General features: G+C 51.9%; 59 protein-coding genes and 2 tRNA genes (2 of these 61 only partly in view). 32 read left to right on the forward strand and 29 right to left on the reverse strand.

All coding sequences use genetic code 11. The features are described 5' to 3' along the window. The 8 genes from QBD29_RS01480 to QBD29_RS01515 form a co-directional block, all read left to right on the forward strand. A protein-coding gene (locus QBD29_RS01480; protein ID WP_280099570.1) for a glycosyltransferase family 4 protein crosses the window boundary here: on the forward strand, positions 1-766 show its 3' portion. It extends 257 nt beyond the left edge of the window; 766 of the gene's 1023 nt are visible here — the last part of the coding sequence; its start codon lies off the left edge, out of view; it ends in the stop codon at positions 764-766. A gap of 40 nt (positions 767-806) precedes the next feature. Then, the gene (locus QBD29_RS01485; RefSeq protein ID WP_280099571.1) at positions 807-2297 is read left to right on the forward strand and encodes a lipid II flippase MurJ; all 1491 of its coding nucleotides are present in this window, start codon (positions 807-809) and stop codon (positions 2295-2297) included. A gap of 22 nt (positions 2298-2319) precedes the next feature. Next, entirely contained in the window at positions 2320-4191 is a 1872-nt protein-coding gene (locus tag QBD29_RS01490; RefSeq protein ID WP_280099572.1) for a nucleoside-diphosphate sugar epimerase/dehydratase, read from the forward strand. Next, entirely contained in the window at positions 4188-4736 is a 549-nt protein-coding gene (locus QBD29_RS01495; protein ID WP_280099573.1) for a sugar transferase, read from the forward strand. The genes QBD29_RS01490 and QBD29_RS01495 overlap by 4 nt, the downstream gene beginning before the upstream one ends. 163 nt (positions 4737-4899) lie before the next feature. Continuing rightward, positions 4900-6246 (forward strand): NAD(P)-binding protein, encoded by a 1347-nt coding sequence (locus QBD29_RS01500; RefSeq protein WP_280099574.1) that lies wholly within the window; start codon positions 4900-4902, stop codon positions 6244-6246. A 4-nt stretch (positions 6247-6250) separates the two neighbouring features. Beyond that, positions 6251-7261: a Gfo/Idh/MocA family oxidoreductase gene (locus QBD29_RS01505; protein ID WP_280099575.1), complete on the forward strand. Its 1011-nt coding sequence runs from the start codon at positions 6251-6253 to the stop codon at positions 7259-7261. Further along, positions 7258-7962, forward strand: coding sequence for an acylneuraminate cytidylyltransferase family protein (locus QBD29_RS01510; protein WP_280099576.1), 705 nt, complete (start codon positions 7258-7260; stop codon positions 7960-7962). The genes QBD29_RS01505 and QBD29_RS01510 overlap by 4 nt, the downstream gene beginning before the upstream one ends. Next, a complete protein-coding gene (locus QBD29_RS01515) occupies positions 7959-8735 on the forward strand; it encodes an SDR family oxidoreductase (protein ID WP_280099577.1) in 777 nt (258 codons plus the stop codon). The genes QBD29_RS01510 and QBD29_RS01515 overlap by 4 nt, the downstream gene beginning before the upstream one ends. Here the strand turns inward: QBD29_RS01515 and QBD29_RS01520 are convergent, their stop codons facing one another. Beyond that, positions 8736-10076, reverse strand: coding sequence for a CDP-glycerol glycerophosphotransferase family protein (locus QBD29_RS01520; RefSeq protein ID WP_280099578.1), 1341 nt, complete (start codon positions 10074-10076; stop codon positions 8736-8738). 21 nt (positions 10077-10097) lie between these two features. On the opposite strand from QBD29_RS01520, the gene neuC reads away from it, so the two are divergent. Genes neuC through QBD29_RS01535 form a run of 3 tightly spaced genes read left to right on the forward strand, consistent with a single transcriptional unit; the run spans position 10098 to position 12289 of the window. After that, on the forward strand, positions 10098-11300 hold the full coding sequence (gene neuC / locus QBD29_RS01525; protein WP_280099579.1) for a UDP-N-acetylglucosamine 2-epimerase: 1203 nt from the start codon (positions 10098-10100) through the stop codon (positions 11298-11300). After that, positions 11300-11953 carry a class I SAM-dependent methyltransferase gene (locus QBD29_RS01530; protein WP_280099580.1) on the forward strand — a complete coding sequence of 218 codons (654 nt, stop codon included), beginning with the start codon at positions 11300-11302 and terminating at the stop codon, positions 11951-11953. The genes neuC and QBD29_RS01530 overlap by 1 nt, the downstream gene beginning before the upstream one ends. Continuing rightward, positions 11954-12289 (forward strand): hypothetical protein, encoded by a 336-nt coding sequence (locus tag QBD29_RS01535; RefSeq protein ID WP_280099581.1) that lies wholly within the window; start codon positions 11954-11956, stop codon positions 12287-12289. Here the strand turns inward: QBD29_RS01535 and QBD29_RS01540 are convergent. The 9 genes from QBD29_RS01540 to QBD29_RS01580 are packed head-to-tail and all read right to left on the reverse strand — an operon-like array spanning position 12265 to position 21790. Next, a complete protein-coding gene (locus QBD29_RS01540) occupies positions 12265-13002 on the reverse strand; it encodes a methyltransferase domain-containing protein (protein ID WP_280099582.1) in 738 nt (245 codons plus the stop codon). The two genes, QBD29_RS01535 and QBD29_RS01540, sit on opposite strands and share 25 nt — an antisense overlap. Then, complete coding sequence (locus tag QBD29_RS01545; RefSeq protein ID WP_280099583.1) at positions 12999-14051, reverse strand: N-acetylneuraminate synthase family protein; 1053 nt, start codon at positions 14049-14051, stop codon at positions 12999-13001. Before QBD29_RS01545 ends, QBD29_RS01540 begins: the two co-directional genes overlap by 4 nt. 8 nt (positions 14052-14059) lie before the next feature. Next, the gene (locus QBD29_RS01550) at positions 14060-15139 is read right to left on the reverse strand and encodes a GNAT family N-acetyltransferase (RefSeq protein ID WP_280099584.1); all 1080 of its coding nucleotides are present in this window, start codon (positions 15137-15139) and stop codon (positions 14060-14062) included. Further along, complete coding sequence (locus tag QBD29_RS01555; protein WP_280099585.1) at positions 15136-15951, reverse strand: hypothetical protein; 816 nt, start codon at positions 15949-15951, stop codon at positions 15136-15138. Before QBD29_RS01555 ends, QBD29_RS01550 begins: the two co-directional genes overlap by 4 nt. Positions 15952-15956: 5 nt before the next feature. Next, positions 15957-17711, reverse strand: coding sequence for an asparagine synthase (glutamine-hydrolyzing) (gene asnB, locus QBD29_RS01560; protein ID WP_280099586.1), 1755 nt, complete (start codon positions 17709-17711; stop codon positions 15957-15959). Between the two features lie 40 nt (positions 17712-17751). Continuing rightward, positions 17752-18240 carry a hypothetical protein gene (locus QBD29_RS01565; protein WP_280099587.1) on the reverse strand — a complete coding sequence of 163 codons (489 nt, stop codon included), beginning with the start codon at positions 18238-18240 and terminating at the stop codon, positions 17752-17754. Beyond that, on the reverse strand, positions 18237-19721 hold the full coding sequence (locus tag QBD29_RS01570) for an aminotransferase class I/II-fold pyridoxal phosphate-dependent enzyme (RefSeq protein ID WP_280099588.1): 1485 nt from the start codon (positions 19719-19721) through the stop codon (positions 18237-18239). The genes QBD29_RS01565 and QBD29_RS01570 overlap by 4 nt, the downstream gene beginning before the upstream one ends. 58 nt (positions 19722-19779) lie before the next feature. Then, complete coding sequence (locus QBD29_RS01575) at positions 19780-20556, reverse strand: glycosyltransferase family 25 protein (RefSeq protein ID WP_280099589.1); 777 nt, start codon at positions 20554-20556, stop codon at positions 19780-19782. After that, positions 20543-21790 (reverse strand): O-antigen ligase family protein, encoded by a 1248-nt coding sequence (locus QBD29_RS01580; RefSeq protein WP_280099590.1) that lies wholly within the window; start codon positions 21788-21790, stop codon positions 20543-20545. Before QBD29_RS01580 ends, QBD29_RS01575 begins: the two co-directional genes overlap by 14 nt. A gap of 92 nt (positions 21791-21882) precedes the next feature. Here QBD29_RS01580 and QBD29_RS01585 point away from each other — a divergent pair, with 92 nt between their 5' ends. Further along, the gene (locus QBD29_RS01585) at positions 21883-22947 is read left to right on the forward strand and encodes a hypothetical protein (protein ID WP_280099591.1); all 1065 of its coding nucleotides are present in this window, start codon (positions 21883-21885) and stop codon (positions 22945-22947) included. Here the strand turns inward: QBD29_RS01585 and QBD29_RS01590 are convergent. After that, entirely contained in the window at positions 22944-23798 is an 855-nt protein-coding gene (locus QBD29_RS01590) for a lysophospholipid acyltransferase family protein (RefSeq protein ID WP_347936126.1), read from the reverse strand. The two genes, QBD29_RS01585 and QBD29_RS01590, sit on opposite strands and share 4 nt — an antisense overlap. A gap of 430 nt (positions 23799-24228) precedes the next feature. On the opposite strand from QBD29_RS01590, the gene QBD29_RS01595 reads away from it, so the two are divergent. The 4 genes from QBD29_RS01595 (at position 24229) to QBD29_RS01610 (ending at position 27366) form a co-directional block, all read left to right on the forward strand. Further along, entirely contained in the window at positions 24229-24567 is a 339-nt protein-coding gene (locus QBD29_RS01595) for a hypothetical protein (protein WP_280099592.1), read from the forward strand. A 79-nt stretch (positions 24568-24646) separates the two neighbouring features. Further along, positions 24647-24832: an AlpA family phage regulatory protein gene (locus QBD29_RS01600; protein WP_280099593.1), complete on the forward strand. Its 186-nt coding sequence runs from the start codon at positions 24647-24649 to the stop codon at positions 24830-24832. Between the two features lie 52 nt (positions 24833-24884). Continuing rightward, a protein-coding gene (locus tag QBD29_RS01605; protein ID WP_280098781.1) for an IS3 family transposase occupies positions 24885-26236 on the forward strand; the annotation gives its coding sequence in 2 pieces (ribosomal slippage) (positions 24885-25221 and positions 25221-26236; 1353 coding nt in all). Positions 26237-26310: 74 nt separating this feature from the next. After that, complete coding sequence (locus QBD29_RS01610; RefSeq protein WP_280101012.1) at positions 26311-27366, forward strand: mandelate racemase/muconate lactonizing enzyme family protein; 1056 nt, start codon at positions 26311-26313, stop codon at positions 27364-27366. Between the two features lie 389 nt (positions 27367-27755). On the opposite strand, the gene QBD29_RS01615 is transcribed toward QBD29_RS01610, so the two are convergent. The 3 genes from QBD29_RS01615 to bamE form a co-directional block, all read right to left on the reverse strand. After that, positions 27756-28175, reverse strand: coding sequence for a hypothetical protein (locus QBD29_RS01615; protein ID WP_280099594.1), 420 nt, complete (start codon positions 28173-28175; stop codon positions 27756-27758). Positions 28176-28339: 164 nt separating this feature from the next. Continuing rightward, positions 28340-28507 (reverse strand): hypothetical protein, encoded by a 168-nt coding sequence (locus tag QBD29_RS01620; RefSeq protein WP_280099595.1) that lies wholly within the window; start codon positions 28505-28507, stop codon positions 28340-28342. Positions 28508-28519: 12 nt separating this feature from the next. Then, positions 28520-28876, reverse strand: coding sequence for an outer membrane protein assembly factor BamE (gene bamE / locus QBD29_RS01625; protein ID WP_280099596.1), 357 nt, complete (start codon positions 28874-28876; stop codon positions 28520-28522). A 288-nt stretch (positions 28877-29164) separates the two neighbouring features. Here bamE and QBD29_RS01630 point away from each other — a divergent pair, with 288 nt between their 5' ends. After that, positions 29165-29770, forward strand: coding sequence for a tyrosine-type recombinase/integrase (locus QBD29_RS01630; RefSeq protein WP_280099597.1), 606 nt, complete (start codon positions 29165-29167; stop codon positions 29768-29770). 96 nt (positions 29771-29866) lie between these two features. Here QBD29_RS01630 and QBD29_RS01635 read toward each other — a convergent pair. The 3 genes from QBD29_RS01635 to QBD29_RS01645 form a co-directional block, all read right to left on the reverse strand. After that, positions 29867-29957: transfer RNA gene (locus tag QBD29_RS01635), tRNA-Ser, on the reverse strand. After that, positions 29924-31093, reverse strand: a complete 1170-nt coding sequence (locus QBD29_RS01640) for an integrase arm-type DNA-binding domain-containing protein (protein ID WP_280099598.1) — start codon at positions 31091-31093, stop codon at positions 29924-29926. The genes QBD29_RS01635 and QBD29_RS01640 overlap by 34 nt, the downstream gene beginning before the upstream one ends. A 208-nt stretch (positions 31094-31301) precedes the next feature. Continuing rightward, positions 31302-31388, reverse strand: a tRNA-Leu gene (locus QBD29_RS01645). A 135-nt stretch (positions 31389-31523) separates the two neighbouring features. Between QBD29_RS01645 and QBD29_RS01650 the strand changes: the two genes are divergently transcribed. Further along, complete coding sequence (locus QBD29_RS01650) at positions 31524-32537, forward strand: complex I NDUFA9 subunit family protein (protein ID WP_280099599.1); 1014 nt, start codon at positions 31524-31526, stop codon at positions 32535-32537. Here QBD29_RS01650 and QBD29_RS01655 read toward each other — a convergent pair. After that, positions 32534-33337, reverse strand: coding sequence for an undecaprenyl-diphosphate phosphatase (locus QBD29_RS01655; protein ID WP_280099600.1), 804 nt, complete (start codon positions 33335-33337; stop codon positions 32534-32536). The genes QBD29_RS01650 and QBD29_RS01655 overlap by 4 nt on opposite strands. A gap of 240 nt (positions 33338-33577) precedes the next feature. On the opposite strand from QBD29_RS01655, the gene QBD29_RS01660 reads away from it, so the two are divergent. From QBD29_RS01660 to QBD29_RS01710, 11 genes are all read left to right on the forward strand, one after another. Beyond that, positions 33578-35014: an NAD(P)-dependent oxidoreductase gene (locus QBD29_RS01660; RefSeq protein WP_280099601.1), complete on the forward strand. Its 1437-nt coding sequence runs from the start codon at positions 33578-33580 to the stop codon at positions 35012-35014. Then, positions 35014-35199 (forward strand): hypothetical protein, encoded by a 186-nt coding sequence (locus tag QBD29_RS01665; RefSeq protein WP_280099602.1) that lies wholly within the window; start codon positions 35014-35016, stop codon positions 35197-35199. Before QBD29_RS01660 ends, QBD29_RS01665 begins: the two co-directional genes overlap by 1 nt. 213 nt (positions 35200-35412) lie before the next feature. Continuing rightward, complete coding sequence (locus QBD29_RS01670) at positions 35413-35847, forward strand: GFA family protein (protein WP_280099603.1); 435 nt, start codon at positions 35413-35415, stop codon at positions 35845-35847. Positions 35848-35854: 7 nt separating this feature from the next. Next, positions 35855-36514: a DUF4328 domain-containing protein gene (locus tag QBD29_RS01675; RefSeq protein ID WP_280099604.1), complete on the forward strand. Its 660-nt coding sequence runs from the start codon at positions 35855-35857 to the stop codon at positions 36512-36514. An 11-nt stretch (positions 36515-36525) separates the two neighbouring features. Then, positions 36526-36963 carry a GFA family protein gene (locus QBD29_RS01680; RefSeq protein ID WP_280099605.1) on the forward strand — a complete coding sequence of 146 codons (438 nt, stop codon included), beginning with the start codon at positions 36526-36528 and terminating at the stop codon, positions 36961-36963. Next, entirely contained in the window at positions 36960-41492 is a 4533-nt protein-coding gene (gene gltB / locus QBD29_RS01685; protein WP_280099606.1) for a glutamate synthase large subunit, read from the forward strand. The genes QBD29_RS01680 and gltB overlap by 4 nt, the downstream gene beginning before the upstream one ends. Before the next feature lie 105 nt (positions 41493-41597). After that, entirely contained in the window at positions 41598-42377 is a 780-nt protein-coding gene (gene mtgA / locus QBD29_RS01690) for a monofunctional biosynthetic peptidoglycan transglycosylase (RefSeq protein WP_280099607.1), read from the forward strand. Between the two features lie 52 nt (positions 42378-42429). Beyond that, positions 42430-43095: a glutathione S-transferase family protein gene (locus tag QBD29_RS01695; RefSeq protein WP_280099608.1), complete on the forward strand. Its 666-nt coding sequence runs from the start codon at positions 42430-42432 to the stop codon at positions 43093-43095. Continuing rightward, positions 43092-44126: a tRNA epoxyqueuosine(34) reductase QueG gene (gene queG / locus QBD29_RS01700; protein ID WP_280099609.1), complete on the forward strand. Its 1035-nt coding sequence runs from the start codon at positions 43092-43094 to the stop codon at positions 44124-44126. The genes QBD29_RS01695 and queG overlap by 4 nt, the downstream gene beginning before the upstream one ends. Before the next feature lie 23 nt (positions 44127-44149). Continuing rightward, positions 44150-44980: an SDR family oxidoreductase gene (locus QBD29_RS01705; protein ID WP_280099610.1), complete on the forward strand. Its 831-nt coding sequence runs from the start codon at positions 44150-44152 to the stop codon at positions 44978-44980. A gap of 30 nt (positions 44981-45010) precedes the next feature. After that, positions 45011-45367 (forward strand): VOC family protein, encoded by a 357-nt coding sequence (locus tag QBD29_RS01710; protein ID WP_280099611.1) that lies wholly within the window; start codon positions 45011-45013, stop codon positions 45365-45367. Between the two features lie 75 nt (positions 45368-45442). Here QBD29_RS01710 and QBD29_RS01715 read toward each other — a convergent pair whose 3' ends face one another. Next, positions 45443-45628 carry a hypothetical protein gene (locus tag QBD29_RS01715; protein WP_280099612.1) on the reverse strand — a complete coding sequence of 62 codons (186 nt, stop codon included), beginning with the start codon at positions 45626-45628 and terminating at the stop codon, positions 45443-45445. A 158-nt stretch (positions 45629-45786) separates the two neighbouring features. Continuing rightward, a complete protein-coding gene (locus QBD29_RS01720) occupies positions 45787-46407 on the reverse strand; it encodes a L,D-transpeptidase (RefSeq protein ID WP_280099613.1) in 621 nt (206 codons plus the stop codon). A 178-nt stretch (positions 46408-46585) separates the two neighbouring features. Here QBD29_RS01720 and QBD29_RS01725 point away from each other — a divergent pair, with 178 nt between their 5' ends. After that, entirely contained in the window at positions 46586-47080 is a 495-nt protein-coding gene (locus tag QBD29_RS01725; protein ID WP_280099614.1) for a CAP domain-containing protein, read from the forward strand. A 28-nt stretch (positions 47081-47108) separates the two neighbouring features. On the opposite strand, the gene QBD29_RS01730 is transcribed toward QBD29_RS01725, so the two are convergent. The 3 genes from QBD29_RS01730 to QBD29_RS01740 form a co-directional block, all read right to left on the reverse strand. Continuing rightward, positions 47109-47603: a L,D-transpeptidase family protein gene (locus QBD29_RS01730; RefSeq protein WP_280099615.1), complete on the reverse strand. Its 495-nt coding sequence runs from the start codon at positions 47601-47603 to the stop codon at positions 47109-47111. Between the two features lie 3 nt (positions 47604-47606). Beyond that, positions 47607-48779, reverse strand: a complete 1173-nt coding sequence (rlmN, locus tag QBD29_RS01735; protein ID WP_280099616.1) for a 23S rRNA (adenine(2503)-C(2))-methyltransferase RlmN — start codon at positions 48777-48779, stop codon at positions 47607-47609. A 76-nt stretch (positions 48780-48855) separates the two neighbouring features. After that, entirely contained in the window at positions 48856-49386 is a 531-nt protein-coding gene (locus tag QBD29_RS01740; protein ID WP_280099617.1) for an invasion associated locus B family protein, read from the reverse strand. Positions 49387-49564: 178 nt separating this feature from the next. Between QBD29_RS01740 and QBD29_RS01745 the strand changes: the two genes are divergently transcribed. Then, positions 49565-50578, forward strand: coding sequence for an asparaginase (locus QBD29_RS01745; protein WP_280099618.1), 1014 nt, complete (start codon positions 49565-49567; stop codon positions 50576-50578). Here QBD29_RS01745 and QBD29_RS01750 read toward each other — a convergent pair. Continuing rightward, positions 50575-50964, reverse strand: coding sequence for a hypothetical protein (locus tag QBD29_RS01750; RefSeq protein WP_280099619.1), 390 nt, complete (start codon positions 50962-50964; stop codon positions 50575-50577). The genes QBD29_RS01745 and QBD29_RS01750 overlap by 4 nt on opposite strands. 141 nt (positions 50965-51105) lie before the next feature. On the opposite strand from QBD29_RS01750, the gene QBD29_RS01755 reads away from it, so the two are divergent. Next, complete coding sequence (locus QBD29_RS01755; protein ID WP_280099620.1) at positions 51106-51768, forward strand: carbonic anhydrase; 663 nt, start codon at positions 51106-51108, stop codon at positions 51766-51768. Positions 51769-51809: 41 nt separating this feature from the next. Here QBD29_RS01755 and QBD29_RS01760 read toward each other — a convergent pair whose 3' ends face one another. The 5 genes from QBD29_RS01760 to QBD29_RS01780 form a co-directional block, all read right to left on the reverse strand. Next, positions 51810-52178, reverse strand: coding sequence for a hypothetical protein (locus QBD29_RS01760; RefSeq protein WP_280099621.1), 369 nt, complete (start codon positions 52176-52178; stop codon positions 51810-51812). A 236-nt stretch (positions 52179-52414) separates the two neighbouring features. Continuing rightward, on the reverse strand, positions 52415-52774 hold the full coding sequence (locus QBD29_RS01765; protein WP_280099622.1) for a hypothetical protein: 360 nt from the start codon (positions 52772-52774) through the stop codon (positions 52415-52417). Positions 52775-52947: 173 nt separating this feature from the next. Continuing rightward, a complete protein-coding gene (locus QBD29_RS01770; protein WP_280099623.1) occupies positions 52948-54720 on the reverse strand; it encodes a mucoidy inhibitor MuiA family protein in 1773 nt (590 codons plus the stop codon). Between the two features lie 18 nt (positions 54721-54738). Continuing rightward, a complete protein-coding gene (locus tag QBD29_RS01775; RefSeq protein WP_280099624.1) occupies positions 54739-55104 on the reverse strand; it encodes a hypothetical protein in 366 nt (121 codons plus the stop codon). Between the two features lie 133 nt (positions 55105-55237). After that, positions 55238-56210, reverse strand: partial view of an aspartate-semialdehyde dehydrogenase gene (locus tag QBD29_RS01780; RefSeq protein WP_280099625.1) — the 3' portion only. It continues 50 nt past the right edge of the window; only the last 973 of its 1023 coding nucleotides appear in the window; its start codon lies beyond the right edge, outside the window — the gene reads right to left on this strand; its stop codon occupies positions 55238-55240.

Raw genomic sequence — 56210 nt, forward strand, 5'->3', positions numbered from 1 at the left:
CCTGAAACTGTTGTTCACATCTGCATCGCAGCGCGAGCATTCAAAATATACAAAGTGGTTGATTCAGAAAACTGACGCTGTGGTCGCCACTTCGTCAAAGGGGGCCGCGTATTTGGATGTGCCTGCGCGCGTCATTCATCATGGGATCGACACAACGCAATTTTGCCCCGCAAACAAAAACGCGGTTCGCACAGAATTGGGTTTGCCGACGGGCCGATTGATCGGGTGTTTCGGTCGCGTGCGCCATCAAAAGGGCACCGATGTTTTCGTGGATGCAGTGATCAAAGCCATCCAAACGCACGACGACATCACCGGCATTATTTTGGGCCGTGCAACGGAAAAACATCAGTCCTTCGAAGCCGGCCTGAGAGACAAAGTCGCCCAAGCGGGATTGGCAGATCGTATTCTGTTTTGTGGCGAAGTGCCCGTTGATCAGGTGTACCGTTGGTATCAGGCGCTTGATCTGTTTGTGGCACCACAAAGATGGGAAGGATTTGGCCTTACACCTTTGGAATCAATGGCCTGTGGCGTTCCTGTGCTCGCAACCAATGTTGGCGCGTTTGAAGAACTGATCGTCGAAGGCGAAACAGGCCGTGTCATCCCCAGAGATGATTTGGCGGCCATGTCCACAGCACTGGAGTCCATCCTGTCTGAACCGCTCACCGATTGGGGCAAAGCGGCGCGAGATCACGTTGTTGCAAATTTTGCACTGGAACGCGAAGCAGACCAATTGATTGAAATTTATCAAAATTTGCGTAAAACGTAGCGTTTCGCTGCATTCCGCGCGACAGAGTAAAAGGACAATCATGGCGCGTTCTCTTTTGACTGCTTCCACTATGGTAAGCCTGATGCTCTTGCTTAGCCGTGTGTCTGGGCTGGTCCGCGAACAGGTGATTGGCGCACGTCTTGGACTCAGCCAAGAGGCAGACGCGGTTTTGTTTTTGCTGACGTTTCCCGACATTCTGGTTGGTGTTCTCCTGTCAGGTGGATTTGGTGCCGCGCTGATTCCAGTGTTGTCTCAGGCAGACAAACAAGCCCGCATTGTTCTGCTGCGGCGTATGGTGAAATGGACTCTTTTTTGCGCCTTAGTCATGGTCGCCATTTTGTGGGTCGGGCAAAATGTGGTGGTGTCTTTAACTGTCCCTACGCTTGATATCTCGGCGGTTCCGGGCCTGTCGACGGGGTATACGCTGTCATTGATCGCGGTGCTACTAGCGGCGGTGATCGGTGTGGCGTCCGCCTACTTGAATGTAACGGGATACTACTCTTTGCCAGCACTGTCCGTTTTGGTCTTTAACGGTGTGATCATTCTGTATTTCGGCTTTGGCGTTGCTGCGTTTGGCATGAACCTGATGATGTTTGGTTGCGTTCTCGTCATAGCAAACCTGTTGCGTTTTGCCGTGCAAATGAGCCGCATGACCGAGGTATTATCCAAGGTAAACGTGACCGCATCGTTTCCCGATGGTTTCGTTTTGCGTTTTGCCCAAGGGGTTTTTGCCTTTTCGCTGATCGTTGCGATGCCGATGTTGTTCCGCTCGCTCTATGCGGCTGCTGGACCTGGAGCACTGGCCGAATTTAACTATGCTTTGCGCTTGTTTGAATTGCCTATGGGCGTGCTGATTTCTGTCATTCCTATTTTGTTTTTGCCCCTGCTGTCGCGCATTGGGAATTCCAACGATCCAGCGTTCAAGAAGACACTTTTGCTGGCGCTTGAATTGGCATTGGGGCTCGGAATGATTGCGGCCGTGTTGTTGGGGCTGTTTGCCTTGCCGATTGTAACTGTCTTGTTTGGCTATGGTGCGCTTGCAGGGGATGGCGTAGCTGGAATTTCCCAAGCTGTGCAAATCATGATGATCGGCTTGCCGTTTCAAGCCATGTTCCAAGCACTCGCGGCGGGGTTAAACGCAACCAATCGCACACGCTTCGTTTTGTTTATTACCTGTGGCGCGTTCATCGGGTCCGTTGTGATCTACTTGCTGTTAACCTTAACAGGCTTTGACCCAAAAATGGCCGCGATGTCAGGTTTTGTCATCTTCCACATCTTTGCATTTGTGGCGGCATTTGGAACAACACTGGGGATTGGCGCGGTACGTATATTGCCAAAAATGCTATTACCTTCAGTTCAAATTGGCGTTTTGGCTGGTTTATGTGCATGGCTAAATCCATGGCTTCGGGATGGAGCCGTCCGTCTGTGGGAAGTCGGTGCAGTCACCGTATTGGCGGTTTTGCTGCTGTTCCTCATTCGACCTTTGATAAAACAACTTGCCACGATGCGGGATACAGCCCAAGAAGAATGACAGGATAGGACTAAACGCAGCTGTGACTTCTTTGCACTTTTCAAATTATCTTGTGAACCTCACCAGAAAGAACAAGGCAATCCTGACCGCAACCGCGGATTCAGTTTTGATTGTTGTGTCTGTTTATGTTGCGATTGCTCTACGTCTTTCGACCTTGGAGCTTGGCGAATATTGGGTTGGTGGCTTTCGATCCATCCTATTGCTTATTCCGATTGGTTTGCTGTTTTCGATTTTCTTGTCCGTCCCGTGGATTTCAACCCGCGCGTTTAACTTACATGGTATTTGGCGAACTGCTGTGTTTGCAGGTGGACTCGGGTTGTTTTTCTTTGTCTTCAACATCTTTGGTCAGTGGTGGGTACCGCGTTCATCACCCCTGATCTTTATCCCTGTGTTTTTGGTTGGAATGGTCATGGTGCGCATTGTGTCAGGCATGTTGCTTGAACGGGCACAGCCCTTTGCCACAAGCCAAGAGCGCATCCTAATCTATGGCGCAGGCGCGGCAGGGCGCCAATTGGCGGACGCGTTGCAAGGGTTTTCAGGCGCGCGCGCTGTTGCCTTCGTTGATGACAACCCATCTTTGCGCGGCGTGTTAATTGGTGCGTTACGCATATACGGCCCCCATGAAATTGACCGTTTGATGAAAACCCGTGGCATCACACAAGTCATCCTGGCTATGCCGTCAGCACGCCGCGTTGTTAAAAATGAAATTTTGCTAAAGCTGCAACCTTATGGCGTAGAACTGAAAACGCTCCCCCATTTTGTTGATTTCATTGGCGGGGCATCTTTGCCGGCCCAGCTGAAAACGGTAAAACCCGATGATCTGCTGGGTCGTGCGCCTCAAGCATTGGATATGCCCGAAATTTCCGATGCCTATGCCAACAAATCCGTCATGATTACTGGTGCTGGTGGATCCATTGGATCAGAACTGGTTTGGCAATTGGCCAATGTACCCGCCAAAACCATCGTTCTGTACGAGCATTCAGAAACAGCACTTTACCAAGTGGAGCGACGGTTACTTGAATCCGGATTGGCCGTAAAAGTTGTTTCCGTTCTGGCGTCGGTACTGGATCAATCCGTGCTGGAACGTGCCATGAAAGAGCATGAGGTTGATGTGGTTCTGCACGTCGCAGCCTATAAACATGTGCCGTTAGTTGAAAGCAACGAAATCATGGGCGCGCGTAACAATGCGCTTGGCACCTATACGGTTGCAAAGGCCTGCGCCGATATGGGCGTTCCGCGTTTCATCCTCATTTCAACGGACAAAGCCGTGCGTCCTACAAACGTGATGGGCGCAACCAAACGATTTGCGGAAATGCTGATCCAAGATTTGCAAACACGCAATCCCAACACTGTGTTTTCGATGGTTCGGTTTGGGAATGTGCTGGGATCATCGGGATCGGTCATCCCGTTGTTTCGCGAACAAATTGCCAACGGCGGCCCAATTACCGTGACACACCCCGAAGTTACGCGTTTCTTTATGACCATTTCCGAGGCCGCCCGACTTGTCCTGTTGGCAGGCACGTTTTCAAATGGCGGAGAAGTGTTTGTTCTGGATATGGGCCAGCCGATGAAGATCACCGATTTGGCACGTAATATGATCGTGGTCAGCGGTCTAAAGGAAAAAACTGAACAGCAACCAGACGGGGATATCGAAATTGTTTTCGTGGGCCTTCGCCCTGGGGAAAAGCTCTACGAAGAGCTTTTGATTGAACCTAACCAAATCGCGACACCTCATCCGAAAATCATGTGCGCCCAAGAAAAATTTCTATCGCCCAAAGACACTGCTGCTGCCAAAGCAAAACTGGAAGCCGCCATCGAAAAGGGCGATTCAAATGCGCTGCGCGACCTGTTTAAAGAGGTCGTTGATGGATACCCAGAAGGACATATTTCATGAAGCGCCTGTTTGATTTTGTCTCGTCTTTTTTAGGTCTGTTGTTGCTCAGCCCTATACTTATCGTTTTGGGTGTTTTGATTTGGCTACCTGATCGGGGGCCCGTTTTTTATCGCCAAATCCGAGTTGGCCGAAATTGTAAACCTTTTGGTATGTTAAAGTTTCGTTCCATGGTTCGAAACGCAGATCAAATTGGCGGGTATCAAACCCATGCTGGCGATCCGCGGATTACCAAGATTGGGCGCATTTTGCGCAAAACCTCCCTTGATGAACTGCCGCAACTGATCAACGTTTTACTCGGTGACATGTCTCTGGTGGGTCCGCGCCCCGATGTGCCTGCTCAGGAAAGCTTGTATTCAGCGCAGGATTGGCAGAAACGCCATTCCGTTCGTCCAGGCATTACAGGTCTTGCACAGGTAACGGGCCGCTCTTCTGTCGATTTTGAAACGCGATTGGGTTATGATCTGGAATACGTTGAAACCCAATCTTTAATGTTGGATCTCAAGCTTTTGGTCAAAACCGTTGGAGTCGCGACCAAGAGTTTTTGATCGACGGACCCCCAAAAGACATCTTTGCTCGCGACATTTCGCGCAGGGTGCATTGGAGCGCCGTGATCTTGTTCAAGGTAGATGGTGTAGATATATAGAGTTGAAACAGGCACATTGCACGGCTCGGCCCTTTGATATGGTCTTTGTCACCAGAGGATAGATTATGAAGAAAAAAGTAATGATTGTTGGCTCTGGGTTTCGGGGCTTTTGTGATGCTTTGCACTTGATGGATAACCCTGATCTGGAGCTGCAAATCGTCGACTCCGCGCCGTTCTTTGGGGGCGTCATGCACTCTTTGGACATCGAAGGGTTTGCCGTCGACAAAGGCGTGCATATCTTTGACTCCATCCCTGTTTCACTGGCTGAAACGGTCACTGAAATCATGGACGGCCAAGTCCATGAAATTGATTTTGTGTCCGCGTCCGCCTTTAACAACAAAGTCACCGAACAATTCTCTCTTCCTGATCTGAATTCACTGGATGATGCGTCTGTCAAAGAACAAATTCGCCAAGAGCTTTTGACGCTGGCAAAAGAATCCCCAACGGGCTTGCCAGCCAATTTGGAAGAGTATTTTGAACAGCGGTATGGCAAAACCGCGGCTGGAATTTTCTCCCAGATTTTCCACAAAGTGTATGGCCTGACTTCGGCAGAGGTGGAGCCAACGGCGATTGCTCAGACCTCCATGGGGCGGCTCAAGTTCTTGGACGATGATGCCATGCGCGAATTGAAACAGGACCCGTGGTTGGACACCGTGCTGGCTGCGCGTCGTAAGTCTATGGGCAAAATTGACGATTTCGTTTCAATCTATCCAAGTGATGGTAATGCTATGCGGGGCTGGTGCGAACGCGCCGTAAAATGGCTCGAAGCCAAAGGCGTCGCCGTTAAACTGGGCGTAAAAATTGAAAAGATCGAAGAAGACGACAACGGTGTACGTGTTCATACGAACAACGGTGTGATCGAGGTTGATACGGTTCTGTGGTCTAACGACAGCATCAAAGCATTGGGCGATGCAATCGACATCCCTGATGATGTTGATGGGCTGCAATACGGTACACCGATGATGTTTGCTACGTTGCTCACACAAGCGGATAAAGTCCGCGACTTTACATACTTGCAAAACTTTGACCCCGATCAACTGACCTATCGCACTGCTGCGTCCGGGCGGTTCAGTCATCAGGTACGCCCTGATGGCGTGTCTTTCTTGACGGCAGAATGCCCAATCCAAATAGGTAGCGAAAATTGGAACAATCCAGATGCCATGGGCCAAAAGGTTTGGGATGAAATCAAAAATCTAGGCGTTGTGGATCAAGACGCAGAGCTGGTTGCGGCGGATATCAAGCGTATTCCTGTTACCTTCAAACTGGCCAAAACTGGCTACGCCAAAGCATTTACCGACTTTCACCAAAAGGTTGCCAACAACCACAAGCGGGTCATTTTGCGGGACGTAACGCCGTTTTTCCGCCGTGATATCTACTTTGACAGTGCGCACCTTGGCGAATTGATCGCGTGATCCGATGAAGCGCCGTATACTGCTTATTTCCTTGGGGAGCATTGGTCGTCGACATTTGCGCAATGTCAAAGAGCTGATGCCAAACGCAGACCTGTGCATTTGGCGTCACAAGCCAGCAGACATCCCCTCAGAAGCGGAAAACATTCCGATTGTGTATTCGGAAGAGGACGCATTGGCCTTTGCTCCTGATGCGGTGATGGTGTCTTCGCCTGCATCGTTTCACGCAGCGCAATGCGCACCATTTGCGGAGAAAGGCATTCCGATCTTTGTGGAAAAGCCATTGGAAGTGTCGGTCGCAGCTGCTTCCGTGCTAAAGACAGCGTTGGACTCAGGTAAAGGCTTGTTATTTGTCGGTTATGTCCTGCGCTTCCAGCCAATCATGGCAGCATTGAAATCAATCCTCGACAGCCAAAAAATTGGCACAATTCGCACAGCCCATATTGCCACAGGACAATACCTGCCCGATTGGCGTCCAGATGCGGATTACCGCGACGGAGTGAGCGCTCAGGCTGCACTGGGCGGTGGTGTTCTACTGGAATTGTCACACGAGTTGGACTACGCGCGGTGGTTTTTTGGCCATCCGAAAACCATCACATCTGAGGCAAGCAAATTATCCGATCTCGATATGGATGTGGAAGACAGTGCCACGGTTATCTTTGGATACCCCAAAGCCCGTGTGACCATTAACATTGATTTCCTGCAAAGGGTCGCGGCAATGACACTGAAAGTTGTCGGGTCAGAGGCGACATTGGAAGCAGATTTAGTGGCAGAAACTGCTCGCATTTGCACCCCTGATGGAGTTCAAGACTTGGATTTGCCAAAGCTGACCCAAGGCAACGAAATGTACCTGCGCCAGTTCGATGCGTTTTTTACACAGGCGTTTTCTGAATACATCCCTGTATATGAAGAAAGCCGCAACAGCCCCTTTGCACGTTTCGAAGATGCGCTTGCCGTTGTTGGCCTCGTCGAGGCGGCCAAACACTCTGCCGCCGCCGGAAAACGAGTTGACGTATGATCCGCTCTAACCACACTGCATTCCTGTTTTGTCGCGGCGGATCAAAGGGTATTCCAGACAAGAACATCAAAATGGTTGCTGGCAAACCCTTGCTGGCATGGTCCGTTGAGTGTGCGTTGGCATCGAAATACGTGTCGCGCGTGGTTGTTTCAACCGACAGCAAACGCATTGCAGATGTTGCACAAACTGTAGGCGCAGAGGTCATTATGCGCCCAGACGAATTGGCAACCGATACCGCATCAGAACTTCTGGCCTGGCGTCACGCGATACAGGTTGAACACGACACGTTGCAAGGCACCTTTGTGTCCTTGCCTGCGACCTCTCCTCTTCGGGTGCCGCAGGATGTTGATACAGGGATCGAGCGGTTCTACGCAGGCGGCTGCGACATTGTTTTTGGTATCTCAGAAGCACACCGTTCCCCGTACCTAAATATGGTCACACGCGACTCTGATGGGTTGATCGGGTTGGTTAACCCTGGCCTTGGGGCGACACGTCGTCAGGATGTGCCGGATGTTTTTGATATCACAACCTGCGTTTACGTGGGTGCTGTGCCTTATATTGAAACCTGCAAGGGTTTGATGGATGGGCGTGTCGCAGGAGTGGATATTCCTGTTGAACGTGCGCTTGATCTGGACACGCCTTATGATTTGCACTTGGCAGAACTTTTGCTGAAACACCCCTTTCAAAAGGATATGAAATGACACGCTCTATGGATGGAATGACGGTTCTTATTACAGGCGGTGGCGGTCATATCGGGCGCGCAACGGGCGAAGCCTTAGCGGAAAAGGGTGCAAATCTTGCATTGTTGGATAAGGCGGACACAACAGATTTTTGCAAAGATATTTCAGATCGATTCAGCATTCGTGCCGAACAGGTTGATGCAGACCTAATGGATCCAAAAGCGCTCGAAAACATTCCGACCCAGATGCAGGATCGTTTTGGAGGATGCGATGGCTTGGTGAACAACGCCGCGTTTTATGATGACATGCCTGGATGGGGTGTGCCCTTTGGCCAAGAAGGCTACGAGGCTTGGATGGCGGTGATGCGGGTCAATCTGCTCGCCCCATTTTTCTTAGCACAAAGCCTGACGGAACAACTGTCGGCGTCCGGCAAAGGCAGCATCGTGAACATCGCGTCCATCTATGGCGTGGTCGGTCCAGATCATGGGTTGTACGCGGGAACGGAAATGACCAACCCTGCAGCTTATGCCGCATCAAAGGGCGGGCTCATCGCGCTAAGCGGTTGGCTGTCCACTGTAATGGCCCCAAAAGTACGCGTGAATACTGTAACACCAGGCGGCGTCGCCCGTGGTCAGTTGCCAGAATTTGTGTCGCGATACGAGGCAAAAACCCCCTTAAATCGTATGGCAACAGAGCAAGACGTTTCTTATGCGATTGCCATGCTTATGGACCCAGGTGCGGGTTACATTACAGGGCAAAACCTGCTGGTGGATGGTGGTTGGACCGCTTGGTAATCACAGCAGTTGAATAATTTCATCACAGACACGCCCTGCAGATGGTGGGATTGGCTGTAATTCAGCGAAAAGCTCAAACCTACGCAGGTTTTCTGGGCCATCGTTAAGCGCACCGTTCACTGCTTCCAGCATAGTGCTTTCCGAAGAAAACATCGCTTCCCACGGTACGCCTGTATCCAACACCCCATCTTTTTGCCGCAGGTTCTCATCGTAAAGATATTGAACAACAGGTGTTCCAACCATGAGCGCCTCTGCAAGGATGGATGAAAAATTTCCGACTAAAATGGAAGATGTGGCCAAACTATTGCCAACGTTTCTGTCTTGATCAAGCCGAAGTGTTGATTGCGTTTTCTGCTGCCAGTCCTCAAAGATCGATCGCTGCATAGAAGGGTGCAATCGCACTTTTCCTTCGGCCCCAAAATGATCGGTTATCTTTGACCAAAGGTCGAAATGGGTAAAATAATCATCTTGTGTGAATTCAGACCATTTAACATCGTTGTCTGCGATTTTCCCGGTTTGCTGAGCGAACAGAATGACCGGTTTTTTGGGCGAGAATGCGGCTCTGCGTGCCATATCAGGTACAAATCGATCAAGCGCAGGATTCCCTGTAACAGCGATTTTTTGAAATTTGACCCAGTCTTTTTGCTCCCACACGTCTTGCGCCAAAACCGAGGGACAACACAACGTGCTGCAGTCCACAGCGTTCAGACCAAGGCGGTTATAAGGGTAAGGTGTATCCGCAACGACCAAAACGGGAACGCCTGCGTTTTTTGCAACCTGTCTTGCTGCCTGTTCTGTCCGTGGGCTAGACGTGGTGATAACGACACTTGGTTGAACAGTTTCAAACAGCGTTTCCATTGCCAGAAGCGGTAAAAACGCAGTGCGAGCAAGGTCATCATATTTGGCTTGCGCCGCATCGGGCCCATGTTGTTTGACCAAATCGAGATAATTGGACCCCAGATAGGCGATGCTCTGTTCCACTGAAACACCGCTTGCTGGGTTATGGTTTCCTGCCAAGAGTTGGTCGCCGTATTCTTGCACCGCTTCCGCATCTTCGTCCTTGATCAGATCAAGATAGGTCAAATGTGCAATGCTTGCGCGCTCCAAATCGACAGCACCGTTGGTGGCCCCAAAAACAACACACCGCAGTTCGGGATGTGTGCCATTCATTTCTTGAATCACAGGGATCAGCGTTTGTGCATGCCCACCTCCGTAACAGACGAAAAGAACGGTTTTCTGTGTCATCATCGTGGAAGGCTCCGCTGCCAAACTGATCGCCAATTTGGATTTCTCTTTCGCTTTGTCGTGCATTTCAAACAGATTTGGTTTACGAACGCGCATCTTTGAATTCACGAGCCACTTATGACCCGTCGCATCGCTTTTGTCACCACAGCCCGCAGTGATTACAACACCATGTTTCCTGTCATGCGTGCCGCCAGCGCGGACCCTGACATCGATGCGCGTATTTTTTGTGCTGGGATGCATTTGGTTCCTTCCTTTGGCGACACATGGCGTCAACTCGAAGAAGACGGATTAGACATTGCAGAAAAAGTGGATTTCCTGAGTGAAACCGATGGCGAAGCCGCGTTTGCGCATGGTTTGGGCAAAGGTGTTTCCGCGTTCACAGATGCCCTTTTGCGCCAAAAACCACAAATCGTCTGTGTTTCGGGTGATCGTCTGGAAAACCTCGCGCTGTTTACTGCTGCAACTACGCTCGGTATCCCGATTGCGCACATGTGTGGCGGGGACATCACCGAAGGGGCGCTCGACAATCAAATCCGCCACGTCATGACCAAACTTGCCCATCTGCATTTCGTATCCATGCCCGAACACGCGCGACGCGTCATTCAAATGGGCGAAGAGCCGTGGCGCGTTGTGCTGACAGGGGATGCCGCCATTGATGTGATCGTGGATCGCCCAAAACTGAGCCGCGATGATTTGAACGCTGCGGTTGGGTTACAAGACGAAGAACCGTTCTTTCTATCCACCTATCACCCGCAAACCTTGGGGGAAGACACGGCGCAAACCCAATACGCCTATGTCTTGGATGCAATCGCATCCGTTCCTGAACGTCCCGTAATGATCCGCCCTAATATTGATCCAGGCTTTCAGCCACTGGTCGATATGCTCGAAGCGTTCCAAGCCAGACGCCCCGATGCGATTATTCGTAAAAGTTTTGATCGCGATGTTTTTTATGGTCTGATGGCACACGCGTCATTCATGATCGGCAATTCGTCATCTGGCCTGTGGGAAGCACCGAGCTTCGAATTACCCGCAATCAACGTGGGAAAACGCCAAGATGGCCGTGTCCGAGGTGCCAATGTGATCGACGTGTCAGGATTGACGGGCAGCGATGTAAACGCCGCCGTCGCCAAAGCAAGCTCGCCCGAATTTCGAACCAGCCTCAAAGGTATGACAAACCCATACGGGGACGGCAAAGCGTCTGCCAAGACACTTGAAACGCTAAAAGCGGTTCCATTGGGCGAGGAATTGATGTTGAAAAAATTTCATGAAATTATGTTTGACCCCCTCGCATTGGGGCTTGGTCAGCGAAAGGAAAACTGATGGACGCTGTTTGGGAAGAACTACATGCCGCCCGCCCGTGGGGCAAATACCCAGCGGAAAACCTGATCCGCACGGTGATGCGGACCTATCGCGATCCGCAGGATAGGGCGAATACTAAGGTTCTTGAACTGGGCTGTGGAGCAGGCGCAAATCTGTCGTTCTTTTTGGCGGAAGGGTTTCAAACCTATGGGATCGATGGCGCTCCATCCGCCATCGCCAAGGCAAAACAACGTTTGCAAGCAGGCCCAAATCAAACCTTGGATCTGAGCGTTCAGCTGTTTGAAGAGATTTCCTTCGCCGATCAATCCTTTGATTTGATCGTTGATTACTACGCTATCTATGCAAACCCTCTTGCTATTATCGATGCAACCTATGCCAAGGTTCGTGATCTGCTGGCTCCGAATGGCCGTTTTTATACGCGTGTGTGGGGTACAGAATGCACCGGCGCCAAGACGGGTGAAATGATCGAGCCGAACACGTCGAAAAATCCGACCGCTGGACCCTGCAAAGATATGGGTGTTTCGCATTTCTTTACCCGCGAAGAATTGGAAAACCGTTTCGCCGATTGGGGGGACGTGAAAATTGCCCGCACGCTGGCAGAGGATTATAACGGTGAAATTAGCGAAGAATTTGCAGTGTGGGTTCAAACCTAAATGGTGCCAGATATCCTCCTAAAAGACGCTTATGAGATTTTGACATCGGCAGGTCAGTTTACCAAAACGATTGTACCTGGGCAGCCTGTTACCACATCTCTCAGCACAGACCCTCTGGTCACGCCAGATGTACTAGAGGCACTCCGCACCGGGCAAGACCTAAGCCCAGAGCAAATGCGCACCCTAATTTGGGCACTTGATCTGTTGGCTGCGGGAGTGCCAGATCAACAGAGTTTTCAGGTTGATCCAAACGTTCAGCGGGTGGCGGGTAAGCTGCGCGAACGGTTCAGCCGTGCCCATAAAGTCTCTGCCTATGCGGGTTTGGACGCCACATAAAACAGCTGCCCTTCCGTCAGATCATTACTGACGTCACCTGTGGTGTAATGAACAGACTGCGCTTTTTCGATTTTGAAACCCGCGCTTTTCAGCAGATCAACCATTTCGGCTGGTGTGAAGAAATGACCAGATGCGGGATAATCCACACCATCAATATTCCAGTCAAACCGAATGTCCCCGCGGGTGTAATTGGGTTTAATCGCATCAATGATCCGTCGTCCCAAAGATGTCCAACGGCCATACCCAACATAGTGACGGTTGTTCACATCAATGAACAGCTTTCCACCGGGCCGCATGAGCGAAAACAGCTCTGCCAATAGGTTTCGCCGTGCGTCTGTTCCTGGAACGTGCCCCAGAACATTCCACAAACAAACCAGTGCATCCACATCCGGTAAATCAGCTGCCCAATCGGGTGTGTTTACTGAAAAAACCTGTTCCGCGTGACCCAACTCTTTGCACCGCGCAACCATTTCATCTGAGATATCCGCCTGAAAGAATCGCACAGGCGCGACCTGTTTGGCCAATTCAATGCCGCGCACACCATCGCCAGACCCATAATCCAACATGACAGAGGGGGGCGTCTTCAACTGCCCTGCGATCAAGTCATCAACCGCCCCAATGTAGGCCGACTTAGTTTCAGAATACGCCCGATATTTATCTGCAAACGCATCATAAATGGTCGCTGCATCCACGGCGGGTTCAGGATCGCTCATAGGTCAGACCACTGAAACGGAGAGTCAGTGTCTTTGGCAACTTTCAAGGCACGGCCCAAAACCTTGTCCAAATCAAACGGCTCAATGCCATTACGCGGACGTTTAAACGCGATGTCTGCCTCTGTCACCACATGGCCAACGGGCAATGGATATCGCGCAACGATTGCCTTGCGGATCAACGGGATCTGCGGAATTTCGGATGGAACAGGCACTTTGATTCCGCTACCCAAACAGGCCTCGGCGCCGCGCATCCCATCTACCATCTCGCTCAACTCGTCTGGCTCAATAGACGCGCGATGGTCTGGCCCTGGCATGTTGCGATCCATCGTAAAGTGTTTTTCGACCGCACAGGCCCCGAGCGCGGCTGCGGTGATTGGGGCGATGGTTCCCACAGTATGATCTGAATAACCCACTGGATACCCAAATGCGCGCGCCATCGTATCCATCGCCTGCAGGTTAACCTCTGCCAATGGTGCGGGATATTCAGACACACAATGCAGCACAACAAGTTCTGGGTCAGGTTTGGCTTGTTCAATCACACGGATCGCAGCTGCGGTTTCTTCTAATGTGCTTGCGCCTGTGGACAAAATCATGCCCACGCCTGAACGAGCAATTTCAGCCAAGAACGGATGATGGGTCACTTCGGAAGACGCAATTTTGATGGATTTAACCTGAAGATCACGCAGCAAAAATTCTAGACTCTTGCTTTCAAAAGCGGTGCAAAGAAAGGGCATTTCCATTTCCGCACAGAAATCCCGCATAGTGGTTAACTGCCCGTGTGACAATTCCAATGCTTTGGCCATTTCCAACTGGCCCGTCCCGTCGTCACCAGTCGTGTCTTTCTGATAACTGGCTTTATCCGCATGAATGCTGATTTCTTCTTCTGCGATGAAGGCTTGGAATTTTACAATATCCCCGCCTCGTTTCTTGATTTCCCGCACCATCTGACGTGCAAGATCTAGGTCCCCGTTATGGTTTACGCCAATCTCAATAATGGATTGGCAATGTCCGGGGTTCGCAAAATCAATGTTGATCGTATCAAAGTTCATTATGGGTCTCAGCTTTGGAGGCGGTATCGCGGAAAAAATGCACTTTCGAGAGCATCGCCATGGGTTTGTTTTTCACGCGACTTTACCGCGTTAGTTAAGCTTTCGTATGTGGTTGGGTCAAGAATGGATTGGGTTGAATACAACGGCAATGTCTGATGCGAAAACGAGTTCTTGAAGGTGAATAACGGGTCTGCCCCATCGGTGCGCCCGCCGCCCAGATGGAACAATTTGTATCCTTGTCCCTTGGCCCAAATCAGGCTGTCCAACATCAACAAAGGTGTTGGGTTTAATTTGCGTGCGGCCAAATCAGCGCAGGAAAAATGGTAATACACCGTGTCGTACATATGGATGTGAAAAAACGATGCGATGATTTTGCCATCGTGTTGCGCATGGAGCAGGGTCACATGGTCAGGCCCCAAACAATCACGGCAATTATGAAAATAATCATCAGGAAAATGCCAGAATTCGCGCGCATTCACAGCATCCATCGTTTCTAAATAACGCGCGTGATACGCATCATAATCCGCATCAGATCCGTCAGACGCGATGACTTCCACACCTGCTTTGCGTGCTGACATGGCCGCCTTGCGTTGGCGATCATCAATGCGTGCCCAAATTTCTGGCAATGTTGGTGTCAGATCAGCCACCACAACTTCTTTGCGGTAATCGACTGTTTGTCCACTGGGCAGGACATCTTTTTGCACATCGGTGAACTTGGGATTGAGCAGGGTGAAATCCGTTACGGCTGCATTCTGCTCTGCGAACGCCATGAAACCCTGCGCAAAGCCTTGCTTGTCGCTTGCATTCGGTTGCCCAGTCGCAAGGGCGCCGCCGTATCCGTAAACCGACGAAAAATCCCGCCGTTTGGTGGCAGAAATGCTCTTTGGGATATCGCGCACCATGATCGGCTTAAAAATCGTACCGCTCTGACCTTCCCACACCACAAGGTAAGATTGATCTGAATAAGTCTTTTCATAGATGGCTAGGTAATCTGGATGATAGTGAATATCACGTTGGTCATGGGGCAGTTGATCCAACAAGGCCACCCATTGATCACGATCATCTGTGGTCAGAATGTTAAGGGTCATAGGGCGGCAACAGCGTCTTGAAAGGCAATTTTGTTAGCGTTCAATTGGTCCACTGGTGCGTCTTTAAAGGTTTCGTAAATACGCAACAGCTCGGCAATTTCTGCTTCAAAATCCATGATGCCCCGCAGCTCTTCCAGAGTCTTTGCTTGACGGTGGAAACTCCGTGACAGGATCGCAGCAGATGATCCAAGCCGCACATGCTCGCCCAGTAATAATTCCGGGGGAATATTCCCCTCTGACGCACGGGCAACGCCGCCAATGCCAAACGGGATGCCTTTGGCTTTTAGCGCCTGCGATGCATCTTCTAGAACACCATTGGCAAGGGGTGAAAAGATCATCTTATCCCCCCGTTCCAGCGAAAGATCGTTTAACCCGATATGCAACGTCGACAAAGGCAAACGTTCAATGATCTCTGGTAAAGCAGCAATGGACCCAACTGTTTCAAACAGTGGAACCGCTTCAATACGATTGTTCAACACATCAAGGAAAGCCGCCAGCGTGTCATAGTCATGAAACATCGGTAGCATAACACTGTCTGCGCCGCGGGCGATAACCGCGTCAATTTCGGATGCGGTGCCATCATGAAACGGATTGATCCGCACCAACAAGTGTCCGTTTGGTGCGCCGTCCCGTATCCGCGAAACGGTGTCCATTGTCTGAACGGATTGGACCGTATCCAAGTGTCCTTGCCGTTCCTGTTTTCCCATGACTTCAAGATCAACAAACAAACGGTTCACACCGTGTTCGCTAATGAAACCAGCAATTGCGGGGTCATCCACAATCATCAAGAATTTGAAATCAGAGGCTGCCATCAAATTTACGCCGCCGCGAGTTGGCGCATCCAATGGGCGCTCATCAACAAGGTTCGCAATTCGCGTGTATGGTTTGCTTTGCCGCCCTTGTGATCTTCAAACATTTGAACTGCACCTGCAACATTGTACCGCGATGGGTCCAGCGTGGCCAAAGTATCCCGCGCCCAATCTTCGAGCGGGCCTTTGATCCATTCTCCAATCGGCATGGTTGGCATGGATTTTTTACGGAACATCAAATCCCGATCAAAGTGGCGCAAGCCGTAATCTTTCAGGTAGAGTTTGCTCACGCCATCGCGCATTTTGTCTTCTAAAGGCAGGCGGGCCAATGCCTCTGATACGCGGTGATCCATAAACGGAGACCGCCCCTCAATAGATTGCCCAGCCCCCATGCGATCGGTTTTGATCAGATTGTTGCCTGGGCTGAGTGATGTACATTCATAAGCCGCAATTTGATCGACTGGGTCCAGATGGCCCCAAGGTGCAAGAATTTCCTCGAACGTTTCAATCGGCTTGTCCAAAGACGCACGGAAATCTGCGTTCAACACACGGGCGCGTGCGGCCTCTGGCATAAAGCAAATTTGATCAAAGTACTTTGCGATCGGAAATTCCTTGTTTTGGGGCTCATTGAAAAACGCTTGGTTGTGCGAAAACCCTGACAAAACTTCATCAGGTCCATCACCGTTCATGGCTACAATGACACCCGCTTCATGTGCCGCTTGGCACAGACGGCGGATAAGGAAGAACGAAAAATCACCATGTGGCTGATCAGCGTGATGCAGCACCGCAGAAATATTATCGGGTACAATCGAATGATCATATTGGATTGGGTGCAGATCAATCGTGTCAAATTGCGCAGCAACCTGTTGTGCCAAATGATATTCACCATAGCCTTCTTCGCGGCAATCAAGACCAAAGGCCAACATGCTCGGCGCATTCCACTGGTGGCGCAAATGGGCGGCGATCACAGAGCTATCAACGCCCCCTGAGAGGAACAAACAGCCCTTTACGTCAAACCGCATCTGCAACCGAATTGCATCATCGAGCAACGCGCCAAACGCGTCGTGTGTCATCGGTTGCGCCTCTTGACCAATAGGCCATGACCAATATTGGTGCGATGTGCGCGACCCATCTGGGGCGATTTCCAAATACGTGCCAGGGGCAAGATGGGTGATCCCCTTGTAACAGGTGCGTGGTGGCGGACAGTAATTAAAGCTGTGCATCAGGTTGACGCCGATATCGTCAATCTCTGGCGAAATGCCTGGCAAAGACAGGATCGTTTTGATCTCGGAGCCGAACGCAAAACCACCGTCTGGCAAATCCATCAGGTAGCAAGGTTTAATCCCCTGACGGTCGCGCGCCAAAATCCCTTTGTTCTGTTTTGTGTCCCACAGGCAAAAGGCAAACATCCCGATCAGATCATCGAGCATGGCCACACCTTTTTCGCGCCACAGATGCACTAAGACTTCGGTGTCGCAGCGCGATTTGAACTGATAGCCTTTTGACTTCAGGTCTTCGCGCAATTCGATGAAATTGTAGATTTCGCCGTTGAAGACAACCCAAACCGTGTCATCCGTATTAGACATCGGTTGCCCGCCATTTTCAGGATCAACCACAGCCAAACGCGCATGACCGAGCAAGGCTGGACCAATCTGAACCACGTCTTGTTCATCAGGCCCACGGTAAGCGATGCAATCGATCATCCGTGCAACGTCTGATTTGGTATATTTCTGGGTTCCGATAACGCCAGCTATTCCACACATCTTTTTTCCTTACTTACGTTTGTAGGACCTAACGTCGTGATTAAGTTGATTTACGCGATCCATTTTGTCTGGCCAATGCTTGGCCCAAGAATGCAATTAAAGCAGATTGAACAACCTCTTCAGAGTTCAAGCTATCTGGAAGGTCTGCCAACAAGGCGCGAACTTGATCGTCTGCAAAGGGACCTGGCCCTTCGAATGATCCGCTGACCAGCTGGAGCCCATCTCTTTTGGCCATCGCCTCCAGTTCCGTTTGCAGGGCTGTCTTCTGTGTATTTACAGTTTGATGCAAGGCTCCAAACCGTAACGCCGCGTCACGGGCAAATGTGTCATCGCTTGCTGCGTAGCTACGCAAAGGTGCCGTTTGGTACAGGCTCATGAATCCCAAAACCGCAGCATCGCGCCCTGATCCCGTAAGTGCCACACCCAACGGTCCTTCTGTCATCATACGGCGCGTTGCATCATCCAGTAGGCTCATCAAGCGGGCCGTTATCGCCCCTTTGCTGTTCACACTGTCCACTGCATTACTCATGATGCAAATCCTTCGCTCAACACGGATCGGATAGATGCAATGACACCGTCTTGTTCTTTTACGCTCATGGCAGAGCCAGACGGCAGACATAGCGTGCGCAAGAAAACCGAAGTTCCAACAGACTCGTCCAGCGAATGAGGTTCGAACTCTGCTCCTGCTAGCAGGGGTTGCATTTGCATTGGCTTCCATGCGGGTCGCGTTTCAACACCATTATTGCGCAAGGCTCTCATCAGCTGATACACATGTAACGGCACCTGATCAGGGTCCAAAGAAATAACGGTCAGCCAACGGTTGCCTTGGCTGTTTGTACATTCAGCCTGAAATCCAAGTCCTGGAATATCGCCCAAACCCTCGACATAGCGATCATAGATTGCGCGGCGGGCCGCAACCCGTTCGTTTAATACTTCGAGCTGACCGCGCCCAATCCCTGCCAGAACATTGGACATTCGGTAATTATACGCAATTTCGGTGTGCTGATAGTGTTCCGCGTCATCGCGACCCTGTGTTGACAGTTTTTGCGCCCGAGCCATCAGATCCGCGCGATCAGACATCAACGCACCACCGCCCGAAGTTGTAATGATTTTATTACCATTAAAGGAATAAACACTCAGCAATCCGTGCGCTCCAGAAGCGAGGTTGCCATAGGTTGCACCAAGGCTTTCTGCGGCGTCTTCGACAACGGGCACTTCATACTGATTGGCCAAAGCCATAATCGCATCCATATCTGCCGATTGCCCATAAAGATGCACCACGATGATCGCTTTGGGCAACGTGCCAGCCGCCGCATCACGCGCCAATGCCCGTCCCAGTGCTTGGGGCGACATGTTCCACGTAACGGGCTCTGCATCGATCAACACGGGGGTTGCCTGTTCGTATAAAATGGGCTGCACCGATGCAACAAATGTCAAATCTGAAACGTAAACCCGATCCCCTGCTGTGATATCCAAAACCCGCAGCGCCAGGTGCAATCCTGCCGTGCCAGAAGATACGGCCAGCGCATGTTTGCGACCTGAAAACGCGCATAATGCCGATTCAAATGCAGTCAGGTTGCTGCCCGCTGGTGCAACGTAGTTTTCTTCAAAGGCCAACTGCACATAGCCTGCTTCGCCATTGCCCATATGCGGCGGCGAAAGGTACAGCATTTTGGACAGGCTCAAACGGTCAATGAAACGGGTTGGTCGCCCGTTCTCATCCACCAAAACCACAACGTCGATACTGTGTTCGTCCAACGTGGCCAGTGCATCCGCATCGCTGGCATCATCAGGTAAAAGTATCGGGTGTTGTCCTGGAAAATCTGTAACGGGGGAGTCTAAATCCAGACCCTGTAACAGCGCACGTCTGACATCGCCGTTCGTAACAGTGCGGATCACTTTGCCCTGTTCATCAACGATAACACACAGTTTCACGGGACCTTGCTCTAGGGCCGAAATGGCCTCATGCAATTTGGCATGGGGGCCCAAAAGATACTGATCCAAAAGCATACAAAACTCCAACCGAGTGCATACAAAAAGACTTAGACGCTACCTTTTAATAAGGCAATCACTTGATCCACTTATGAAAGATGGCTCGCTTGAAACTGGCGCTTTGTCGCAAGACTTCGCTCTTTTTCTTTAACCACCAATTCGGTTTCGCTTTTGGGCGGCTGTTTTGGGACGCTTGCGCAATGTCGCTTGTCACGTTCAAGATTGAAAACGGGGCAGGATCCAACGCCAAACCCTGCCCGCTTTGAGACATCAAATGGCGAAACATATGATCGACAGGTGCAATGGGTTTTGCGGCCTCTTTAACAAACCGCGCTGCCCCTTCTTTGGACCACAAAATTGCCGTTGCAATCACTGGGAAATAAAACGCCTGAAACACCGTATGCGCTGTGCCACCGTGTTGCGAAAGCTCTTTGACCGGACGTGTCACAGATCGCGGGGCCCGCCCGAGGTTAACCATTTCCCAAGCTGGACAAGCATCAGATTTCAGAAACGTTGTCAGTTCTTCAAGTATTGGCCACGTGTGCGGAAAGCTCCGGAAATCGTCTTCAAAGACCAAGCCATAATCTTCACCGCTGTCCAAGAATGCTTGAGCCGCTTTGACATGGGATAGATAACACCCGACTTCGCCACTATTGAGGTCGCGACCAAAAAACTCGATGGCGGATTTGGATTCGTAATTTGGAAAATCCGTCGCAAGGCGTCCGCGTCCGTCAACGGCTTCGACGCGTTCAAAATCCAAATCAACCGCCGCCAATTGCATTTTGGCAGAGTCCAAACGTGCATCGCTGCCGTTCAGATTTATAACAAAAATCGGGCCATCAAACGGTTTCATTTACTGCCCCGTCTTGTTCCAAAGCCGCCAAAATTATCAAAATCCCAACCAGTGAAAATGCCGTGGTGAAGGCAGAGATATCAACAAAGAAGATGTTATTCACAGCGGCAACCCCAGCAAAAGCCAAACTCCCCAGCACACCAATTTCCCGTCGCGCATGTGCATCGTTCTTTGTTAGAGTTTGATTGACCCGAAGCCCCACGACCGCAGGTGTAAAGATCAACGCAATCAACAAGACAACCAACGGAACACCGCCGCCCACTGCATGTGTCAGATAATCATTATGCAAATGCGAAAACCTAGGAAGGCCCGTACTGTCAAAATGCTCTGCCGCGCTGTCATATCGGTTTTGCGGCCCGTGCCCAAACAGCGGGCGCTCTTGAAATGCAGCCCACCCTCCCTTGAGCATCTTCATTCGCAATCCGACCGACCATTCTGGGGCTGCTTCACTGTTAGTCAGGGTTTTTGCCATCACGGTGTATCGACCAGACAAATGCGAATCTGATCCGATAACCGTTGTGACAAATCCAATCGTCAGCAAAATACCGAGCGCGTTTTTCAACTTTGATCTGATGTCGGTTGGCGCAAAAAATTCAAACCCGAGCCTTACAGCCACCAGTGCCCACAACCCCATAAAAAGGCCGCGTGATTGGGACAGACCACCGATTACATAAATGGCCATGGCAAAAGAAACCAATCCAAACCACGCCCAAAAGCGCGACGGTGCAAAGCGTGCCATGGTCACGAACAGCGCAGGAACCAGCAACACAGGAGCCGCGTTCAACGGATTTCCGAGCAACAATTCTGGTCGCCAAATGCCAAGGAAAATGCGCTCACCCCAAGCAAGAAAGAAAACGATTGCAAGCATGCAGCACGTTGCCTGAAACAACAATTGCATGTCTATTTGAACAGGCTGTCGCACGGCCCAGAGCGCCAAACCAGAAACGATCAAAAGGGGAAGTGTATCCAAAATCGGCTCGGAAGCGTCTGGTCCGGCCAGCACACTTCGCCCTGCGATATAGATTGCGTAAACAAGGCTCAGCAGGAAAAAGCCACGCAATCCACGCAACACGGGTCCACTGCGATCTCGCAGAAACGGCACAAGCAATAAATACGCCAATCCCAGAGGTTTCCCCAGCACCGGCATGGCAACCCACAAAGACATCACCGTGAAAGAACCCGACCGGCCCATATTCGCACGCAAAGTCCCAAGCTGTGATGCCAATGGTTTCATTTTACTGTTTCTATACCCTATCTCAATCCGTGCTCCTCTAAGTTAATTCTTTTGGGGCTGCAAGGATACCAGCCATTCTAAACAACTGGACAGTGCGCGAAACTCTCCGTATCGATACCCGCCATGTTTCTGCGTCATTTGTCCCATATGTCTGCTGGCCGATTGGCGATTTGCGTTGCGGTGTTTTATGCCTGTCTCGCGGCTTTGTAAATGCCGTTCTTTGGAGCCAAGTCACATTTCTAAACGAACTGGGTTGGACCGTTTCAAACTGGCACGCACCTTTTGATGATCTACCCAAAAAATTGCAGGATGCCAAAGAGTTGCAGCACCCTGCCCATCGGCTGCGATATTTTTTGACGGTGCCGCTGTTCTGGCTCAGCGATCTTACACAGATTTCGGTCAATTCCCTTTATAGCGTTTGTATTCCGATCATGGCCGCACTGACAGTTTGGTCCGCCGCACGAGTTTTGTCTCATCGTAGGCAAGACAGCAGTGTTCGTTGGATTGGTTTGCTTGCGTTACTGCCATTGATGGGGATTTTTCTAGCAATGGATGGGCGACTGATCCTTGCTTTTGGGGGTTCGGCCCTGATGTTAGCGGTGCATCTCGGTCCACCGATGTCGACCTTTGCCAAGACTATCGGAACAGTTGTGGCGCTGTGGCTTTGCGCCGTAACCAGTGGGACGCTTTATGCAACATTTGCCGCTCTCCTGGTGATAACCTTTTTCGCAATCATCAAGGCGCCCAGCCGCGTGAACAAAGCAGAGGCCTGTTTGCCGGTTATCTTCGCGATTCTTTTATTCAACTATGATTTATTGGGCGCATTGACCAAAAACATCACCTATTTTGGGGGTGGGTTTGCGGGTGCGATTGGCATGTTGCAGCACGGTTTTGGCGCAATTTTCCTCAAGCTTGGAACGTCTCCGACAATTCTTGCGATTCTGGGTATCGGTTTGTGTGTGGGATTTTGTGTTCTGGCCGTTCTGATCAGGCGGCTTCCATCCGATCTACGCCTGCTTGCGATCTTGGTGTGTACAGCAATTGCGATGGGGGCTTTCGGGTATTCGACCTTGGCGCTCGCTTTGATCCCTACGTGTATTTTGTTTGGCTGTGCTTTGCAAAAATTCACACGTGATGACAGTGGCTACAAAGCCTAGTCAGATTTGTTCAGTTCCCAACGTTGATGCAGCCAATGCCACTGTGTCGGGTCGGCAAGAACGCGGGCCGCAAGGCTGTCATTCACGGCTTGCATCATGGTGTTTGCATCGCTTGATGGAATCGGGGCTTCGGTTTCGATCCGCAGTCCGTCTTTGGTGCGAATCCCGTAAGCGGGAATCAACGGTAAATCATATTTCAGTGCAAGTTCAGCAGGGGCGGTTGTTGTGCTGGCTGGGTGGCCTAGAAAATCAAGCGTTGGCCCCTGACCGTATTTCTGATCTGTCAAAATCGCCATAACACCGCCTTTGCGCAGATGACGCACCATAACCTTGGTTCCAGCGGTTCCTTTTGGGGCCAATGGTTTGCCGCCAATTTCAACGTTTTTCACAAACAGTGGTTCGTAGTAAGGGTTGTTGTTCGGTCGATAAACAGCCCCTACCTCGATGCCTTGCGTGCGAAACGCATGGCGAATGGCTTCCCACTGGCCGTAATGGCCTGAAACGATCAACGCACCACGGCCATCCGCCTGCGCCGCTTTTACAACAGCAAGTCCTGGCCCGTGGACGGGGAGTTGCTCTGCCACTTTGGAAAATTCAGCATTAAACAAAAGCTCCGTCATCGTGCGCGCAATGTTACGTCCAACAGCGCGCACCAATGCCAGCCGTTCGCTTGTTGGCATGTTGGGAAATACTTTGGTTAAACCCGCTTCGGCGCGTTTTCGAAAGGATGGTACATAGCGCACGAGTGTGCCCCCGACAGCGGCCATAATGCTTCCTCTCACCCTGAAAGGAACCAACTTTGCTAGCCAAAGCGTCGTGCGGATCAATGCGTATTGTGCAGCGTATTTCAACTTTGGTTACAATCGTGCTGTGGGGTGAAGGGACGCGTCAGCGATACCTGTCTATGGATAGAGAATCAACTCCCCCAAGACTTCGCGGCGTCGCACAGCCGCATTCAATCAAGGCGGTCATGCCGCTAAGAACAGCGATGTTTGGGATTTATGGTGCCAGAAGAGGACCCGTATAGTCCATTTAATAGCTTGATTTTAAAAGATAGTTAAGACTTTGTTGTTGTCGATACCCGCTTCCATACCCACAAAAGTAAAATTATTGAAAGGTTCGAGGCTCTTAGAGGGAACCGAATACTGGATTTGGCGCCATATCGCAGAGCTTTGTATAAACTCGCTAATCCTACAATCTCACCTTATAGTCGAGGAACCTCGACCAAGGTCTAACCGCAACCGGGGCAACGGGATGCTCCTTCAATAAGGAGATATCGTGATGAAAATACTGTCGAATAAGGCGCTCAGGGAATTGGTCCAAAAACGGATTCCGAAGCGATTTGGCTTTGACCCAATACAGGATATTCAGGTTCTTTGCCCAATGAATAGGGGAGGTGTGGGTGCGCGATCACTCTACGTTGAACTTCAGGACGTTGAACTTCAGGCGGCGCTCAATCCAGCAGGCGACAAAAAAGCTGACCGCTTTGGCTGGACTTACGCGCCCGGCGATAAAGTCATGCAAATTGAAAATGACAACGACAAGGAAGTGCCTCGCGGTTTGGCGCGTGATTTTCTCAAAGAGTTCAATCTTCCTGTAGGATTTTCGCACAACCCATGATAGCAATGTCCTTCCTGCGGCCAAGGGCAACCTGAACCTGTGGGCATTGCAATGCTCCTTAACACTAAGGAGTAATGCGATGAGGATACTATCGAAAAAGGCGTTGAAAGAACTGGTGCTATATTCACCCCAGCACGTTGCCAGACTGGAAAAGGCAGGCTTATTCCCCAAGAGGGTACAGCTTGGCCCCAACAGAGTGGGATGGGTTGAGAGTGAAGTTTTGGACTGGCTTTGTCTGACGTCAGGGCCTTTGGGACAGATTTGAGGAATTGAACAACGGAGGATTTCTGGTTCATCGTAACCTTCATGGAGTGAAGATGAACAAGAAATCCGGAAGCAGCAAAGCGTCTGCAGATAAATTGGTAAAGAACATCCGCCGCAAGACACGTCAAACCTATTCGGCGGAGGAGAAGATCCGCATTGTGCTGGCAGGGATGCGTGGAGAAGAAAGCATCTCAGCGTTGTGCCGTCGGGAGGGCATCGCGGAGAGCCTGTATTACAGCTGGTCGAAAGAATTCCTTGAAGCAGGCAAACGCCGTCTATCTGGCGATACGGCGCGTCAGGCCACATCCCCTGAAGTGAAAGAACTACGCTCAGAAGCTATGGCCTTGAAGGAATGCGTGGCCGATCTGACGCTTGAGAACCGGCTTCTCAAAAAAAGCATGACAGGGGCTGGGGAGTTCGAGGAATGAGATACCCTGCGTCTGAGAAGCTGGAGGTCATCCGCACCGTCGAGGGATCACATCTGCCAACCAAGCAGACCCTCGACATGCTGGGCATTCCACGCACCACATTCTATCGCTGGTATGATTTATATCTCGAAGGCGGGTTTGACCGGCTGGCTGACAAATCGCCATGCCCTAAATCCGTTTGGAACCGCATCCCCGATGATCGTCGTGACGACCTGATCGCGTTTGCGCTGGAACACGAGGCGCTGAGCACGCGCGAGCTGGCAGTCAAATACACCGATGAAAAGCGGTATTTTGTCTCAGAATCATCAGCTTATCGCATTCTCAAGGAAGCCGACCTGATCACAGCACCAGACTACGTGGTGATCAAAGCAGCCAACGAGTTCACGGATAAAACCACCGCCATCAATCAGATGTGGCAGACAGACTTCACCTACTTCAAAATCATTGGTTGGGGGTGGTATTATCTGTCTACGATCTTGGATGATTACAGCCGCTACATCATCTCATGGAAACTGTGTACAACCATGCGGGCCAGTGATGTGACCGAGACGATTGAGCGCGCTCTGACAGCATCAGGCTGTGACCAAGCGGTTGTTCGGCACAAACCACGCCTGCTCAGCGATAACGGATCGTGTTACATATCTGGCGACCTGGCCGAATGGCTGGAAGGGCAAAATATGGATCATGTCCGTGGTGCTCCGTTCCATCCACAGACCCAAGGCAAAATCGAACGATGGCATCAAACGATGAAGAACCGAGTGCTGTTAGAAAACTACTATCTGCCCGGCGATCTCGAGCGCCAGATCGAGGCCTTCGTCGACTATTACAATAACCGACGATACCACGAGAGCCTGAACAACGTCACACCCGCCGATGTCTACTTCGGCCGCGACAAAGCCATTCTGAGAGAAAGGAAGAGGATCAAGAAACAGACAATCAAACAACGTCGCTTGCAACATCAGAAACAAGCAGCATAATCAATCACACTAACGAGCCAGAGCCTCCAATGCTCAAGCCGCTCTGATGTCCCACTTTATATGACAACGGACAAATCGAGCCGTTCAAGATTTCCGGTGGGCGCGTAATGGACGTGTTTGACGAAACTATAGTTCGTATTGAAACCGACGACGGGATCGAAGGCTGGGGCGACAGTGTGCCTTGGGGGGCGAACTTTGTCGCTGCATGGGCGCGGGGCGCCCGGGCGGGGATCGAGGAACTCGCCCCCAAACTCATTGGGCTCGATCCGCGCATGATCGGCCAGATCAACGAGGTGATGGACCTTGAGATGAAAGGCCAACCCTTCGTAAAGTCCGCTATCGATGTAGCATGCTGGGATATTCTGGGGCAGGCAACCGGGCAGCCCGTTTATATGTTGTTGGGCGGCATGCTGACGCCGGACCTGCACATCTATGGCTCCCTTCCTCCTGATTTAGGGCCGGCGCTAGACACCAAGATTTCTGATTTGCGCGCCAAGGGTTTCAAACGCTTCTCCTCCAAATCGACCGGAGATGTGGCGACCGACGTAGCCTATCTGCGCCACCTGGGCGCATTGTTCGAACCCGGTGAATCGCTGAAGTATGACGCCAACGCAGGCTGGCAGGTTCAGGAAGCGCTGCGCATCATTGACCAAATGGGTCCGATCGACGTGTCCTTCGAGCAGCCTTGTGCCAGCTATGAGGATTGCCGGACCTTGCGCCGGACGACCGGCAAACCTCTCATTCTGGATGAAAGCGCCACGGACCTGAATGTCGTGCTGCGCGCCCATGCCGATGGCATTCTGGACGGGCTGAACCTCAAACTCTCCAAAGTTGGAGGGCTTTCTAAAATGCGCATGATTAGGGATGTCTGCGCGACGCTGAATGTGCCAATGGAGATTCAGGACAGTTCATGGAGCGAACTTGCCTGCTCCGCCATCGCGCATATGGCCCATTCGACGCCGTCGCGGGTGATGCTTTCGACCTTCCCGCCTATGGGCATGAAGCTGAACAAGGTCGACAATCCTGTGATTGCAGGAGACCGCTTCATGAAGGCCCCGGATCTACCGGGATTGGGAACGCGTCCTCGAATTGAGATGCTAGGCGAGCCAATCGGTGTCTTCGCGCGTTAGGATTGCCCGAAGAAGACCTTGCAAATAGTCGGTCGAACGGCAGCTTCGTCCCCCACTGTGCTAAATCACCAATCAACTGATTTTGCGGTCTTAGCGAAAGTCTGCAATGACGGGCCGCACTGCAGCATTGTGAGGTGGTGGTGAACGGCAGCAAAGGGCCGTTCGCTGCGCCGGTAATTTCCCTAGCACAGCAGAGGTCTTGGAATGTTGAGCTGATTTTCCCGAGTTCTCGTAAACAAACATAGAACGAGGGGCAAAATTAGTAGTATTTCCGCGAACACCATCGAATGGTCCTCAGAGCATTTCCCTGTACACCTTGAAACGCTCGATGTTCGCCAGACTTTTGGTGAGCAGTGCGCAGATCATGGTGCTTAACCTGCACACTTCACTTACCGTTTCACGGAAACCAAAAGCGTCTTGTTACCACCACCATCCCAACGTTGACGCTTCTGAACCATCATATTGGTTTCAACATCATACCAGATGATTTGTCGGTATGGCTTGGTTCTCGCATGCCATTGGCTGGTGCAGGTCACCATATGCGTTTGGAATATCCCTGCGGCAGTGTTCAGCTTTACCTGTTTCTTCACCTTGCACTTGTCAGTGGTGGTAGACCGTTCTCGTGAAGAGACGCTTCGCCATGTGTGGGTCCACGTAGCACCGACTTTCAAAGGCCAGACTTTGCCACCCTTGATGGTGGTGAGGTCTTTCTCACCATAGGAGATGGTGTGACTGTTCTTTCCTTTGATGAGCTGTCTGGTGCCCTGTTGGGAGGTATATTCCAAGTGACGCGGACCTTTGTAGGTCATACACCACCGTGACCCTTTAGAACCTGATCCTGTTGTCTTGTAACAAAAGGTATCCCCCTGTTTGAGGTTGTTGTAACGGAATGCTTCGGCATGGGCTGGTGCATGCAACAGACAGCAAAAGAGGCCTGAGGTGAGCGCTATTCGGATGATTTTCAAATGTCCCATCATTTCTCTCCGCTGTTCTTGTGGTAGAGAGCCACACCAACAATGGCGGTAACAACCAATATACCCAACAGGATCGTGGTTGGCTCTTGATACCACGGTGGTTGAGCATCAAAAGGGATTTCTTCTGCCTCAAACTTGGGCATTTTGAACTGGAATGGAATAGTCATGATCAGTCCTCCTCAAAATGACTGTTCGGTGTAGTCAACCTTGTTGACTCGACCAGAAGCATTGAACCAAACGGTGACAGTTTTGGTGTTAGCAGGAGCAGCCCCAGTGATTGCCGCGCCCAGTAGATTGTTGCCTTTGAGAACGGTATTACGGTTCACATATGACCAAAGCGTTGTGTTGTTCTGGACGTTCTTGAAGCTTGGTTTGCCCCATAGGTCAGCCACCGCTTGCATGCTCATACCTGGGCGAACCGCCTGTCGGGCTTGTTGAACTGAATTGATCCCGTCGAGCTTCTTGTTGTTGTGGATGTTGCCAACGGTACAGGCTGAAAGTGCCAGCCCAGCGACAAGGATAAGGGGTAGTTTCATTCGATTTCTCCATGTTAAACGCTCGATTTTGAGCAAGGATGAAACCGCTAGTTCACTGTCTTTTCCACAGTCCGAGCATGCAACAGTATTACCAATATTGTACAATGTTGATATTCAAAGGCTTATGCGTGTTGATCGCACAGATGTTCATGTTTAGACTACAGGTGAACACCGTTAAATCATTGTAAATACACAAGATTACAAGCGGTGCAACAGTATTGGTAATACTGTTGCATAAAGACTCCACATGCACTTGTAACCCTTGAACACCCTGTAATTGAGGAGGTGATGAACACGATCAATGACACATCAAAAACTTCTCACATGCGGCTGTATGACCGAAAGAACCAGCGGCTCTACGTCAATGCTTCTGAACGTCAACGATTTGTGTCTGTAGCAGACACACAACCTGCCCACATCCGTGCGTTCTGCCTGACCTTACTCTACACAGGTTGCCGTATCAGTGAAGCACGGGAATTAACCAACCATTCATTACAAGTGGAAGAACAGCTTCTGTCTGTCCGTTCGCTCAAGAAACGCAACCAGCACCACGTCCGTGAAATCCCTATTCCCACCTCGTTGGCCCAAAGTCTCAGTGACTTAACTCACGGTTACACTTCAAACCAGTGTCTTTGGGTCAACGAAATGGGTGGAGAGATTGATCGGGTCACCGCCTACCGTTGGATTAAGATGGTGATGAGAGAGGCGGACATTCACGGCCCACAGGCCTGCCCCAAGGGATTGCGTCACGGCTACGGCATCAATGCAGTGCGCTCAGGTATTCAACTGAATATGCTGCAAAAGTGGATGGGTCACGCCAGTATCAAAACCACCGCCATCTATGCCAATGCTGTAGGACGAGAAGAGATGGAATTGGCACGGAAAATGTGGTGAGCCTTAGACATAGCTGAACATTCAAAAACAATACGATTAAAGAGACTAAAACCATGTCTCTTTTTTGAATTTAAATGCTAAGTGATTGATTTAATTTGGAGGCGAGTACTGGATTCGAACCAGTGTACACGGATTTGCAATCCGCCCAAGCGACTAAGAGTTTTTGAATTCATCTACCAAATCAGCCCACGCCTGCATCAACTCAACTCGCTGGTCCCAATACGTCGCACGGTTATACGCACGTCGCACGGCATTTTTGTCTTGGTGAGCTAAGGCGGCCTCAATGACCTCTCCGTCAAAGCCCCGGTTGTTGAGAATGGTGCTGGCGGTGGCGCGAAATCCATGAGCAGTTACTTCTTCTTTTGTATAACCCATGCGCCGGATCGCCGAGTTAAAGGCGTTTTCTGACAACCACTTTCTATTCGAATTAAGCGAAGGAAAGATCAAATCGACACCATCGACTTCAATCCAATTTTGCTGGACCAGCGCTAACGCTTGATTTGAGAGCGGTAGGATATGGTCGCGCCGCATTTTCATCCGCTCGGCGGAAAGAGACCATTTGCGTTCTTCTAGGTCCATTTCATCCTGTTTTGCACCGCGTGTCTCGCCCGGCCGCGTCATTGTGAGAATTTGAAAAAGGATGGCGTCCTTGATGACGCCCGCGCCGGTATATGCATCAAGATCACGCAGAAACTGACCGAATTGCTTTTCGTCGGTGATGGCGGCTCGGTTGGTAACCTTCACAGGTAGCAGCGAACCTTTAACCGCAGCCGTAGGGTCATGGGTTGCGCGCATGGTGACAACGGCAAGTCGAAATACGCCCGACAATGTACCGCGTAATTTCTTGGCTGTCTCGCGACGGCCTGAGCGTTCTATCCGTTTCAAGAGGTTCAGAATTTCTGCTGGTGTAATGTCTGCGATGGGACGTTTGTGAAGCGGTGCGGCCAGCGTTTCAATGTGCCATTGCTTCTTGCGCATGGTGGCGTCTGCCAGCTCGCGCTCGTATGCCATTTCAAGATACTCTTCTGCGACAGACTGAAACGTGGTGTGGATGGCTTGTTCAGTATGGATGCGATCCAGTTTCTTCTGAGTGCTTGGATCGATCGCTTGGTCCAATAAATCCTTGGCCTCTGCACACTTCCGACGTGCATTAGCGATGCTCACATCCGGATAAGCACCATGTGACAGCGTCTTTTCTCGATCTGCGTATCGGTATCGCTGTTGCCAGAGTTTTGAACCGTTTGGTTTTACCAAAAGATGTAAACCGCCGCCGTCAGTAAGACGATAAGCACGATCTTTTGGTTTTGCTTTTCTGACTTCCATTTCTCGTAACGCCATTGGGCACCTCGGGTATCAGTGCGGGTATCGAAAGGGTATTTGACTTAAAGCAGTCGAAATATGTGGGTATCGATACCCACAATGGTGTGGGTAACAGTGAAAATCAGTGTTCTGCCATGTTCATATGAATTCGGAAAAGTCACTGTTTTTCAAGTACTTTATACCTGATATGTGCATATATGAGAAGAGAAAATGGTGCCCAGAAGAGGACTCGAACCTCCACGTCCATACGGACACTAGCACCTGAAGCTAGCGCGTCTACCAATTCCGCCATCTGGGCACAGATAACAGGGGCGATTTATAGTGGGGATACGGGGCTGTCAACGTTGTTTCGAACTGGTTTTGCGCAATAGTGCTTGTGAGTGGCGCAACATCGCATTATTTCAGGGCAAACGCCTGTAAACGGAGAGCTTAAATGTCTCAGTCGCCTAAACTTGTCACGATCTTTGGTGGGTCTGGATTCGTCGGACGCTATATTGCGCGGCGCATGACGAAAGAGGGTTGGCGTGTGCGCGTTGCGGTGCGTCGTCCGAATGAGGCGGTTTTTGTGCGCCCGTATGGTGTGGTTGGCCAAGTGGAGCCGATCCTTGCGAACATACGGAACGAGGAGTCTGTTCGTTCAGCAATTCAAGGAGCGGATGCGGTTGTGAACTGTGTTTCTGTTCTTCAGGAAACAGGCAAACAGACGTTTGAAGCACTGAATGACGCTGGTGCGGGCTGTGTGGCAAAAATTGCTGCAGAAGAAGGCGTTGGCCAGTTGGTGCATATTTCTGCATTGGGCGCGGATCTGTCATCCGATAGCGATTCAGCGCGCACCAAAGCAGAAGGAGAGCAGGCGGTTTTGGCTGCGTTCCCATCAGCGATGATTTTGCGTCCATCTGTGATTTTCGGCACCGAAGATCAGTTCTTTAATCGCTTTGCCGAGATGACGAAGCTGGGCCCCGTTCTGCCATTGGTTGGTGGCAACAGTCGTTTTCAGCCTGTGTATGTAGATGATGTTGCTCAAGCAGCATGTCAGGGCATTCTGGGGCAGGCCGCTGGTGGTATCTATGAGTTGGGCGGACCAGAAGCGGATACATTGGCCAATTTGATGCATCGGATGCTGCATGCCATTCGTCGCCGCCGTTTGGTTATTAACCTGCCGTTTTTTGTTGGTACGTTGATGGGCAAGGCGCTGGGTTTGGCGCAGTTCTTGTCGTTTGGGATTTTCACAAATACGATTTTGACAGCTGACCAGGTCAAGCAGCTGCGTAAGGATAATGTTGTGTCAGAGGGTGCGAAAACCTTTGCTGATTTGGGGATTTCCCCAACGGGTATGGATGCGGTTGTGGATCAGTACCTGTACCAGTATCGCCCTTACGGACAATATGCTGAACTGACGGAAAGCGCCAAAAATCTTAAGGGTGCGCCGACAACAAGCGATTTTTAACTGTAGGCGATGCCGAGCAGGATCACCCCTAAAATTACGCGGTAAATCACGTATGGCGTAAAGCTTACGCTGCGCAACAAGCGCATCATGAGGCTGAGCGCAAAGAGGGCTGCGATAAAGGCGAAGACGGCGGCGATGGCACCGTCGCGCAGACCTGCGGCATCGGCGGTGGCAATGGCTTCTGTTCCGAGCAACACGCCTGATGCGATAATAACGGGGATCGACATCAGCATCGCGATCTTAGTACCGTCTGCGCGACTGTAGCCCATGGCCCGCGCGCCTGTAATGGAAATGCCAGAACGCGAAGTGCCAGGAATGAGCGAGAGCGCTTGCCAAAGGCCGAGTTTGATGGCGTCAGCGGTGTTCCAATCGGATTGTTCTTTGGTGTGCGTGCCCCGCTGATCCGCGATGTAGAGGATGATGCCAAAGACGAGCATGGTCCAACCGATAACGGTGATATTGCGCAGTTGATCGGATAGGCCCGTGAGTTTGAGGATCAGGCCAAAGAATACCGCTGGAATAGTGGCGATGATGAGGAGGGTGGCGAGCCGTGCGGCAGGGGTTTTGAAACGGCCTGTGACAAGGTGAAAAAGCCCTGCAAAGGCCAGTTTGCTGTCTGTCCAGAAATAAAGAATGACCGCGCCAAGGGTGCCAAGATGAACCGAAACATCGAGCAGTTGGCCCTGATCTTCCATTCCTGTGAGGCTGGGCAAAAGGATCAGGTGGCCCGAACTGGAGACAGGCAAAAACTCGGTTATGCCTTGGATTGCAGCGAGAATCAGGAGGTGAAGAAGGGGCATGAGCGGCCTTTTGATTCGTTTTTTGGGACAGTACGGCGCACGGTTGGAATTTCCTATCGCGCAAATAGGTAAAATATACTTACCTATTAATTGTCGATGGGTGCCAAAATTTACCCGAATTTTAACTTTTTCAATAATTAGGTAAGGATGGGTTCCTTAAAATGCGTTTTTGCGCTTTGCTGGTTTTGAAATCGGGGTTATGAAACGGGCTCGATTTACTGTGACTTCAGGAGCTAGGCAATGGCTGAGCAAAAGATGTTGAAATTTGTGAACGTTGAGCGGGACATGCCTGAAAAACGTGTTCCAAATCTACGCACTTCGGATTTCGATGAGATTTATCAACAGTACGCCAAAGATAAAGCAGCCGAGCAAGCAAGCCGTTGTTCGCAGTGTGGTGTACCGTTTTGTCAGGACCATTGCCCGTTGCACAACAATATCCCTGATTGGTTGAAGCTGACCGCTGAGGGACGTTTGCAAGAAGCCTATGAAGTGTCACAGGCCACCAACCAATTCCCTGAAATCTGTGGCCGTATCTGCCCGCAGGATCGCCTGTGCGAAGGCAATTGTGTGATTGAACAATCTGGACATGGCACGGTGACCATCGGGTCGGTTGAGAAATACATCACTGACACCGCATGGGAGCAGGGCTGGGTTAAGCCGATTGTGCCCTATGCAGAGCGCAGCGAAAGCGTTGGTATTATTGGCGCTGGGCCAGCGGGTTTGGCGGCGGCAGACGTGCTGCGCCGTGCAGGTGTACAAGTTACGATCTATGATCGCTATGACCGCGCGGGCGGTTTGCTGACCTATGGTATTCCTGGATTTAAATTAGAAAAAGACGTTGTGGAACGCCGCAACGATCAACTGGAAAAGGGCGGTGTGACGTTCAAGTTGAACTGCAATGTGGGTGAAGATATTTCGTTCACGGATTTGCGCGCTGCCCATGATGCGGTGCTGATTGGCACAGGTGTTTACAAGTCCCGTGATCTGGGCGGACCAGGTGCGGGTTTGGGTGGCATTGTGCGTGCAATTGATTATCTCACTGCCTCTAACCGTCAGAATTTTGGGGATAAAGTGCCCGAAATCGAAAGCGGCGAGTTGTGGGCCGAGGGCAAGAAAGTAGTCGTCATCGGGGGCGGTGATACGGCAATGGATTGTGTGCGGTCGGCCATTCGTCAGGGCGCTACCAGCGTGAAATGTCTGTACCGCCGTGACCGCGCAAACATGCCAGGATCACAACGTGAAACAGCGAATGCCGAAGAAGAAGGCGTCGAGTTTGTATGGTTGTCTGCGCCCATTGGGTTCCATGGGGATGAAGACGTGACAGGTGTGCATGTGCAGCAGATGCGGCTGGGTGCGCCAGATGTGACGGGTCGTCAAGCGCCAGAGAAAATTCCAGGTGCGGATTACATTGAAGAAGCGGATTTGGTGATCAAGGCGCTGGGCTTTGAACCAGAAGACCTTCCTATGTTGTGGGATACCCCAGAGCTGGAAGTGACCCGTTGGGGCACGGTGAAAGCGGATTACGTGACCAAGCGCACGGCCATGGATGGTGTATATGCAGCGGGTGATATTGTGCGCGGTGCATCGCTTGTGGTTTGGGCCATTGCGGATGGCCGTGATGCTGCAAACAGCATTCTGGAAGACCTGAATGCCCGTTCTGCGATGGCAGCAGAATAATGGAATCGCGCGGGTTTATCACGGCTGGCTGGTGGGGCTATTTCATCTGTGCCGCGATTTACGTGGTTGCTGGCATCCGTGCTGGCGATTGGTTGGGTCTGTCAGGATCGTTCTTTTTCCTTGTGGCGACGGTGTGTTTTATGGTGCCGCATTACCGCAACAAAGGCGGGCGTTCGGATGATTAACGCTTTGCGCCTTTCAAACGTTAACGCGAATTTTGAGGCTGTCAAAACCAGCCCGCAAAGTACCCCGCAAACCAGCCAGAAACTTTTGCAGGTTTTCAAAAGGGTTAAAGTTAATGGGTCGGTTGCGTTGCCCCGTTATTTCCTTGTTGTCAAAAAATGGCAGCAAGCACGCCTTAGTTTGATCCTTGGATCAGATAGAAAAGGAGTGACCCAATGACCCATACTGGAAAATGCCTGTGCGGGGCTGTGCGCTTTGAAGCACGCGAATTGCCGATGGAAACAGGGGCTTGCCACTGTGAAATGTGCCGTCGCCATTCTGGTGGTGTGTATTTTGGAGTGCAGGTGCCTGCGGAGAACATCACGTATTCGGGCACTGAAAATATTGGAACGTACAAATCATCCGAATGGGCAGAGCGGTGTTTTTGCAAAACCTGCGGGTCAACGATGTATTATCGTGTGACGGCAGATGGGCCGCATTCGGGGACGTACCACATCGCGTTTGGATCGTTGGACGATCCGCGCGGGATGAAGATGACGGGCGAAATTTTCATCGACAAAAAACCAGATGCGTATGCGTTCAAGGGGGATCATTCCACCATGACCGAAGCCGAGGTGTTTGCGATGTTCGCAGCGCCGCTAGAAGGATGACAATGGAATGAACGGACTAGACTACGACATCAGAGGATTAGCGCGACGAGCGATCATCGCGCTTTACATCACTGCTATCGCAGAGGTGGCGCTGATGGCGTTGTCTGTTATGACCTTGCAATATTACACGGCACTGGAAGATGGGCGGCAAATACCAGCATATCTGGGAGTGGAGTCGGGGCTGTTTGATACAATCACGGCTGTCATCGCCTTTGGGTATCTGATCGTCTATTTCATCTGCGTGGTGATCTGTGCGTTCTGGATTTATCGTGCTGCCAGTAATGCGGAAAAGATCATGCCCAGTGACGAGCGCATTACCGCAGGGTGGAGTGTGGGTTGGTACTTTGTTCCATTCATGAATCTGTGGAAGCCGTTTCAGGGAATGAAGCATATTTGGAATTCCCGTGCGGGTGGTGCGGATTTGAACAGTCCATTGCCATCAAATGCGTCGTGGTGGTGGGGGTGCTGGGTTGCGTCCAATATCCTTGGGAATTTGCAATTCCGACTGAGCAGCAACGACAATATCTCGAATCTTATCAACTCTGAATATGTGGGGTTGGTGGCCAGCCCGTTTTCCATTGTAGCGGCCATTTTGTTCGCAGGACTGATCCGTGAGGTGACAGATATGCAGGAACAAAACGCGGGCGTTGCGTCGGTGTTTGAATGATGGGCGATAGCATGACCAATTTGCAGCGATCTGGTGGATGTTTATGTGGGGCCGTGCGGTTTACCTGCCAACTGACATCGACAGGTTTGCAGGCGTGCCACTGTGTTCAATGCCAGCGATGGACGGGCGGTGGGCCGTTGTTCAATGTGCATGTGGATATGGTGGATTTCGAAGATGACAGTGCCGTTGGCCGATACCACGCGAGCGATTGGGGCGAACGGTGTTTTTGCACCACCTGCGGGTCCACGCTGTGTTGGAAAATGCAAGACAAGCCAACGCGGTCTTTGGCGGTTGGGTTGCTGGACGATCAGTCGGGATTAACCATGACGGAAGAGATTTTCGTCGATCGTCGGCCAGACTGGTTGCCCAAGTGGACCGAAGCCAAACAAAGCACCGAAGCAGAAGAATTCGCCAAGTTAAAAGACTACCTAAAAGGAGAAGCACAATGACCAAGTTTGACGCCAAGTGGGTAGCGGAAGAAAAAGCCAAACGCGCGATGATGGCAGAACACGGATTGTACCGTGAAGACGATGAACATTCATCTTGTGGTGTTGGTCTTGTGGTGTCCGTAGATGGATCACCGAGCCGCCGTGTGGTTGAGGCGGGCATCACCGCGTTGCAAGCGATTTGGCACCGTGGGGCCGTGGATGCGGATGGGAAAACCGGCGATGGCGCTGGTATTCATGTGCAGATCCCTGTGCCGTTCTTCTATGATCAGATTGAACGCACAGGGCATGAGCCGAATACCGATGAACTGATCGCTGTTGGTCAGGTGTTTTTACCGCGCACTGATTTTGGTGCGCAGGAGACCTGTCGGACAATTGTGGAAACCGAAGTGCTGAAGATGGGATACTACATCTATGGCTGGCGTCATGTGCCGGTGGATGTGTCTTGTCTGGGGGAAAAGGCGAACGCGACGCGGCCTGAGATTGAGCAGATTTTGATCTCAAACTCCAAGGGTGTGGATGAGGAGCAGTTTGAGCGCGAGTTGTATGTCATTCGTCGTCGGATCGAAAAGGCGGTGTCTGCGGCGGCGGTGAACGATTTCTATGTGTGTTCGCTGTCGTGTCGGTCGGTGATTTACAAAGGGATGATGCTGGCTGAACAGGTGGCGGTGTTCTATCCTGATTTGCAGGATGAACGGTTTGAAAGCGCGTTTGCGATTTATCACCAGCGGTATTCCACCAATACTTTCCCGCAGTGGTGGTTGGCACAGCCGTTCCGCATGTTGGCGCACAACGGTGAGATCAACACGTTAAAAGGCAATTCTAACTGGATGAAATCCCATGAGATTCGGATGGCGTCTAAGAACTTTGGGGAACATGCCGAAGACATTAAACCGATCATTGCTGGGGGTTCTTCTGACTCGGCTGCGCTCGATTCCGTGTTCGAGGTTATGGTGCGTGCGGGGCGTAATGCACCGATGGCCAAGACGATGTTGGTGCCAGAAAGCTGGTCCAACTTGAGCCATGAAATGCCAGAAGCATGGAAAGACATGTATGCCTATTGCAACAGCGTGATGGAGCCATGGGACGGCCCTGCTGCGCTGGCAATGACAGATGGGCGTTGGGTTGTTGCGGGGCTCGATCGGAACGGGCTGCGGCCGATGCGGTATGTGATTACAAATGATGGTTTGGTGATTGCGGGGTCCGAAACTGGGATGGTTCCAGTGGACGAAGCGAATGTTGTTGAAAAGGGTGCGCTTGGCCCTGGGCAAATGCTCGGTGTTGATATGCAAGAGGGGCAAGTTTGGCACGATGCCGAGTTGAAAGATTCCCTTGCAGCGGAGCGTCCGTTTGGGGAATGGGTCGGGTCGATTTCCAACCTTGAAGACGTGACTGCGAGCGTTAAGGAAAAGGCGCTGTATGACGGCACGGAGCTGCGCAAGCGGCAGATCGCGGCGGGCTTTACCGTTGAAGATTTGGAAGTGATTTTGCACCCAATGGCAGAAGATGCGAAAGAAAGCATCGCGTCTATGGGGGATGATACGCCAAGTGCGGTTTTGTCGGATAAGTATCGTCCACTGAGCCATTTCTTCCGTCAAAACTTCTCTCAGGTGACAAACCCTCCAATCGACAGTTTGCGCGAATACCGTGTGATGTCGCTCAAGACTCGGTTCGGGAATTTGGGCAATGTGTTGGATGAAAGCAATGAACAGACCGAGATTTTGGTGCTGGATTCCCCGTTCGTGGCGAATGCCAAGTTCGAAGCGATGGTGGCGCATTTCGGCGACAACGTAACGGCCATTGATTGTACGTTTGACCGCGGCGCGGCAAATGGGTTGCGTGATGCGATTCACCGTATTCGGTCCGAAGCGGAAGAAGCGGTTCGGTCAGGTGCAGGACATCTGGTTTTGTCGGATCGTCGTCAGGATGCGGATAAGGTTCCTGTGCCGATGATTTTGGCAACAAGTGCGGTTCATTCGTGGCTTACGGCGGCGGGTTTGCGGACGTTCTGTTCCATCAACGTGCGCACGGCGGAGTGTATGGATCCGCATTATTTTGCCGTCTTGGTGGGCTGTGGTGCGACCACGGTAAACGCTTATTTGGCGCAGGACAGTTTGGCGGATCGCATTGATCGTGGCCTGCTGGATTGCAGCCTTGATGTGGCGATGGAGCGCTACCGTGAGGCGATCAATCAGGGCCTGTTGAAGATCATGGCAAAGATGGGGATTTCTGTGATTTCGTCCTATCGCGGGGGTCTGAATTTTGAGGCTGTTGGCCTGTCCCGTGCCATGGTCGCGGAGTTTTTCCCAGGAATGCACAGCCGTATTTCGGGCATTGGTCTGGTGGGTATTCAACGCAAGATTACCGAGGTGCATGCCAAGGGTTGGCTGGGTCAGCAAGACGTGTTGCCGATTGGCGGTTTCTATAAGGAACGGCGTTCTGGTGAGAAGCACGCGTGGGAAGCGCAGACCATGCATTTGATGCAAGCGGCCTGTGATCGTGCGAGCTTTGATCTGTGGAAACAATATTCGCGCAAGATGCAGGCAAACCCGCCCATTCATTTGCGCGATTTGCTGGATTTCAAATCTGATGTGAAGCCGATTTCGGTGGATGAAGTTGAGAGCATCACATCCATTCGAAAGCGGTTTGTGACACCTGGCATGTCGCTGGGGGCGCTGTCGCCCGAAGCGCATAAAACGCTGAACGTGGCGATGAACCGTATCGGGGCAAAATCCGATAGTGGCGAAGGTGGTGAAGACCCCGCGCATTTCGTGCCAGAACCGAATGGCGATAACCCATCTGCGAAGATTAAGCAGGTGGCGTCGGGTCGGTTTGGGGTGACTGCAGAGTATCTGAACCACTGTGAAGAGTTGGAGATCAAGGTGGCCCAAGGGGCGAAGCCAGGCGAAGGTGGGCAGTTGCCTGGGATCAAGGTCACGGACCTGATCGCGCGGTTGCGCCATTCCACCAAAGGTGTGACGCTGATTTCACCGCCACCGCACCATGACATTTATTCCATCGAGGATTTGGCGCAGCTGATCTATGACCTGAAGCAGATTAACCCACGTTGTAAGGTGACGGTTAAGCTGGTTGCGTCATCTGGTGTGGGCACAATTGCGGCAGGTGTGGCCAAGGCGAAAGCGGATATTATTCTGATTTCGGGGCACAATGGCGGCACGGGTGCGTCCCCTGCCACATCCATCAAATACGCGGGTCTGCCGTGGGAGATGGGCCTGAGCGAAGCGCACCAAGTGCTGGCCATGAACAACCTGCGGGATCGTGTGACATTGCGCACCGATGGGGGCTTGCGTACAGGGCGTGACATTGTGATTGCCGCGATGCTGGGGGCCGAGGAATACGGTATCGGCACGGCAGCGTTGATCGCGATGGGCTGTATCATGGTGCGCCAGTGTCAGAGCAATACTTGTCCTGTGGGCGTGTGTGTGCAGGACGAAGACCTGCGTAAGAAGTTTACAGGCACGGCGGATAAGGTTGTGAACCTGATCACCTTCTATGCGCAAGAAGTGCGTGAAGTGTTGGCGTCCCTTGGGATGCGGTCACTGGACGAGGTGATTGGGCGTGCGGATATGCTGGCGCAGGTTTCCCGTGGGTCGGCGCATTTGGATGATCTGGACTTGAACCCGTTGTTGATTTCGGTCGATGGGGCGCAGTCGATTTCTTATGATCGGAAACGGGACCGTCAGGCGGTTCCTGATACGCTGGATGCAGAGATCGTAAAGGATGCAGAACCGTTCTTTAAGGATGGGGAAAAGATGCAGCTGTCCTATGCGGTGCAGAACACGCATCGCACCATCGGGACGCGTGTATCGAGCCATATTGTGCAGCGATTTGGGATGAACAACACCCTGCAAGCCAATCATTTGACGGTGAAATTGACAGGCAGCGCTGGGCAATCCCTTGGTGCGTTTGCAGCCCCTGGGTTGAAGCTGGAAGTGTCTGGTGATGCCAATGACTATGTTGGTAAGGGCCTGTCTGGTGCAACGATTGTGGTGCGCCCACCGCTGGCGTCACCGTTGGTGGCAGCGGACAATACGATCATTGGGAATACGGTTCTGTATGGTGCGACTGCTGGCCGATTGTTCGCAAATGGGCGGGCAGGCGAGCGGTTCGCGGTGCGCAATTCCGGCGCAACCGTGGTGATTGAGGGCTGCGGCACAAACGGCTGTGAATACATGACCGGTGGTGTGGCTGTGATCCTTGGGTCTGTGGGTGCGAACTTTGGCGCGGGGATGACCGGTGGCATGGCCTATGTCTATGATCCAGAGGGGCGATTTGACGATATGATCAATCGAGAAACGCTGGTGACGGCATCTGTGGTGGATGGACATTGGGCGGACCAGTTGAAAGGTCTGATCGGGGATCATCTGGCGGAAACTGGGTCTGCCCGTGCAGCGGATATTCTGCGGTTGTGGGACGAAGAGAAAGCCCATTTCGTGCAGGTTTGCCCAAAGGAAATGCTGGCGCATTTGCCTGCTCCTTTGGCCGAGGAAACAGACGCAAAGACTGCGTAATTTGAGTATTTAGAAAACAAAGAAGGCCGTGGGCGAGATGGCTCGCGGCCTTCTTTGGTTGATTTGAATGAAGTCTTGGCGGATTGTGGGGCCAGAGGGATTATTATGGCCGAAGATGACGCAGATAAGCTGCGCAAAAAGATCAGGAAACCGCGGGAAAAGGGGCGCGTTGGCAAAGCTGCTGATGGGTTTGCTGGGGTGTGGCGGTATTGGACGCGGCGGATATTTCGGTGGGTGCTTTATGGGCTGTTGGCAGCGGCCGCGTTTAGCATTTTGCTGGTGGTCACGCTGCGATATGTGAACCCGTATATGACGTATTATTACGTGTCCGAGCGGATGCGATTAGGAGAAATCAACCGGGATTGGACCCCGCTAGAAGAATTTTCACCCGTTATGGCGCGCAGTGTTGTGGCCGCCGAAGACGCTAATTTTTGCACGCACTTTGGGTTCGACATTGAAGGTATCAAAGCGGCGTTGGCGGATGAGGGGCGCGTGCGTGGCGGATCGACCATCAGCCAGCAAGTGGCAAAGAATGTGTTTTTATGGCAAGGGCGCACATGGGTGCGTAAGGGGATCGAGGCGTGGTTTACCCTGTTGATTGAGCTGTTTTGGCCCAAGGAACGCATTGTTGAAGTGTATCTGAACATCGCGGAAATGGACGAAGGGGTGTTTGGCGCGGCGGCGGCGGGACGGCATTATTTCGGGGTAGAACCTGACAAGATTACGGCTGTGCAGGCAGGGCGTCTGGCGGCGGTTTTACCAAGCCCCAAAAAACGAAGCGCGAGCCGCCCAACCGCGTATATCAAAAAGCGGACTCGGCAGATTATTTCTGGGGCAAAGACAATTGCGGCGGATGGGCGCGCAGATTGTTTCGAGAGCGGTTGAAAAACATCTCTATTCGGTTCAAATAGACGCAAACCCCCAGATTGGCGCTAACATGCACAAGCTTTATCATTTCCCGCTCTCTCCTTTTTCGCGCAAAGTCCGTTTGGTGCTGGCCGAAAAGAAGATCGAGGTTGAGCTGGTGGAAGAGCGGTATTGGGAAGAACGTGCGGATTTCATGCGGCTGAACCCAGGTGGGCAAGTGCCAGTGCTGCGCACCGATAAGGTGACGCTGTCAGACAGCACTGCGATATGCGAGTATTTGGAAGAGAAAAATCCAGAGCCTGCATTGTTTCCGCAAGGGCCAGAGCGCAAGGCTGAGGTTCGTCGGTTAAACGCTTGGTTTGATGATAAATTTTATCGTGATGTAACGCTGAATTTGCTGGGTGAGCGGGTCCATAAAAAGATTATGGGCCGTGGTTATCCCGACAGTAAGAACGTGAAAACGGGGTCGAGCAAGATCAAGTTTCATCTGGATTATATGGGCTGGTTGTTGGATCGGCGGCGCTGGTTGGCGGGGGATCGCATGACGCTTGCGGATTTTTCTGCAGCGGCGCAGTTGTCTTGTTTAGACTATATTTCGGATGTGGATTGGAACCGCAACGAATTGGTTAAGGATTGGTACGCGAAGATCAAATCGCGCCCTGCGTTCCGATCCTTGTTGGCGGATCAATTGCCGGGGTTCCCGCAACCGCCGCATTATTCTGATCTGGATTTTTGAGCGGTCTAACCGACAGATTGCGAGCCAAAGCGCTGGCTGAGGGGTTTTCTGATTTTGGTGTGTGCAAGCCTGACGCGGTGCCAGAAACAGCGGCGCGCCTAAACGCATTTGTGGATGCTGGTTTGCATGGGCAAATGGGCTGGATGGCGGAGCGCATGAACTGGCGTGGATCCCCCAGCGCGTTGTGGCCCGAGGCAAAGTCGGTGGTGATGCTGGCGGAAAACTACGGGCCAGATCACGATCCGTTAGAGGTTTTGGAACACCCTGATCGTGCCGCCATTAGTGTTTATGCGCAAAACCGCGATTACCATGATGTGGTGAAAAAGCGGCTGAAACGGGTGGGGCGATGGTTGATCGAACAGGAGCCAGACACACAGATTAAGGTGTTTGTGGACACGGCCCCTGTAATGGAAAAACCGCTGGCGCAAGCAGCGGGGCTCGGCTGGCAGGGCAAACATACAAATGTGGTGTCGCGCGCGCTTGGGTCATGGTTCTTTCTAGGGGCGATATTTACGACGGCTGAGTTGGATATTTCCGAGCGTGAAGTGGATCATTGTGGGCGGTGCCGTAAGTGTCTGGATGTGTGTCCAACGGATGCGTTTATCGCGCCTTATCAATTGGATGCACGGCGTTGTATTAGTTACCTGACAATTGAACATCATGGGCCTGTTGATCTGGAATTGCGAGCCAAGATGGGCAATCGAATTTACGGGTGTGACGATTGCTTGGCTGTGTGTCCGTGGAACAAATTTGCCGAACGTGCCGTCGAGGTGAAGTATCATGGGCGCGCGGAATTGATGGGGGCGAAGTTGGCGGAACTGGCCGTTTTGGATGATGCGGGGTTTCGGGCGCTGTTTTCTGGATCACCTATAAAGCGGATTGGGCGCAATCGGTTTGTGCGCAATGTGTGCTATGCGATTGGGAATTCGGGTGAGCCATCTTTAATTGAAGCGGCGCAGGGTTTGGTTGGTGATGACGATGCCACGGTTGCGGACGCGGCGCGGTGGGCTGTGGAAAGATTGTCGGGCTGAAGCCTGACCTACGGAGGGTTGAAATGTCGGTTTTGTTGAGTTTCGGGCATGGGTTTTCGGCGCAGGCGTTGGTTCCGCTGTTGGACGGTTGGCGGGTGATTGGCACGTCCCGCACGGCAGGAAAGCGGAAGCAAGACGGTGTGGACATGGTGCAATTTCCAGGGACGGACATGGGGGCGTATTTGGATGACGCGACCCATTTGTTGATTTCGGCTGGGCCAGATGCGGATGGGGATCCTGTGTTGCGTGAATTGCGCGACGAGATTGCTAAGCGGGAGTTTGAGTGGGTTGGATATTTGTCCACCACGGGGGTGTATGGGGATCATCAGGGCGGTTGGGTTGATGAAGAGACTCCGCTGACGCCATCAACGCGGCGCGGGCAATGGCGTGTGGCTGCAGAGACTGCTTGGATGGAGATGGACCTGCCGTTGCATATTTTTCGCCTTGCGGGGATTTATGGGCCAGGGCGTGGGCCGTTTAGCAAGGTGCGGGCGGGTACAGCGCGGCGGATCATTAAAGAGGGACAGGTGTTTTCGCGCATTCATGTGGAGGATATCGCGCAGGTGTTGGCGGCGAGCATTGCGCGGCCAAATGCTGGGGCGGTTTACAATTTGTGTGATGATGATCCTGCGCCGCCGCAAGATGTGATTGGTTATGCGGCGGAATTGCTGGGTGTGCCGCTGCCAGAGGCGGTGGCTTTTGAAGATGCGGATATGACCCCGATGGCGCGCAGTTTTTATGCGGAAAGCAAGCGGGTGCGCAACGTACGGATCAAGGATGAGTTGGGGGTTGTGCTGAAGTATCCGAATTACCGAGTTGGATTGCAGGCGTTGCTGCGTGATGAGGGCGGCTGATTTGGATATTTTTGGCCAAAAGAAGGGGTGATGCCAGTGAGCGTTTTGGGCCGTGTGGTGATTTACGCAAAAGACATTGAAGCGATGGTGGCATTTTACACGCAGACTTTTGGGTTTGAGGTGCTGCGCGATCCAGCGGATCGCATTGTGGAACTACGTCATCCAGAGGGCGGCGCTGTGATCAATTTGCACCCTGCGGCGAAATCGCAAAAGATGGGGCAGGTGTTGGTTAAATTGGTGTTTGATGTGCAAGATGTCGAGGCGTTTGTGGCACAGCATTCTGGATTTGGCAGCATTCACCGTGTGTCCGGGTATAAATTTGCCAATGGAAAAGACCCATCAGGGAACAACGTGTCCGTTTCCAGCCGCGCCTTCAAAAACGGCTGAAACGAAAAAGGGATGACCCGAAGATCATCCCTTTAAAATTCTACACTGATCGCGCTTGCGACCAGATTGAATTGCTTAGTCGGAAGCAGCTACTGCAGCGCCGATGATCAGCAGTGCCAAGATTGGCAGCAGAGCGCCGGAAGAAGAAGAAGAAGACTCTTCAACAACTTCTACTACGTCTACTACTGGCTCTTCTACGTTACCAGCAAATGCAGCTGTTGCTGCTACGGACATGGCTGCTGCCAGTGCGATTTTTTTCATTTTAATTCTCCAAAGTTTTGCACATCGCTTGAGGGGCAAGGTAGTAAGACCCCACGATATACACCCAGGACTGTACCTCGTGAGGCTTTTTAATCAGCAAAAAATCGGCATTGCAACTGGAACATGGCCGATTTTGGGCACTGAAAACGTAAATGTCGTCAAATTAGCAACACTTGTGTCCCGACCTTGCTGAGGTTGAACAGTTCTTCGATGTGTTCATTGAACAAACCGATGCAGCCGTTTGACGATCTGCGACCGATTTTGCGTGTGTCATGGGTGCCGTGAATGCGGTAATATTTCCATGTCAGGTACATCGCATGCGTCCCAAGCGGATTGTCTGGGCCTGGTGGGATGTATTTTGGCCAATCTGGGTTGCGTTTGAGCATATTAGGCGTTGGACGCCAGTCTGGACCAACGCGCAGGCGCGTGATCTTTGTACGGCCTGTCCGTGTTAGTTCAGGCGTTTCTGGCACAGATGTGGGGTAAAGTTTGTACACAGATTGGTCTTCGGACCAGAAATGCAGTGCGCGGCTGAGGGTATCCACAAGAATAACGCCATTTTTCGTGTTGGAAAAATAGGGGCGCCAGTCTTTGTTGGAAAATCCAGAAATGTTGCGTTTCACCGCACCTGTTTCGGGGTTTGAAATATTTTCTTTTTTGAGCTGTTCGAACAACGCTGGGTCGTTGGTTTGCTGTGCAAGAGCAGCGCCGCCCACGGCAGTGCTGGCAAGAGCAGTGCTGGCAAAAGCGCGGCGGGTGATTTTAAAAGCGTCTGACATGGTAAATGTTTCCGTTTATGTCGATCTGACACTAAATTAGGGCTTTGTTGATACATATTCAATTCAAAGAAGCGCGATCCAGCGCAATCTTGCGAATGGGGATTTGAAAAACACAGCAAACCGCAGTAGAGCAGGATCAAAGCTCTGTTTATGAGTCTGAATTACTGGGGTGAATACCATGTTACGCGTTGTTCTTACGGTTCTGTCCGTTTTGTTTGTTGTTTCCGCTTGTACGACGGAGCCGACCGATCCGAATCAGCGCAAGGTGTTCCGCATCAAGGCTGGTGACGTTTCAAAAATTCAGTTCCGTCATTTGGACACAGTGAATGCGCTGCGTCAGGCCCGTGGATTAAATCCGTTGCAGTTGTCATCGCAATTGACGGCGGCGGCGAAAACCCATGCGCTGGATATTTCCCGTCAAAACCGTCCGTGGCATTTTGGGTCGGATGGATCAAACCCGATCCAACGGGTGGAACGCACGGGGTATGCGGGCAGCATGTTGTCTGAGAACCTGTCCGAAACATTTGAAAACGATCTGGAAACACTGGAAGCGTGGATGCGCGATCCTGTCACGCGGGCGGGAATTTTGCACCCAGCCGCGCAGAACGTCGGCTTTAGCTGGCATCAGGAAAGCAACGGTAAAATCTGGTGGGTGCAGGTGATCGGGTCCTGACCCTAAGACCTGATCTAACCCGAAACAATTACGGTTTGATCAGGATCGGTGTGCCGTCTTTGACCATGGCGTAGATTTCTTCCATTTCCTTGTTGGTCACGGAAATACAACCTGCTGTCCAATCTGCCTTGTTTTTATCGGCAAAGAGCACCGGTCCGCCGTGGATGAAGATATCGCCGCCAGGGGATACGCCTGCGGCGCGGGCTTTGGCGCGATCGGCGTTGTTGGGATAGCTGATGCCGATGGACAGGTGGAAAGCAGAGTTCGGATTGCGCCGATCAATGCGATACACGCCTTCGGGGGTGCGGCCGTCACCTTCTTTGAATTTGTGGCCCTTTGGGGCAAAGCCGAGGTCCACATCATATTCTTTCAACGCTTTGGTGCCGTGCAGCAACCACATTTTGCGGGCGGTTTTATCGACCAAAACCTGCGTGACCTCGGGGCCATTGTAGGTTTTGAACTTCGACGGTTTGCCACAAGACAACAGCGCGAAAGTTGCCAGAATCATCATTAGATAGCGCATAGATTATAGTCCCTCGATGCCGCGTTCCATTTCGGCGCGTGATTTGCGGGCGCGTTCTGTCGCGCTTTTGAGTTGTCCGCATGCGGCCATGATATCCTCACCACGGGGTTTGCGTACAGGGGAAGAATACCCCGCGGCATTCACAATATCGGCAAAGCGGTGGATGCGGTTGTTGGATGAGCGTTCATAAGGTGCGCCCGGCCAAGGGTTGAACGGGATGAGGTTGATCTTGGCTGGAATGCCTTTGATCAATTCCACAAGGCGATGGGCGTCTTCGTCGCTGTCGTTCACGTCTTTGAGCATGACATATTCAAATGTGATGCGTTCGGCGTTTGAAAGGCGTGGGAAATCGCGACAGGCTTGCAACAGTTCGGCGATTTTGTGTTTGCGGTTGATGGGCACAAGTTTGTCGCGCACGTCATCCGTGGTGGCGTGGAAGGAAATGGCGAGCATACAGCCGATTTCTTCGCCGACGCGGTAAATCTCGGGCACGATGCCAGACGTGGATAGGGTGATGCGACGGCGCGAGAGAGCGATGCCTTCGTTGTCCATGGCGATTTTCATGGCGTCGCGCACGTTGTCGGTGTTGTAGAGCGGTTCGCCCATGCCCATCAGCACAATGTTGGAGACGAGCCGTTTGTCGCCGGGTTCCAAATCCCATTCATTAAGATCGTCGCGGGCCACCATGATTTGGCCGACGATTTCAGCAGCTGTGAGGTTGCGGACGAGTTTCTGGGTGCCTGTGTGACAGAAAGAGCAGGTCAGCGTGCAGCCCACTTGGGAAGAGACACAGAGCGTGCCGCGATCTGTTTCAGGGATGTAGACGGCTTCGACTTCGTGTCCGCCTTGAATGCGCAACAGGTATTTGCGCGTGCCATCGGTCGAAACTTGTTTCGTGACGATTTCAGGGCGTGACAATTGGAATTGTGCAGCCAAATTTGCGCGAATGTCTTTGGACAGGTTCGTCATTTCGTCAAAGGATTGCACACCTTTTACGTACATCCACTGCCAGATTTGCGCGTGGCGCATTTTGATCTGTTTTTCTTTGATTCCAACGTTTTGCAACGCGTCCGTCAGTTGATCGCGGGTCAAACCGATGAGATTTGGCAAAGCATCACCATCCTGTTTGCGTGGGATGGTCAGAACGTTTGGTGTGATCGCTGTGGGTGTGGTCATGGGTGTGTCCAATGAAAAGCCCCCAATCGCGGGGATTGAGGGCTAATATAGCATGATCTTGAGATTTGGAAGCGTCTTAACCGCAGCGCTTTTCTGCTTCTGCCAATGCGGCGGTAAAGCCGGAGAGGGAGAAAGTGTCTTTTGTGAGCGTACCACGACGGGATTGCGCAGACACGATGGCAGATGAACCGCGCTTCAGTGCTTCGCGAATTTTGCTGTCGTCGGTTGCTGTAGCGGGCCATGCGTATTCGCCATCTACGAACAGGTCGAACTTGCTACCGCCGATGTCCAGCTGAACTGGCTTGTCAGGGTCAAATGGGTAGCCGCCAGTGAAGGACACTTGGCCATTGATCCCATTTGCAGGGCGGTATGTGACCCACAGCAGAATGTCGGAACGGCGGGCGGACACAACTTGGCCGCCGCGTGTGTTCACAACTTTGGTGGGTTTGGACACAACCCAGCATTCTTTGGTTGGTTGATCTTCGACGAAGACAGACCAATCTGTTTTCGCGTCAACACGGTTGGTGGATTCCTGTGCGTATGCCACGCTGGCCGCTGCCAGACACATGGCCATAAAGCCACAGGTATATGCCATTGAACGTATCATGTTTTCTCTCAGCCTTTGAACTGAAATTGTTTTTGCCTCTTGTCGCATTTTTGCGATCACCTCTTTAATACGGGAACAATGTGGTATTCTTGTGGCGCAATTCATACGAAAGTGTCAGTAAATTTGCCAGTAGGCGGGGTAAAACGCCGCAGTTTTCGGCGGAAAATGGAGCAAAATCATGGGTTCTTGGGTGAATGTGGCAGAAGTGTGGCGTGGGCCGTTTTTGGAATGCGTGCATCGCGGGCGGGCCGTGATTTGCGATTCAAGCGGGGATGTGATCGCCGAATGGGGGGATAGCAGCGCGGTGACTTTGCCGCGGTCGTCTTCGAAGATGCTGCAAGCTTTGCCGTTGATCGAAAGCGGCGCGGCAGCGAAATTTGGGCTGACGGCGGAGCATTTGGCGTTGTCTTGTGCATCGCATGAAGGGGCGCAAATTCACACGGATCGGGTGGATAAGTGGCTGGCAGAGCTGGGTCTGGGAGAGCGCGACTTGCGCTGTGGGCCGCAAGAGCCGCGCGGATGTTTGGAACGTGACGCGTTGATTTGTGCAGGCAAAGCGTTTGATCGGACGCACAATAATTGTTCAGGCAAACATTCGGGGTTTTTGACGTTGAATAAGCATCTGGGTGGTGGTTCAGAATATGTGGAGCCAGATCATCCCGTGCAGCAGGCGGTATTGGCCGCGTTCGAGGAGATGACGGGAGAAACCGCAGCGGGGTTTGGGATTGATGGGTGTTCTGCGCCCAATTTCGCCAGCTCGTTGCGTGGTGTGGCGACGGCCATGGCACGCATGGCAAACCCAGCAGGTTTGGGGGCGGTGCGCGATGCGGCGGCGCGGGATTTGGTTGCGGCCATGAAAGCGCATCCCGATTTGGTTGCGGGTGAAGGCCGCGCCTGTACAGAGCTAATGAACGCTATGGACGGACAAACCGTGGTTAAGACCGGAGCAGAGGGCGTGTTTATTGCAATTCTGCCAGAGCGTGGTTTGGGTGTGGCGTTAAAGATCGAAGACGGGGCAACACGGGCATCGGAATGCGCCATGGCGGCGTTGCTGGTGCGTTTGGGTGTGGCGGATGCCAATCATCCAGATGTGGTGAAACGGTTGCGCCCCACACAATATAATTTTGCAGGGCTGGAGGTTGGATCCATCCAGCCCGCGCAAGAATTTTTTGCAGATGGTGCGTTGATTTAGGATTGGAGCGGTTCGTCTGGAAAGTTGATCGCGTCGTATAGGGCGCGTTCTCCTTGGCGTAGCAAGCGGTTGCTGATTGCGGCGATGGCGACGAAATCGTTGCTGTCGATTGCCGATACGAGGTCTCGTGCGACTGTGGCAAATTTCATCAAGCCGATTTGTTCGCTGATCGCCACAAGGCCCGATGCGATTTTGGCGGTTTTTTCCAAATCGCCGTTCATCAGAGCGTATTCCATGCGGCTGAGCCTGTCGGATACTTCGAATGTGGCACGTTCCACCACATCGCGGCTGGATTCCAAGCCAAGCGCCGTTTGCAGGCTTACAATGGCGTTGTGTTCCACCATTGAGGGTTCATTGATCGTCAAATATTGGATGTTGTTTGTCATATTGAATACTCGCTTTGTCCCATTTTTCCCATCTGCACCATAGGATTGGACCTGTTTCACAATTCTTACCTGCTAAAATTGTAGAGGTTGTAATTTGTGCCTAACTTTAGCAAAAGGGCTCAAAATAAGGAGTGTTGTGACATGAAATTTGCGAAACCCCTGCCGAGCTCTATTGCGAACCGTTATCTGGGTTGGCGGGCGACGACTTACGAAGAAAATCAAGCATGGTACACCAAGTTGGCTGATGAAGGACAACACCCCCGTGGTATGATCATTTCGTGCTGTGACAGCCGTGTGCATGCCACATCCATGTTTGGGGCGGATACGGGTGAGTATTTCATGCACCGCAATATCGCGAATTTGGTGCCGCCTTATGCTCCTGACAAGGATTATCACGGGACATCTGCGGCGATTGAATATGCGGTGAATGCGCTGCGTGTGGTGAACCTGATTGTCATGGGTCATACGCAATGTGGCGGTGTTCTGGGCTGTCACGCTATGTGTTCTGGCAACGCGCCAGAGCTGGAGAAAGACTCCAGCTTTGTGGGGCGGTGGATGGATATTCTGCGCCCAGGATATGAACGGGTTGTGGCCGAAGGCGGTGATGAAGCAACACAAATCACGGCATTGGAAAAACAGGCGATTTTGGTTTCATTGGAAAACCTGATGACATTCCCATTTGTCAAAGAGCGCGTGGAAAGTGGTGAGCTGGCCTTGCACGGCGTTTCGATTGATATTCGGTCAGGGGATTTGCAGCAGTACGATGCGGATTCAAATTCATTTGTTCCCGTCCGCAAAAACTAAAGAAAAACGGCGGTGCCCAGATTGGGCACCGCCCAGCAGATTTAGTCTGTGAAAGCGAACCCTTTTGGGCGCACAGTGCCAATGACGGCGCATTTTCCAAGATCACCGCGATTTTCGTTGCACACCCGAAGTGCAACCACGTGTGCCGCATCAATAGATGCAGCGCCCATGGCGATGCCTGCCGTTGCCACAGGCCCATCTGAACCACAGCCAGCCCCAACGACAGTTGGAACGGCATAGGCCGAGAACACAGGTTTGCCGATGGCCCATTTTGCCAATGCCGCGTGGGTTTCGGGGCATAGGCCAGCGGGCATGACGATTTCGGTGGTGCTGTGCCCTTCGGCCACAGATGCTGTTTGGTAAAGAAAGCCTGCCGTTACAAAGGCAGAAATCGCGAAGAGGTTTTTCATTGGTCATCCTGTTTGGTGTTCCATCCGTGCAGCTTGTGCATTGGATGTTGGATGACTGCAGTCTGACGCGTGTCCTTTAAGACGTGGTAAATGGATGCTTAAAATTTGATGCGTCGCAGGTTGTTTTTGTTTGGCCTAAAACGACAATGGCAGCTCCCAGAAGCTGGAAGCTGCCATTGACCTTCTCCTCCCCAGTGAAGGCGCGGTGCCGTCGAAGAAGGTCCCCTACTAAACTGTTATTTCAGGCGTACTGTGCCGATGATGACGCAGCGGCCGAAGTCACCACGGTTGTCGTTGCAAACTTTCAATGCCGCTTTGCGGGCTTCTTTCCGATCGCTTGAAGTGGCGATGCCAGCTGTGACAGGCTCGCCCTTATCTCCACATCTGGCGGTGCGTGATGTGGGAACGGCATAAGCCGAGAATTGCGATTTGCCGTAAGCCCAACGGGCCATAGCGTGTTTTGCGTCAGGGCAGAGACCTGCGGGTACTTCGACCACGTAGTCTTTTGCGCTGTATCCATGGCCGTCTGCCAAAGTTGCTGTCGGTGCCACGAAAATGGCGGCTGCGACCGCTGAAATAGTGAAAAATGTCTTCATTTGGATTCCCCTTCCAATTTTTTTATACGGCAGGTTAATGTGTCCGCCGCCCCTATGGAGTCAGGTGGTATCCCGTTGGCTGAGTTCAAGTTTATGAGGTGGAAAAAGGTAAATTTACCGCGTAATGTATTGTAATTACGCGGTAAAAATTTTGTTTTTTTAGGTTGGGTAGACTATTTTTGCACCGGTACCTGACCAGATGGCCATTTCATTTGATAGCCAAAGTTGACGATTTCGGTGTCGCCTGCGCCCAAATTCAAGTCCCAAACCAGAACACCTCGCTTGCCTTTGCGGTTTTCATCGCTGGGGCGTGGGCTGGCATCCATGCGGATCACGAGGTCTTCGTTTTCGGATGTGGGGATTACGTCGAGCAGTTTGACGGGCATGTCATAGCTGAGCGATGAGATCAGAGTTGTGCGGAATGACCGATTGATTTCGGACTTTGATGTGATGAAGCCACTGTCGCCTTCTTCGACGGACAGTATGTCGCGTTTCAGCTGGATGCCATAGAGCGGGCCAAGGCCAACTGGTTCGTCCTGATTGGGCACGAGTTGCGGGAGGTATGTATCGCCAATCAAAGTGCCATCGCGGTGCAGACTGACAGGACCAGAGAGCAGCACGCCCCCTGTTTCATTCTTCAGATCGGTATAGAGGAATGGGTTTTCATCCTGTGCGGCGTTGGCCATGGCATAGAGATCGAGGTCAAACGTCAGCGTGTCGATGTTGAAAGACGTGGATTCTGTTTTCCAGTCTACCGCGTTGGTTCCAAGGTTGAACAAAAGCGTTTGGCCCGAGAAGGATACGCCAATCGCGGATTCCTCTTGGGTTTCGATGACAGGTTCTGCAAGGGCATCACCCATCACGCGGCGGTTGGCTTCGTAGCTGGCGCCGCTGATAGATTTGGTTTTGCGCAGACGGGCTTCATCCACCAACGTGCGCAGATCGGATTGCGGAATGCGTGTGCCGATCTGATCTGCCAGATTGGCCGTGGACAATGTGACGTTCACATTTGCCCAATCATCGAGCGGTTTTTCGCCTTGGTTGCCGACAAAGATATTCGCCTTGCGGTGCAATTGAAGCACGCCTGTGTCGCCGTCTTGGTCCAGTTCAGCAACATAGTAAGGTTGCCAGCTGGCGGTTTCGAGATTGTCGAATTCAATGGTGACGGATTGGGGCGAGGCGACGTCGATGTCTGTGGTGATTTGGATCAGTTCCACATGCGATTCAGGCTGTACCGAAGCGAGAGTTTCGCGGGCTTCGGTTACGGCTTTTCGCAGGGCTTTACGCTGTGGTTCCATCGCCAAAAGATTGGTTTTGGCCTGTGCAAGTGCGAGGGATGCTTGTTTTGTAGTGTCCCCAAGGGCCTGAGCCACGGCAAGGATTTGTTCTGCGTTCAAGCCCGCATCGGGAGTTCCGAACCCAGTTTCGGCAGTGACCTGAAGCAACTGCAATTGTGTTTGCGCGGCGGTTAAGTCCGCCTGTTTCGCTTCATAGTCCTGTTCAAAGGATCGCTGTTTGGCGATTGCGGCTTCTAGGGCTGCTTGTGCGGAGAGCTCTTCGGCGGACGGTGGGCGAATTACGGGAGTGGCAAAGTCTGTACCCGCGGCCTGTGAAATGATGCGCACGGCATTTGTGTCACCAAACCGCGTGTCGAGTACAGATTTGCCCCAGTTTTGTCGTGGCAGATGCACGATTACGGTGTGCCGCCCTGCGGGGAGTTCCACATCCGCAGAATAGGTGACGACACCGCCTGCCCCTGTAATGAGCGCGGCGGTCACGTTTGTGTCGGGTTCAAACGTGTCTGCGAAAGCGGGCAAAGCGGTGGTGATCATAAGACCAGCGAGGAGAGTGCGCATCGTAAATCCAATCTGTTGTACTGCAAACAAAGTAAGCCGTGCGAGCAGCGTACCGCAACACACGCAATATTTCAGACGCACGTCATCCATGAGTCCTTGGAAAATAATTTATTTATTGTTGAGTGTGCCGATGACCACGCACCAATCCAGGCGTTTGTTGTCTTGTGTACATTTTGCCAGTGCTTTGGTGGTGGCAAGGAATTTCACCTTGGCGTGGGATGCTGCGTAGAGTTTTGAATTGCGATCAATGTCAAAGCAATCGGCGGCGGCCTGTTCTGATGTGATGGTGGTGACATAGGCGGTGTATTGTGTTTCATCCGCCGCCCAGCGTTCCAAGATGTTTCGGGTTTTCGTGCAGATGTTTTTCGGCACTTCGAGTAAGAGCCCGCCGCCACTGTGCCCATCGGCAAAGATAGGTGTGGCGCACAAGAGAGAAGCCGCTATGGCAGCGACGCTGAGTGGTTTGAGAGTCATGGATTTTCCCCTGAAGTCATTTTCCAAATATCGAAACATGCTGCTCTAAATTGTCAGCTTGGAAGAATGGTAGCAAAGGGAAAGAGTCGTGGCAAATTTTAGGGGCGCACTGGATGCACGCCCCTAAATGGAATTAGCCTTTTTTCAGGACACGACGGCCCAGAAGTTCTGCGATTTGGACGGCGTTTAGAGCCGCACCTTTGCGCAGGTTGTCGGACACGCACCACAGGTTGATGCCGTTGTCGATTGTGACGTCTTGGCGAATGCGCGAAACATATGTGGCGAAATCGCCGACGCATTCTTTGGGGGTCATGTAACCACCGTCTTCGCGTTTATCGACAACCATGATGCCCGGTGCTTCGCGCAGGATATCGCGGGCTTCGTCTTCATCAAGGAAATCTTCGAATTCGATGTTGATGGATTCAGAGTGGCCCACCATCACAGGGACGCGCACACAGGTTGCGGTGACTTTGATAGACGTGTCGACGATTTTTTTCGTTTCGGCGACCATTTTCCATTCTTCTTTGGTGTCGCCAGAATCCATAAACACATCAATATGCGGGATCACGTTGAATGCGATGTCTTTTGTATAGATGCCTGGTTCGACTTCTTGGCCTGGTACGAAGGTGCCTTTGGTTTGCAGCCACAGCTCGTCCATGCCGCCTTTGCCAGAGCCAGAAACGGACTGGTAGGTGGACACAACAACGCGTTTGATTTTGGCGCGGTCGTGCAGCGGCTTGAGGGCTACAACCATTTGCGCAGTGGAGCAGTTCGGGTTCGCGATGATGTTCTTTTTGGAATAATCCATGATCGCGTCTGGATTACATTCTGGAACGATCAGCGGAACGTCAGGGTCGTAGCGATACAAAGAAGAGTTATCAATCACCACACAGCCAGCCGCCGCCGCGATTGGCGCGTATTGTTTGGTGGCTTCGGATCCAACTGCGAAAAGCGCCATATCCCAACCCGTGAAATCGAAAGTGTCCAAGTCTTCCGTTTTCAGTGTCGTCTCGCCAAAGCTGCATTCCGTACCCTTGCTCTTGCGCGATGCAAGCGCTGCAATTTCGTCTACGGGAAACTGGCGTTCTGCCAGAATGTTCAGCATT

Origin of the sequence: Amylibacter sp. IMCC11727 (genome assembly GCF_029854195.1) — a bacterium.
In the GTDB taxonomy this organism is placed as follows: Bacteria; Pseudomonadota; Alphaproteobacteria; order Rhodobacterales; family Rhodobacteraceae; genus Amylibacter.

What these genes read in the sequence shown, in the direction of transcription:
- QBD29_RS01555 (WP_280099585.1), bottom strand. Translation starts at nt 15,951, where the DNA reads ATGGCAGCCTCTGATTTCAAATTCTTGATGATTGTGGATGACCCCGCA.
- QBD29_RS01620 (WP_280099595.1), bottom strand. Translation starts at nt 28,507, where the DNA reads ATGACTATTCCATTCCAGTTCAAAATGCCCAAGTTTGAGGCAGAAGAA.
- QBD29_RS01765 (WP_280099622.1), bottom strand. Translation starts at nt 52,774, where the DNA reads ATGAAGACATTTTTCACTATTTCAGCGGTCGCAGCCGCCATTTTCGTG.
- QBD29_RS01530 (WP_280099580.1), top strand. Translation starts at nt 11,300, where the DNA reads ATGGACGCTGTTTGGGAAGAACTACATGCCGCCCGCCCGTGGGGCAAA.
- QBD29_RS01730 (WP_280099615.1), bottom strand. Translation starts at nt 47,603, where the DNA reads ATGCGCTATCTAATGATGATTCTGGCAACTTTCGCGCTGTTGTCTTGT.
- QBD29_RS01710 (WP_280099611.1), top strand. Translation starts at nt 45,011, where the DNA reads ATGCCAGTGAGCGTTTTGGGCCGTGTGGTGATTTACGCAAAAGACATT.
- QBD29_RS01715 (WP_280099612.1), bottom strand. Translation starts at nt 45,628, where the DNA reads ATGAAAAAAATCGCACTGGCAGCAGCCATGTCCGTAGCAGCAACAGCT.
- QBD29_RS01565 (WP_280099587.1), bottom strand. Translation starts at nt 18,240, where the DNA reads ATGAGTAATGCAGTGGACAGTGTGAACAGCAAAGGGGCGATAACGGCC.
- QBD29_RS01650 (WP_280099599.1), top strand. Translation starts at nt 31,524, where the DNA reads ATGTCTCAGTCGCCTAAACTTGTCACGATCTTTGGTGGGTCTGGATTC.
- QBD29_RS01515 (WP_280099577.1), top strand. Translation starts at nt 7,959, where the DNA reads ATGACACGCTCTATGGATGGAATGACGGTTCTTATTACAGGCGGTGGC.
- QBD29_RS01540 (WP_280099582.1), bottom strand. Translation starts at nt 13,002, where the DNA reads ATGAGCGATCCTGAACCCGCCGTGGATGCAGCGACCATTTATGATGCG.
- QBD29_RS01745 (WP_280099618.1), top strand. Translation starts at nt 49,565, where the DNA reads ATGGGTTCTTGGGTGAATGTGGCAGAAGTGTGGCGTGGGCCGTTTTTG.
- QBD29_RS01615 (WP_280099594.1), bottom strand. Translation starts at nt 28,175, where the DNA reads ATGACCTACAAAGGTCCGCGTCACTTGGAATATACCTCCCAACAGGGC.
- QBD29_RS01750 (WP_280099619.1), bottom strand. Translation starts at nt 50,964, where the DNA reads ATGACAAACAACATCCAATATTTGACGATCAATGAACCCTCAATGGTG.
- QBD29_RS01485 (WP_280099571.1), top strand. Translation starts at nt 807, where the DNA reads ATGGCGCGTTCTCTTTTGACTGCTTCCACTATGGTAAGCCTGATGCTC.
- QBD29_RS01760 (WP_280099621.1), bottom strand. Translation starts at nt 52,178, where the DNA reads ATGAAAAACCTCTTCGCGATTTCTGCCTTTGTAACGGCAGGCTTTCTT.
- QBD29_RS01665 (WP_280099602.1), top strand. Translation starts at nt 35,014, where the DNA reads ATGGAATCGCGCGGGTTTATCACGGCTGGCTGGTGGGGCTATTTCATC.
- QBD29_RS01655 (WP_280099600.1), bottom strand. Translation starts at nt 33,337, where the DNA reads ATGCCCCTTCTTCACCTCCTGATTCTCGCTGCAATCCAAGGCATAACC.
- QBD29_RS01505 (WP_280099575.1), top strand. Translation starts at nt 6,251, where the DNA reads ATGAAGCGCCGTATACTGCTTATTTCCTTGGGGAGCATTGGTCGTCGA.
- QBD29_RS01500 (WP_280099574.1), top strand. Translation starts at nt 4,900, where the DNA reads ATGAAGAAAAAAGTAATGATTGTTGGCTCTGGGTTTCGGGGCTTTTGT.
- QBD29_RS01595 (WP_280099592.1), top strand. Translation starts at nt 24,229, where the DNA reads ATGAAAATACTGTCGAATAAGGCGCTCAGGGAATTGGTCCAAAAACGG.
- QBD29_RS01770 (WP_280099623.1), bottom strand. Translation starts at nt 54,720, where the DNA reads ATGGATGACGTGCGTCTGAAATATTGCGTGTGTTGCGGTACGCTGCTC.
- QBD29_RS01535 (WP_280099581.1), top strand. Translation starts at nt 11,954, where the DNA reads ATGGTGCCAGATATCCTCCTAAAAGACGCTTATGAGATTTTGACATCG.
- QBD29_RS01510 (WP_280099576.1), top strand. Translation starts at nt 7,258, where the DNA reads ATGATCCGCTCTAACCACACTGCATTCCTGTTTTGTCGCGGCGGATCA.
- QBD29_RS01495 (WP_280099573.1), top strand. Translation starts at nt 4,188, where the DNA reads ATGAAGCGCCTGTTTGATTTTGTCTCGTCTTTTTTAGGTCTGTTGTTG.
- gltB (WP_280099606.1), top strand. Translation starts at nt 36,960, where the DNA reads ATGACCAAGTTTGACGCCAAGTGGGTAGCGGAAGAAAAAGCCAAACGC.
- QBD29_RS01725 (WP_280099614.1), top strand. Translation starts at nt 46,586, where the DNA reads ATGTTACGCGTTGTTCTTACGGTTCTGTCCGTTTTGTTTGTTGTTTCC.
- QBD29_RS01630 (WP_280099597.1), top strand. Translation starts at nt 29,165, where the DNA reads ATGAACACGATCAATGACACATCAAAAACTTCTCACATGCGGCTGTAT.
- QBD29_RS01680 (WP_280099605.1), top strand. Translation starts at nt 36,526, where the DNA reads ATGACCAATTTGCAGCGATCTGGTGGATGTTTATGTGGGGCCGTGCGG.
- rlmN (WP_280099616.1), bottom strand. Translation starts at nt 48,779, where the DNA reads ATGACCACACCCACAGCGATCACACCAAACGTTCTGACCATCCCACGC.
- QBD29_RS01660 (WP_280099601.1), top strand. Translation starts at nt 33,578, where the DNA reads ATGGCTGAGCAAAAGATGTTGAAATTTGTGAACGTTGAGCGGGACATG.
- asnB (WP_280099586.1), bottom strand. Translation starts at nt 17,711, where the DNA reads ATGTGTGGAATAGCTGGCGTTATCGGAACCCAGAAATATACCAAATCA.
- QBD29_RS01570 (WP_280099588.1), bottom strand. Translation starts at nt 19,721, where the DNA reads ATGCTTTTGGATCAGTATCTTTTGGGCCCCCATGCCAAATTGCATGAG.
- QBD29_RS01600 (WP_280099593.1), top strand. Translation starts at nt 24,647, where the DNA reads ATGAGGATACTATCGAAAAAGGCGTTGAAAGAACTGGTGCTATATTCA.
- QBD29_RS01740 (WP_280099617.1), bottom strand. Translation starts at nt 49,386, where the DNA reads ATGATACGTTCAATGGCATATACCTGTGGCTTTATGGCCATGTGTCTG.
- QBD29_RS01675 (WP_280099604.1), top strand. Translation starts at nt 35,855, where the DNA reads ATGAACGGACTAGACTACGACATCAGAGGATTAGCGCGACGAGCGATC.
- QBD29_RS01670 (WP_280099603.1), top strand. Translation starts at nt 35,413, where the DNA reads ATGACCCATACTGGAAAATGCCTGTGCGGGGCTGTGCGCTTTGAAGCA.
- QBD29_RS01755 (WP_280099620.1), top strand. Translation starts at nt 51,106, where the DNA reads ATGAAATTTGCGAAACCCCTGCCGAGCTCTATTGCGAACCGTTATCTG.
- QBD29_RS01775 (WP_280099624.1), bottom strand. Translation starts at nt 55,104, where the DNA reads ATGACTCTCAAACCACTCAGCGTCGCTGCCATAGCGGCTTCTCTCTTG.
- QBD29_RS01580 (WP_280099590.1), bottom strand. Translation starts at nt 21,790, where the DNA reads ATGAAACCATTGGCATCACAGCTTGGGACTTTGCGTGCGAATATGGGC.
- mtgA (WP_280099607.1), top strand. Translation starts at nt 41,598, where the DNA reads ATGGCCGAAGATGACGCAGATAAGCTGCGCAAAAAGATCAGGAAACCG.
- QBD29_RS01550 (WP_280099584.1), bottom strand. Translation starts at nt 15,139, where the DNA reads ATGACCCTTAACATTCTGACCACAGATGATCGTGATCAATGGGTGGCC.
- QBD29_RS01695 (WP_280099608.1), top strand. Translation starts at nt 42,430, where the DNA reads ATGCACAAGCTTTATCATTTCCCGCTCTCTCCTTTTTCGCGCAAAGTC.
- neuC (WP_280099579.1), top strand. Translation starts at nt 10,098, where the DNA reads ATGACCCGTCGCATCGCTTTTGTCACCACAGCCCGCAGTGATTACAAC.
- QBD29_RS01545 (WP_280099583.1), bottom strand. Translation starts at nt 14,051, where the DNA reads ATGAACTTTGATACGATCAACATTGATTTTGCGAACCCCGGACATTGC.
- QBD29_RS01575 (WP_280099589.1), bottom strand. Translation starts at nt 20,556, where the DNA reads ATGAAACCGTTTGATGGCCCGATTTTTGTTATAAATCTGAACGGCAGC.
- QBD29_RS01705 (WP_280099610.1), top strand. Translation starts at nt 44,150, where the DNA reads ATGTCGGTTTTGTTGAGTTTCGGGCATGGGTTTTCGGCGCAGGCGTTG.
- bamE (WP_280099596.1), bottom strand. Translation starts at nt 28,876, where the DNA reads ATGAAACTACCCCTTATCCTTGTCGCTGGGCTGGCACTTTCAGCCTGT.
- QBD29_RS01520 (WP_280099578.1), bottom strand. Translation starts at nt 10,076, where the DNA reads ATGCGCGTTCGTAAACCAAATCTGTTTGAAATGCACGACAAAGCGAAA.
- QBD29_RS01720 (WP_280099613.1), bottom strand. Translation starts at nt 46,407, where the DNA reads ATGTCAGACGCTTTTAAAATCACCCGCCGCGCTTTTGCCAGCACTGCT.
- QBD29_RS01640 (WP_280099598.1), bottom strand. Translation starts at nt 31,093, where the DNA reads ATGGAAGTCAGAAAAGCAAAACCAAAAGATCGTGCTTATCGTCTTACT.